Origin of the sequence: Streptomyces angustmyceticus (genome assembly GCF_019933235.1) — a bacterium.
Lineage (GTDB): Bacteria > Actinomycetota > Actinomycetes > Streptomycetales > Streptomycetaceae > Streptomyces > Streptomyces angustmyceticus.
Map to the genome: position 1 here is coordinate 3,474,291 of NZ_CP082945.1, position 57,671 is coordinate 3,531,961.

Annotated in this window: 48 protein-coding genes, 3 rRNA genes and 2 pseudogenes (2 of these 53 cut by a window edge); 27 read left to right on the top strand and 26 right to left on the bottom strand. The window is 71.2% G+C overall.

The genetic code is table 11. The features are described 5' to 3' along the window. Positions 1-495 carry the 3' portion of an NADPH-dependent FMN reductase gene (locus tag K7396_RS15555; protein ID WP_086716681.1) on the top strand. It extends 72 nt beyond the left edge of the window, so the window shows 495 of its 567 coding nt (coding positions 73-567); the start codon falls outside the window, past its left edge; it ends in the stop codon at positions 493-495. Positions 496-565: 70 nt separating this feature from the next. Here K7396_RS15555 and K7396_RS15560 read toward each other — a convergent pair whose 3' ends face one another. The 3 genes and pseudogenes from K7396_RS15560 to K7396_RS15570 all read right to left on the bottom strand — a co-directional run. Next, positions 566-1,396: a class I SAM-dependent methyltransferase gene (locus tag K7396_RS15560; RefSeq protein WP_086716680.1), complete on the bottom strand. Its 831-nt coding sequence runs from the start codon at positions 1,394-1,396 to the stop codon at positions 566-568. 96 nt (positions 1,397-1,492) lie between these two features. Beyond that, on the bottom strand, positions 1,493-2,485 hold the full coding sequence (locus tag K7396_RS15565; RefSeq protein WP_086716679.1) for an aldo/keto reductase: 993 nt from the start codon (positions 2,483-2,485) through the stop codon (positions 1,493-1,495). 224 nt (positions 2,486-2,709) lie between these two features. Then, positions 2,710-2,877, bottom strand: a pseudogene (locus K7396_RS15570) (transcriptional regulator); the annotation flags it as partial. A gap of 236 nt (positions 2,878-3,113) precedes the next feature. On the opposite strand from K7396_RS15570, the gene K7396_RS15575 reads away from it, so the two are divergent. The 4 genes from K7396_RS15575 (at position 3,114) to K7396_RS15590 (ending at position 5,845) form a co-directional block, all read left to right on the top strand. Continuing rightward, positions 3,114-4,043 carry a putative protein N(5)-glutamine methyltransferase gene (locus K7396_RS15575; RefSeq protein WP_152105257.1) on the top strand — a complete coding sequence of 310 codons (930 nt, stop codon included), beginning with the start codon at positions 3,114-3,116 and terminating at the stop codon, positions 4,041-4,043. Positions 4,044-4,188: 145 nt separating this feature from the next. Continuing rightward, positions 4,189-4,635: a helix-turn-helix domain-containing protein gene (locus K7396_RS15580; RefSeq protein WP_086718502.1), complete on the top strand. Its 447-nt coding sequence runs from the start codon at positions 4,189-4,191 to the stop codon at positions 4,633-4,635. A gap of 33 nt (positions 4,636-4,668) precedes the next feature. Next, positions 4,669-5,313: a hypothetical protein gene (locus tag K7396_RS15585; RefSeq protein ID WP_086718503.1), complete on the top strand. Its 645-nt coding sequence runs from the start codon at positions 4,669-4,671 to the stop codon at positions 5,311-5,313. Between the two features lie 187 nt (positions 5,314-5,500). After that, positions 5,501-5,845: a DUF2516 family protein gene (locus K7396_RS15590; protein WP_174872634.1), complete on the top strand. Its 345-nt coding sequence runs from the start codon at positions 5,501-5,503 to the stop codon at positions 5,843-5,845. 101 nt (positions 5,846-5,946) lie between these two features. Here the strand turns inward: K7396_RS15590 and K7396_RS15595 are convergent, their stop codons facing one another. Both K7396_RS15595 and K7396_RS15600 read right to left on the bottom strand, forming a co-directional pair. Then, positions 5,947-7,380 (bottom strand): PP2C family protein-serine/threonine phosphatase, encoded by a 1,434-nt coding sequence (locus K7396_RS15595; RefSeq protein WP_086718505.1) that lies wholly within the window; start codon positions 7,378-7,380, stop codon positions 5,947-5,949. A 330-nt stretch (positions 7,381-7,710) separates the two neighbouring features. Continuing rightward, on the bottom strand, positions 7,711-8,790 hold the full coding sequence (locus tag K7396_RS15600) for a C40 family peptidase (protein WP_223659994.1): 1,080 nt from the start codon (positions 8,788-8,790) through the stop codon (positions 7,711-7,713). A 499-nt stretch (positions 8,791-9,289) separates the two neighbouring features. Between K7396_RS15600 and pstS the strand changes: the two genes are divergently transcribed. The 4 genes from pstS (at position 9,290) to pstB (ending at position 13,611) form a co-directional block, all read left to right on the top strand. Beyond that, positions 9,290-10,411 (top strand): phosphate ABC transporter substrate-binding protein PstS, encoded by a 1,122-nt coding sequence (pstS, locus tag K7396_RS15605; protein ID WP_086718506.1) that lies wholly within the window; start codon positions 9,290-9,292, stop codon positions 10,409-10,411. 130 nt (positions 10,412-10,541) lie between these two features. Further along, positions 10,542-11,540, top strand: coding sequence for a phosphate ABC transporter permease subunit PstC (gene pstC, locus K7396_RS15610; protein ID WP_086718507.1), 999 nt, complete (start codon positions 10,542-10,544; stop codon positions 11,538-11,540). Positions 11,541-11,613: 73 nt separating this feature from the next. Beyond that, positions 11,614-12,696, top strand: a complete 1,083-nt coding sequence (gene pstA, locus K7396_RS15615; RefSeq protein ID WP_086718508.1) for a phosphate ABC transporter permease PstA — start codon at positions 11,614-11,616, stop codon at positions 12,694-12,696. Positions 12,697-12,834: 138 nt separating this feature from the next. After that, positions 12,835-13,611: a phosphate ABC transporter ATP-binding protein PstB gene (gene pstB / locus K7396_RS15620; protein WP_086718512.1), complete on the top strand. Its 777-nt coding sequence runs from the start codon at positions 12,835-12,837 to the stop codon at positions 13,609-13,611. Positions 13,612-13,761: 150 nt separating this feature from the next. Here pstB and K7396_RS15625 read toward each other — a convergent pair whose 3' ends face one another. Beyond that, positions 13,762-14,760 carry an inorganic phosphate transporter gene (locus K7396_RS15625; protein ID WP_086718509.1) on the bottom strand — a complete coding sequence of 333 codons (999 nt, stop codon included), beginning with the start codon at positions 14,758-14,760 and terminating at the stop codon, positions 13,762-13,764. A 9-nt stretch (positions 14,761-14,769) separates the two neighbouring features. Further along, on the bottom strand, positions 14,770-15,390 hold the full coding sequence (locus K7396_RS15630) for a DUF47 domain-containing protein (protein ID WP_042162406.1): 621 nt from the start codon (positions 15,388-15,390) through the stop codon (positions 14,770-14,772). Between the two features lie 194 nt (positions 15,391-15,584). On the opposite strand from K7396_RS15630, the gene K7396_RS15635 reads away from it, so the two are divergent. Next, positions 15,585-16,001, top strand: a complete 417-nt coding sequence (locus K7396_RS15635) for a metal-sensitive transcriptional regulator (RefSeq protein WP_086718510.1) — start codon at positions 15,585-15,587, stop codon at positions 15,999-16,001. A gap of 21 nt (positions 16,002-16,022) precedes the next feature. Here the strand turns inward: K7396_RS15635 and K7396_RS15640 are convergent, their stop codons facing one another. Together K7396_RS15640 and K7396_RS15645 are read right to left on the bottom strand one after the other, a co-directional pair. Next, a complete protein-coding gene (locus tag K7396_RS15640) occupies positions 16,023-16,235 on the bottom strand; it encodes a hypothetical protein (protein ID WP_086718513.1) in 213 nt (70 codons plus the stop codon). A 156-nt stretch (positions 16,236-16,391) separates the two neighbouring features. Then, positions 16,392-17,252 carry a hypothetical protein gene (locus tag K7396_RS15645; protein ID WP_152105258.1) on the bottom strand — a complete coding sequence of 287 codons (861 nt, stop codon included), beginning with the start codon at positions 17,250-17,252 and terminating at the stop codon, positions 16,392-16,394. 172 nt (positions 17,253-17,424) lie between these two features. Here K7396_RS15645 and K7396_RS15650 point away from each other — a divergent pair, with 172 nt between their 5' ends. Then, positions 17,425-17,625, top strand: a complete 201-nt coding sequence (locus tag K7396_RS15650) for a hypothetical protein (protein ID WP_086721882.1) — start codon at positions 17,425-17,427, stop codon at positions 17,623-17,625. 245 nt (positions 17,626-17,870) lie between these two features. After that, positions 17,871-19,523 carry an FAD-binding oxidoreductase gene (locus tag K7396_RS15655; RefSeq protein WP_086721881.1) on the top strand — a complete coding sequence of 551 codons (1,653 nt, stop codon included), beginning with the start codon at positions 17,871-17,873 and terminating at the stop codon, positions 19,521-19,523. Between the two features lie 124 nt (positions 19,524-19,647). Here K7396_RS15655 and K7396_RS15660 read toward each other — a convergent pair whose 3' ends face one another. Beyond that, positions 19,648-20,364, bottom strand: coding sequence for a phosphatase PAP2 family protein (locus tag K7396_RS15660; protein WP_086721880.1), 717 nt, complete (start codon positions 20,362-20,364; stop codon positions 19,648-19,650). Between the two features lie 208 nt (positions 20,365-20,572). Beyond that, complete coding sequence (locus K7396_RS15665) at positions 20,573-21,577, bottom strand: bifunctional lytic transglycosylase/C40 family peptidase (RefSeq protein ID WP_086721879.1); 1,005 nt, start codon at positions 21,575-21,577, stop codon at positions 20,573-20,575. 499 nt (positions 21,578-22,076) lie between these two features. Here K7396_RS15665 and K7396_RS15670 point away from each other — a divergent pair, with 499 nt between their 5' ends. The 6 genes from K7396_RS15670 (at position 22,077) to K7396_RS15695 (ending at position 29,716) form a co-directional block, all read left to right on the top strand. Continuing rightward, complete coding sequence (locus K7396_RS15670) at positions 22,077-22,385, top strand: hypothetical protein (protein ID WP_006603970.1); 309 nt, start codon at positions 22,077-22,079, stop codon at positions 22,383-22,385. 493 nt (positions 22,386-22,878) lie between these two features. Next, on the top strand, positions 22,879-23,733 hold the full coding sequence (locus K7396_RS15675) for a hypothetical protein (RefSeq protein WP_152105259.1): 855 nt from the start codon (positions 22,879-22,881) through the stop codon (positions 23,731-23,733). Beyond that, a complete protein-coding gene (locus tag K7396_RS15680) occupies positions 23,723-25,042 on the top strand; it encodes a hypothetical protein (RefSeq protein WP_152105260.1) in 1,320 nt (439 codons plus the stop codon). Before K7396_RS15675 ends, K7396_RS15680 begins: the two co-directional genes overlap by 11 nt. Then, positions 25,039-26,601: an SCO6880 family protein gene (locus tag K7396_RS15685; protein WP_152105261.1), complete on the top strand. Its 1,563-nt coding sequence runs from the start codon at positions 25,039-25,041 to the stop codon at positions 26,599-26,601. Before K7396_RS15680 ends, K7396_RS15685 begins: the two co-directional genes overlap by 4 nt. A 29-nt stretch (positions 26,602-26,630) precedes the next feature. Next, complete coding sequence (locus tag K7396_RS15690) at positions 26,631-28,055, top strand: ATP-binding protein (RefSeq protein WP_152105265.1); 1,425 nt, start codon at positions 26,631-26,633, stop codon at positions 28,053-28,055. Further along, positions 28,052-29,716 (top strand): type IV secretory system conjugative DNA transfer family protein, encoded by a 1,665-nt coding sequence (locus tag K7396_RS15695; protein ID WP_152105262.1) that lies wholly within the window; start codon positions 28,052-28,054, stop codon positions 29,714-29,716. Before K7396_RS15690 ends, K7396_RS15695 begins: the two co-directional genes overlap by 4 nt. Positions 29,717-29,732: 16 nt before the next feature. Here K7396_RS15695 and K7396_RS15700 read toward each other — a convergent pair whose 3' ends face one another. From K7396_RS15700 to K7396_RS15715, 4 genes are all read right to left on the bottom strand, one after another. Next, a complete protein-coding gene (locus K7396_RS15700; RefSeq protein WP_152105263.1) occupies positions 29,733-30,284 on the bottom strand; it encodes a GNAT family N-acetyltransferase in 552 nt (183 codons plus the stop codon). A 120-nt stretch (positions 30,285-30,404) separates the two neighbouring features. Continuing rightward, a 5S ribosomal RNA gene (gene rrf / locus K7396_RS15705) occupies positions 30,405-30,521 on the bottom strand. Between the two features lie 73 nt (positions 30,522-30,594). Next, positions 30,595-33,714 (bottom strand): 23S ribosomal RNA (locus K7396_RS15710). Between the two features lie 305 nt (positions 33,715-34,019). Beyond that, a 16S ribosomal RNA gene (locus tag K7396_RS15715) occupies positions 34,020-35,548 on the bottom strand. Together the 16S, 23S and 5S rRNA genes form the textbook arrangement of a ribosomal RNA operon. Before the next feature lie 949 nt (positions 35,549-36,497). Here K7396_RS15715 and K7396_RS15720 point away from each other — a divergent pair. Then, positions 36,498-37,309, top strand: a pseudogene (locus K7396_RS15720) (tryptophan--tRNA ligase). Between the two features lie 125 nt (positions 37,310-37,434). Here the strand turns inward: K7396_RS15720 and proC are convergent. From proC to K7396_RS15735, 3 genes are all read right to left on the bottom strand, one after another. Beyond that, the gene (gene proC / locus K7396_RS15725; protein ID WP_152104655.1) at positions 37,435-38,244 is read right to left on the bottom strand and encodes a pyrroline-5-carboxylate reductase; all 810 of its coding nucleotides are present in this window, start codon (positions 38,242-38,244) and stop codon (positions 37,435-37,437) included. Between the two features lie 65 nt (positions 38,245-38,309). Next, entirely contained in the window at positions 38,310-39,116 is an 807-nt protein-coding gene (locus K7396_RS15730) for an ABC transporter permease (protein ID WP_152104654.1), read from the bottom strand. Next, on the bottom strand, positions 39,113-39,934 hold the full coding sequence (locus K7396_RS15735; protein ID WP_152104653.1) for an ABC transporter ATP-binding protein: 822 nt from the start codon (positions 39,932-39,934) through the stop codon (positions 39,113-39,115). The genes K7396_RS15730 and K7396_RS15735 overlap by 4 nt, the downstream gene beginning before the upstream one ends. 322 nt (positions 39,935-40,256) lie before the next feature. Between K7396_RS15735 and K7396_RS15740 the strand changes: the two genes are divergently transcribed. The 3 genes from K7396_RS15740 to K7396_RS15750 all read left to right on the top strand — a co-directional run bounded on the left by K7396_RS15740 (position 40,257) and on the right by K7396_RS15750 (position 44,008). Next, positions 40,257-40,658 (top strand): hypothetical protein, encoded by a 402-nt coding sequence (locus K7396_RS15740; protein WP_086721531.1) that lies wholly within the window; start codon positions 40,257-40,259, stop codon positions 40,656-40,658. A gap of 239 nt (positions 40,659-40,897) precedes the next feature. Further along, positions 40,898-42,523, top strand: coding sequence for a SulP family inorganic anion transporter (locus K7396_RS15745; protein WP_223659996.1), 1,626 nt, complete (start codon positions 40,898-40,900; stop codon positions 42,521-42,523). Positions 42,524-42,583: 60 nt separating this feature from the next. After that, positions 42,584-44,008: a M1 family metallopeptidase gene (locus K7396_RS15750; protein ID WP_152104652.1), complete on the top strand. Its 1,425-nt coding sequence runs from the start codon at positions 42,584-42,586 to the stop codon at positions 44,006-44,008. Between the two features lie 67 nt (positions 44,009-44,075). Here the strand turns inward: K7396_RS15750 and K7396_RS15755 are convergent, their stop codons facing one another. Further along, positions 44,076-44,660: a hypothetical protein gene (locus tag K7396_RS15755; protein WP_086721856.1), complete on the bottom strand. Its 585-nt coding sequence runs from the start codon at positions 44,658-44,660 to the stop codon at positions 44,076-44,078. A gap of 162 nt (positions 44,661-44,822) precedes the next feature. Then, entirely contained in the window at positions 44,823-45,143 is a 321-nt protein-coding gene (locus tag K7396_RS15760) for a peptidase (RefSeq protein WP_086721808.1), read from the bottom strand. A gap of 180 nt (positions 45,144-45,323) precedes the next feature. On the opposite strand from K7396_RS15760, the gene K7396_RS15765 reads away from it, so the two are divergent. Then, positions 45,324-47,768 (top strand): serine/threonine-protein kinase, encoded by a 2,445-nt coding sequence (locus tag K7396_RS15765; protein WP_152104651.1) that lies wholly within the window; start codon positions 45,324-45,326, stop codon positions 47,766-47,768. A 157-nt stretch (positions 47,769-47,925) separates the two neighbouring features. Here K7396_RS15765 and K7396_RS15770 read toward each other — a convergent pair whose 3' ends face one another. Next, on the bottom strand, positions 47,926-48,150 hold the full coding sequence (locus K7396_RS15770) for a hypothetical protein (protein WP_086715862.1): 225 nt from the start codon (positions 48,148-48,150) through the stop codon (positions 47,926-47,928). 170 nt (positions 48,151-48,320) lie between these two features. Between K7396_RS15770 and K7396_RS15775 the strand changes: the two genes are divergently transcribed. Both K7396_RS15775 and K7396_RS15780 read left to right on the top strand, forming a co-directional pair. Further along, positions 48,321-49,163 carry a helix-turn-helix domain-containing protein gene (locus K7396_RS15775; RefSeq protein WP_086715859.1) on the top strand — a complete coding sequence of 281 codons (843 nt, stop codon included), beginning with the start codon at positions 48,321-48,323 and terminating at the stop codon, positions 49,161-49,163. Continuing rightward, the gene (locus K7396_RS15780; RefSeq protein WP_086715857.1) at positions 49,145-49,357 is read left to right on the top strand and encodes a DUF397 domain-containing protein; all 213 of its coding nucleotides are present in this window, start codon (positions 49,145-49,147) and stop codon (positions 49,355-49,357) included. The genes K7396_RS15775 and K7396_RS15780 overlap by 19 nt, the downstream gene beginning before the upstream one ends. Before the next feature lie 95 nt (positions 49,358-49,452). Here K7396_RS15780 and ilvD read toward each other — a convergent pair whose 3' ends face one another. The 4 genes from ilvD to K7396_RS15800 all read right to left on the bottom strand — a co-directional run bounded on the left by ilvD (position 49,453) and on the right by K7396_RS15800 (position 54,266). Next, the gene (ilvD, locus tag K7396_RS15785; protein WP_086715864.1) at positions 49,453-51,303 is read right to left on the bottom strand and encodes a dihydroxy-acid dehydratase; all 1,851 of its coding nucleotides are present in this window, start codon (positions 51,301-51,303) and stop codon (positions 49,453-49,455) included. Between the two features lie 340 nt (positions 51,304-51,643). Continuing rightward, entirely contained in the window at positions 51,644-52,300 is a 657-nt protein-coding gene (locus tag K7396_RS15790) for a TetR/AcrR family transcriptional regulator (protein ID WP_086715855.1), read from the bottom strand. Then, positions 52,297-53,121, bottom strand: a complete 825-nt coding sequence (locus tag K7396_RS15795) for a sugar phosphate isomerase/epimerase family protein (protein ID WP_086715853.1) — start codon at positions 53,119-53,121, stop codon at positions 52,297-52,299. The genes K7396_RS15790 and K7396_RS15795 overlap by 4 nt, the downstream gene beginning before the upstream one ends. Before the next feature lie 218 nt (positions 53,122-53,339). Further along, on the bottom strand, positions 53,340-54,266 hold the full coding sequence (locus tag K7396_RS15800) for a Ppx/GppA phosphatase family protein (protein WP_086715851.1): 927 nt from the start codon (positions 54,264-54,266) through the stop codon (positions 53,340-53,342). A gap of 75 nt (positions 54,267-54,341) precedes the next feature. Here K7396_RS15800 and K7396_RS15805 point away from each other — a divergent pair, with 75 nt between their 5' ends. Continuing rightward, positions 54,342-55,214, top strand: a complete 873-nt coding sequence (locus tag K7396_RS15805) for a hypothetical protein (protein ID WP_152104650.1) — start codon at positions 54,342-54,344, stop codon at positions 55,212-55,214. Positions 55,215-55,256: 42 nt separating this feature from the next. Here K7396_RS15805 and K7396_RS15810 read toward each other — a convergent pair whose 3' ends face one another. Further along, the gene (locus K7396_RS15810) at positions 55,257-57,020 is read right to left on the bottom strand and encodes a sigma-70 family RNA polymerase sigma factor (RefSeq protein WP_152104649.1); all 1,764 of its coding nucleotides are present in this window, start codon (positions 57,018-57,020) and stop codon (positions 55,257-55,259) included. A 268-nt stretch (positions 57,021-57,288) separates the two neighbouring features. On the opposite strand from K7396_RS15810, the gene radA reads away from it, so the two are divergent. Further along, on the top strand, positions 57,289-57,671 hold the beginning of the coding sequence (gene radA, locus K7396_RS15815; protein ID WP_086721221.1) for a DNA repair protein RadA. 1,030 nt of this gene lie beyond the right edge of the window; 383 of the gene's 1,413 nt are visible here — the first part of the coding sequence; its start codon is at positions 57,289-57,291; the stop codon falls past the right edge of the window.

The window sequence follows — 57,671 nt, forward strand, 5'->3', positions numbered from 1 at the left end:
GCGAACTGGTTCACCCGGCACGCGGCACAGCACGCGCACCTCGACGTGGACGTCATCGACCTGGACGCCGTCCGCCCGTACGAACTGCGCCACGGCAGCGCGGAGTTCGAGACGTTCGCCAAACGCGTCGACGAGGCGGACGCCTTCGTCGTGATCACCCCGGAGTACAACCACTCCTTCCCGGCCCCGCTGAAGCACGCCATCGACCTGCTGCACCACCAGTGGCAGGCCAAGCCGGTCGGCTTCGTCTCGTACGGCGGCGTCTCCGGGGGCCTGCGCGCCGTCGAGCAACTGCGACTGGTGTTCGCCGAGTTGCACGCCACCACGGTGCGCGAGACGGTGAGCTTCGCGCTCGCCGGGAACCTCTTCGACGGCGCGGGCCGGCTGCGCGACCCGGCCCCCGCCACCCAGGCCGCCGACGCCCTGCTCCGCCAGCTGACCTGGTGGGCCCTGGCCCTCCGCGAGGCCCGCGCGGCACGCCCGTACGGCGCCTGAGCCCCTCCCGAGGCCCGCCGAGCGTCGCGCACTCCGCCCCGTGCGCGACCGTCGGCGTCGCCACCGCCCCTCAGGAGCCCTCCCGCACCGCCGTCGCGACACGGACGTTCATCGCGCACGGAATCCGGCCGTCCGGCAGCGCCGTGGTCGCCGCCTCCGCCTCGAAACGGGCCCGCAGATCCGCGACGACCGCGGCGTCGAGGGGCGCGAGGTCGTAGAAGCCGCCGACGGTCCGCCAGATCCGTTCCGGCGGGCCGGACAGGTCGATCCGCACGGTCTCCCACCGCGCCGGACGGAATCCGGCCGGCCGGAACACCTCGTCGAAGCCCTCCCGGCTCCGCAGCCGCCGGTCCCCGAACGACGGGATCTGCTGCTCCGCGGGCGCCGCCCGGAACAGCGGCTTCAGCAACTGCACGAACCTCTCGTACGCCTCGCCCCCGGCCGGCCCGCCGCCCAGGACGACGGCCAGCGTGCCGCCCGGCTCCAGCACCCGCGCCAGCTCCGCCGCGACCTGATCCGCGTCGCTCATCAGCATCAACGCCATATGGGACACACAGCCGTCGAACCAGCCGTCCTGGAACGGCAGTTGCTGCGCCCGGACCACCCGGAGATCGGCCCCCGCGACACCGGGCCGGGCGCGCGCCAGCCGCAACTCCTCGGCGGACAGGTCGATCCCGGCGAGCGCCCGCCCGGCTCCCGCCTCCCCCGCCGCGAGGAGTTCCAGCAACAGCCCGTCGCCACAGCCCAGGTCCAGGAGCCGACGGCACTGTGCCACCCGGTCCCGCAGGATCTCGTAGCTGGAGCGGCCGTCCTCGGCCCGCCCGTGGGCCATCGACCGCACCGTCACCGCGGGATGCGCGGCATGAAAGGCCCGCAGAAAGTCTTCCTGAACCATCGTCATCCGCCGATCCTAGGAGCGGCGCCACCCCCGCCCGTCACTTTGCGCCAGGGCGCCCCTGCGGGGCCCAGCCGTGCCCGCCCGTCCCGCTCCCGCCTCTCAGCGGTTGACGAACGTCATGCTGCTCGCGTCGTACCGCGTGCCGGCGACCCGGTCGGCCGGGGCGGCGGCGTCGATCGCGGCGAGGTCCTCCTCGGTCAGCTCGACGGCGAGCGCACCGAGGTTCTCCTCCAGGTACTTCTCCCGGCGGGTGCCGGGGATCGGCACGACGTCGTCGCCGCGGTGCTGCACCCAGGCCAGGGCGAGCTGTCCGGCGCTGACGCCCTTCTCGGCGGCGAGTGCGTCGAGCCGCTCCACAATGGCCAGGTTCTGCTCCAGGTTGCCGTCGGCGAAGCGCGGCTGGCTGCGGCGGACATCGGACTCCGGCAGGCCCTTCACCGAGGTGTAGCGCCCGGTCAGGAAGCCGCGCCCGAGCGGCGAGAACGGCACCAGCCCGATGCCGAGTTCACGGCACACCGCGGCTGTCTCGTGCTCCAGGTCGCGGGTCCACAGCGACCACTCGCTCTGCAGCGCGGCGATCGGATGCACCGCATGGGCCCGCCGGAGGGTCGCCGCGCTCGCCTCGGACAGCCCGAGGTGACGCACCTTGCCCGCCGCGACCAGCTCGGCCATCGCGCCGACGGTCTCCTCGATCGGCACGTCCGGGTCGACGCGGTGCTGGTAGTAGAGGTCGATGTGGTCGACCCCGAGGCGGCGCAGCGACGCGTCGCACGCCTCCCGTACGTAGGCGGCGTCGCCCCGGATCGCGGTCGGCTCACCGAGCCGGTTGGCGAAGCCGAACTTCGTCGCCAGCACCACCTCGTCCCGCCGGCCGGCGATGGCCCGGCCGATCAGCTCCTCGTTGTGCCCCGCGCCGTAGAAGTCGGAGGTGTCCAGCATGCTGACGCCGAGGTCGAGCGCCCGGTTGATGGTGGCGGCCGACTGCGCGTCGTCCGACTGCCCGTAGCCGTGGCTCATCCCCATGCAGCCGAGCCCCTGCGCGGAGACCACCAGCTCACCGAGGTGACGCGCCGGGATGTTCGTCGTGGTCATGGTGCTGCTACCTCCTGGACGTACGGCGGCGGACCGGGTCGCGTGCCCGTGGTCCCGCCCTGGTTCCCGGACTCCGGTGCCCGTGTGCCGGGCCTGCGCCGAAGTCCGTTCAGGACGGTAGGAGTTGGAGAGCACTCCAAGTCAACAGCGCATCATCACCACGTCATCGGAGCGCCGTGGCCGGGGCGCCGGCCGGCTCGACCGTGCCGTCCCGGCGTCTTCCCTCAGCCGCCGTTTCCCGCGATCTCCCGCAGGGCCCGGCAGTGCGCGGCGAAGGCGGTGCGGCCCGCGCGCGTCAGGGCGAGCCAGGTGCGCGGGCGCTTGCCGACGTACCCCTTGGTGACGGCGACATAGCCGGCCTTCTCCAGGGTGGCGACCTGCCGCGACAGGACCCCGCGCGCCCCGCCTACGACCCGTCACCTGCGTCCGGCCCGCGCGGCGACCACCTGTGCGCGCGACCCCGGTCGGGTAATGTGGCGCCCTCAGAAGTGGCCCGACGAGGAGGTGAGACCGATTCCCCGCCAGACCAGGCAGGCGCCCCCGGCTCACAACCGTGCGGCCCACCGGACGCAGGTGGCCGCCCGACACCGGTGACCCGGGAAGCGCCTCGGCGCCCCGAAAGGCTCACATGCCGTCGTCCCCGACGCCGTCCCACCCGTCCCACCACCCGTCACCCCTCCCTTCGCCCCTCACGGCGCCCGCCCCCGCGCCCCTCACCCGCCCCGCCGTCGTCACCGCGCTGCGCGCCGCCGGCTGTGTCTTCGCCGAGGACGAGGCGGAGCTGCTCCTGGCCGCCGCCCGCACCGCCGGTGAGCTCGCCGCCATGGTGGAGCGCCGCACCCTCGGCCTGCCCCTGGAACACGTCGTCGGCTGGGCGGAGTTCTGCGGCCGGCGGATCGCCGTCGATCCCGGCGTGTTCGTACCGCGCCGCCGCACCGAGTTCCTGGTGGGCCGGGCCGTCGGCCTCGGGCTGCGGGCCACCGGGCGCACCGGGCGGCCCCCGGTCGTCGTCGACCTGTGCTGCGGCTCCGGCGCGGTGGGCGCCGCACTGGCCGCCGCCCTGGGCCCGGTCGAACTGCACGCCGCGGACATCGAACCCGCCGCGGTGCGCTGCGCCCGCCGCAACGTCCTCGCCGCCGGCGGCGAGGTCCACGAGGGCGACCTCTTCGACGCGCTGCCCGCCGGGCTGCGGGGCCGGATCGACATCCTGGTGGCCAACGTCCCCTACGTCCCGACCGAAGAGGTCGGCCTGCTGCCGCCCGAGGCCCGCGACCACGAGCCGCTGGTGGCGCTCGACGGCGGCGCGGACGGGCTCGACGTCCTGCGCCGGGTGACCGCGACCGCCCCGCGGTGGCTGGCGCCGGGCGGCCATCTGCTGGTCGAGACGAGCGAACGGCAGGCGCCGCAGGCCGTCGAGACCTTCACCCGCAACGGCCTGCTCCCCCGGGTCGCCGACTCCGACGAGCTGTGCGCCACGGTCGTCATGGGCACCCGGGCCGGCACGGCACCGCAGCCGCCACAGGCACCCCGGATGGGCACCGCCTCACCGTCGCCGTAGCCCCCCGGAGCCCGGCCGGAGGCGGACCGGGCCCCGGGCCGCACGCCCATGCCGCGCGCGGCCCGGCAGCAGTCGCGCTCACCCCTGGAGCACTCCTGCTAGCGCTGCGCTTGCAATAGTTAGCACTGCGAGGCACCATCGGGGTATGGCATCACTCAACGTCGGCAACCTCGGCGAGTTCCTGCGGGAGCAGCGGCGCACGGCGCAGCTGAGTCTGCGGCAGCTCGCGGATGCCGCGGGGGTGTCGAACCCGTACCTCAGCCAGATCGAGCGCGGCTTGCGCAAGCCGAGCGCGGAGATCCTGCAGCAGCTCGCCAAGGCGCTGCGGATATCCGCCGAGACGCTGTACGTCCAGGCCGGGATTCTGGACGAACGGCAGGGTCTGGACGGCGTCGAGGTGCAGACCGCGATACTCACCGACCCGGCGCTGAACGAGAGGCAGAAGCAGGTCCTGCTGCAGATCTACGAGTCCTTCCGCAACGAGAACGGGCTCGGCAGCGGCGGCAAGGACGCCGCCGTGCGCGGACCTGAGGACGGGCTCGGCACGGACACCCTCGAGACAGAGGCCGACGGCGGCCCGCACGCCACCTGAGCAACCGATTTCGTTTCCAGGAGGAACCACGTCATGGCCATCAACACCGATGACCTCCGCAAGGCCCTGACCGACGCGACCCCGCTGTACGCCCTGGCCGGCACGGTCGACCTGGCCGCCGAGAAGCTCGGCGAGGTCCCGCAGTTCGTCGAGAAGATCCGGGTGGAGGCGCCCAAGCGCTTCGAGTCCGTCCGCAGCACCGACCCCAAGGACGTCCAGGCCCTGGTCACCAAGCAGGCCAAGGACGCCAAGGAGAAGCTCACCGAGCTGCTGGGCTCGATCGACGGCGACATCAAGAAGGTCCGCGACCAGGCGCAGGAGCTGGCGCTGCAGGGCGTGGGCCGCGCGGCCGAGGCCGTCGTCCGCACCCGTGAGGGCTACGAGGAGCTGGCCGAGCGCGGCCGCGGCGCGGTGGCGACCTGGCGCGGCGAGGCCGCCGACCAGGTCGAGGACCTCGCGGTGGCGATCGAGCCGGAGCCGGCGCCGAAGCAGGCCAAGAGCGGCACGAAGACCCAGACCGCCGCGGGCGCGAAGAACCCGACCGCGAACGGCGCCAAGGCGGAGACCAAGGCCACCCCCGCGGCGCAGCCCAAGCCGGCCGCGCCGAAGAAGCCGGTCGCGCAGCGCAAGCCGGCCCCGGCGCCCGCGAAGAAGGGCACTCCGCCGTCCGCCAAGTGACGGCGCGGGGCGTACACGGCGGGAACGGGTGAGTTCGCTCACCTTTCGCCGCGGACCCCGATTCACCGGCCGGGCCGGGCACACTTCGGGTGCCCGGCCCGTTGTCCGGGTACGGTGGGGCCGCACGGGCGGCAGTCGGGCCGCCGTGGACCAAGACGACACGACTGGCGAACGGGCGGTGCAGGGCGTGCTGATTTACGGGTTCCAGAGCATTCTCAGCTGGGTGCAGCTCGCCCTGGGTGTCTATGCCGCCGTGATGCTGATCGACGCGGCCGTGCGCCGTGAGGACGCCTATCGCGCCGCGAGCAAGCAGACCAAGGGCATGTGGCTGATCTTCCTCGCCCTTGCCACGGCGCTGCTGTTCATTCTCCCGATCATGTCGTTCCTGCCGGTCATCGGCGTGATCGCAGTGATCGTCTACACCGTCGACGTGCGACCGGCGCTCCGTGCGGTCTCCGGCGGCGGCCGCGGTCCCCGGCGCGGGGGCTCCAGCTCGGACGGACCGTACGGGCCGTACAACGGCGGCCGCTGAGCGGGAACGGCGGACGCTGAGCGCGGACAGCGGGCGCTGAGCGGCGGGAACCGAGCGGCCCGGAGGCCGCCCGACCGCCGGCGCCCCCTACCGGCTGCCGCCTACCGCCGGTCCAGCAGCAGCACGGCCACGTCGTCCGTCAGCTCGCCGCCGTTCAGATCGCGGACTTCCCTGACCGACGCTTCCAGCAGTTCCTCGCCCGTGAGGCCGGCGGCCATCTGCCGGCTCACCAGCTCGGTCATGCCCTCCTGGCCCAGGCGCTGGTTGCCCTGGCCGATACGGCCCTCGATCAGGCCGTCGGTGTACATCATCAGGCTCCACGAGCCGCCCAGCTCCACCTGCCGGCGCGGCCAGCGGGCGTGCGGCAGCAGGCCGAGCGCCGGGCCGCCGAATTCGTAGGGCAGCAGCTGCGGGCGCCGGCCGGCCTGGGCCAGCAGCGGTGCGGGGTGGCCGGCCAGGCACAGCCCGGCGCGGCGGCCGTCGGCGGAGATGTCGACGGTGCACAGCGTCGCGAAGATCTCGTCGTCGGCCCGCTCGTGCTCCAGCACCTTCTGCAGGGTGGCCAGCAGCTCGTCGCCGGAGAGCCCGGCGAAGGTCAGCGCGCGCCAGGCGATGCGCAGCTCGACGCCGAGGGCGGCCTCGTCGGGGCCGTGGCCGCAGACGTCGCCGATCATCGCGTGGACGGTGCCGTCCGGGGTGCGGACGGTGTCGTAGAAGTCGCCGCCGAGCAGCGCCCGGCTGCGGCCGGGGCGGTAGCAGGCGGCGAAGCGCAGGTTGGAGCCGTCGAGCAGGGGCGTGGGCAGCAGGCCGCGCTCCAGGCGGGCGTTCTCCTGGGCGAGCATCCGGGACTCGGTGAGCTGGCGCTGCGCGAGGTCGGCGCGTTTGCGCTCGACGGCGTAGCGGACCGCGCGGCTGAGCACCGCGCCGTCCAGCTCGTCGCGGAAGAGGTAGTCCTGGGCGCCGACGCGCACGGCGTCGGCGGCGCGCTCGGCGTCCGTCTCGTAGGTGAGGACGAGGACGGCGTGCGAGGTGGCCATCCGCAGGACGTCACGCAGCATGCCCAGCTCGTCGTCGGGGGCGCCGCCGCGGCCGGCGGCGCGCTCCGTGCGGTCGCCGGGCTCGCGCGGGGGCAGGTCGAGCAGGATGCAGTGCACGTCGTCGGTGAGCAGCCGCTCGGCCTCGGTGAGGTTGCGGGCGGTCCGCAGGCGCACCTTGCGGCCGGCCCAGTCCCACATGTCGGGGACGTGGCTGTTGGGGTTCTCGCCGATGAGGAGCAGGGTCAGGCCCTGGTGGACCGGGCCGTGGCCGGCCGGAACTCGCTCGTCGGCCGTCTGCCCGGGGTCCGGGGAGCCCTGCGGGGCCGGGTGGTCCGAGGGCCGGCCCACGGCGGTCGCCGGGGCGCCCACGTGCCGGGCCGTCGTGTCCCCCGCGCCCGGCGCGCCGGCGACCTGCGCGGCGTCCGCGCAGGCGTCGTCCACCGGTCCTGCCTGGTGCGGCAGCACGACCGACCGCTGGTGCGGTACGGGTACGGGCATGGGTCTGCTTCCTTCCCTCCCCCCGAGGGGTGCGGCGGGGCGCCGACCGGCGCACCACCGTGCCCGGCCGCCCGCCGCTCGTCGGTCAGTGGAGCGGGGGTGCACACCGGGCACTGCCAGCCGACCATAGCGCCAGTACGGAGTGGGATGGAATGCCCGGCGGCAATCGGCCATCGTCATATGCCGCACCCGATAAGCCATTTGACCTGGGGAGGGTGGAATGCGGAATGACGAACATCACCCCGCTTGAGTGCATTCCGCTACGCGGCGGCGACCCTGGGACAGCGAACAATTCGGTCATTTATCGTGCGTGTGATCCGCGCCATCGTGTCAGCGGTCACCATCGGGGCGCACGACACCGAGGATCGGCATCGAGCCGGCGCCGGTGATCGTGACCTGCCGGCCGGGCCGCGGCGCATGCACAATCGCGCCGTTCCCGAGATACATCCCGACATGGCTGGCATCGGTGAAATAAATAATGAGGTCGCCGGGCCGCATGTCCTCGATGTCGACCCGGGGCAGCTGCCGCCACTGCTCCTGCGAGGTCCGCGGAATGGTCGTGCCGGCGGCCTGCCAGGCCCGCAGCGTCAGCCCGGAGCAGTCGAAGGTGTCCGGCCCCTCCGCGCCCCACACGTAATCCTTGCCGATCTGCGCGGTGGCGTACGCAATCGCCTTCTTGCCGGAGGCCGAGGCCTTGTTGCTGATGTCCTTCAGTACGCCGGAGTCCAGCCACTTCTGCTGCTGCCGGAAGGCCAGCTCGTCCTCCAGCTTCTTCAGCCGGTCCTTTTCCTTGGCGGCCAGCCGGGATTCCAGCTCCTTTGCCTCGTCGATCTTTTTCTCGATGTCCCGCCGGGCGCTTTCCTTCTTCTTGCGGTTCGCCTCCAGCTTCTCCCAGCGGTCCGTCGCGGACTGCGAATAGTCCTCCAAGTCTCCCTCCAGACGGGAAAGTTGGCTGATCATTCGCTTGGCCGCGAGCTGCCCCTTGCGCGCGAGGGTGGCATTGTCGAGAAAGCCCTCGGGGTCGACGTTGAGCATCAGCTTCGCCTCGGCGGGCAGCCCGCCGCCGCGGTACTGGGCGCTGGCCAGCGCGCCCGCCTGCCGCTTGAGGGCGGCCAGCCGGCGCTGGGTGGAATCGATGCTGCGCGCCAGCTTGACGATCTCCTTCTGCTGGAGGCCGACCTGTTCCTTGGCGGCGTTGTAGGCGTCGGTGGCCTGCTCGGCCTTGCGGTAGAGGGCGTCGATCTTCTTGCGTACGTCGTCGAGGCGCTTGGCCTCGGCGTCCGCGGCCGCTCCCGCGTCGCCGGCCCGCCCCGGGGCGGCGGACGGGCTCTTGGGATCGTCCGCGTAGGCGGCCGTGGCCGCGGTGCCGAGCAGCCCCATGGCGCACAGGACGACGGCGGTGCACGTCACGAGCCGGCCGCCGCGCGAACCCCACGCCCCGCGTGGGCTCCGTGGCCGCCGTGCGCCCCACGGCCCCCGTCCGCCCCGTACGTCCCGAACGCCCTGCTGTGCCCCCTGGCTCCCCACCAGCCACCTCCGGTCGTTCCGCACCGATTCGCGTGTTCCTACAGGCGCGGATGCTGCCATACCGGCCGGTAATTCAACAGGGCGACGGGCCGTTTCGCACCAGCCGGCGCACGCTTCCGCCCAAAGGCCCCGTCGTCACGGTCGTGCCTCCTCAGGGCACCCGGTCCTCGCACCCATCCGATGGCCGAGGTTCACCGTGCGTTCATTCCCCTCCATCGGCCGCTTCACCTGATCTGCCTAATTTCAGCCTCACCGAGTACGCGTCTCGCCCGAAGCGGAAGCGCGACACGGCAGGCGGCATCGCGGAACGCGACCGCCCCGGATCCTCGACACCACCTCGCACGCCGACGAAGCGGCGCGCCCCAGGAAGGAACTTTCGACAGTGAAGCTTCAGCGCAAGAACCGGGTTCGCGCCCTCGCCGTTGGCGCTCTCGCCGTCTCGGGTGCCCTGGCCCTGACGGCGTGCGGCTCCGACAACACCTCCGGCGCCGGCGGCGGTGCCGCCGCCAAGCCGTCGAACATCAAGTGCGAGGGCAAGGGCAAGCTGCTCGCGTCCGGCTCCTCCGCGCAGAAGAACGCCATGGACGTCTGGGTCCAGAACTACGCGGGCGCCTGCAAGGGCACCGAGATCAACTACCAGCCGACCGGCTCCGGCGCGGGCGTGACCACCTTCCTGCAGGGCCAGACCGCGTTCGCGGGCTCCGACTCCCCGCTCAAGCCCGACGAGATCGCCAAGTCGAAGCAGGTCTGCAAGGGCGGCCAGGCCATCGACCTGCCGATGGTCGGCGGCCCGGTCGCGATCGGCTACAACGTCCCCGGCGTGGACAACCTCGTGCTGGACGCCCCGACCCTGGCGAAGATCTTCGACTCGAAGATCACCAAGTGGAACGACACCGCGATCAAGAAGCTGAACCCGGACGCGAAGCTCCCGGACCTCAAGATCCAGGCGTTCCACCGCTCCGACGACTCGGGCACCACCGACAACTTCACCAAGTACCTCAAGGGCGCGGCCCCCGGCGACTGGAAGCACGAGCCGGCGAAGAAGTGGGAGGGCACCGGCGGCCAGGCGGCCTCCGGCTCGGCCGGCGTCTCCTCGCAGGTCAAGCAGACCAGCGGCGCGATCTCCTACTTCGAGCTGTCGTACGCGACGGCCGGCAAGATCCCCACGGTCAAGCTGAACACCGGCGCCAAGACCCCGGTCGACGCCACCGTCGACAACGCCTCCAAGGCGATCTCCGAGGCCACGCCGGCCGGCAAGGGCAACGACCTGGCCCTGAAGCTCAACTACACCACCAAGGCCGAGGGCGCCTACCCGATCACCCTGGTGACCAACGAGATCGCCTGCGACAAGGGCAACAAGCCCGAGACGCTGGCCGCCACCAAGTCCTTCCTGACCTACGTCTCCAGCAAGGACGGCCAGAGCGCGCTCAAGCAGCTCGGCTACGCCCCGCTGCCCACCGAGATCGCCGACAAGGTCCGCAAGACCGTCGCCACGCTCTCCTGACCCACCGGGCGGCGGCCCGCAGACCGCCAGGCCAAAGGGGCCCCTTCACCAGGGCCCCTTTCGGGCCGCCGCCCGTCCGGTGCACCGCCGCGCCAGGAGCCCCCAACGGGCTCCGCAGACCGGAGAATCCATGACTTCTGCTACCTCGACATCCGCCACCCCGCCCCCGCCGGGGAACGACGGCCGCTCCGCCGTCTCCGGCAAGGCGGTCCGACCCGGTGACCGGATCTTCCTCGGGCTCTCCCGGGGTTCCGGTGTCGCCCTCCTGGTGATCATGGCCGCCATCGCGGTCTTCCTCACCTACCGCTCCGTGCTCGCCATCTCCGGCGACAAGGCCAACTTCTTCACCACCCTGGACTGGAACGCCACCGGGACGGACCCGAAGTTCGGCATCGCGGTCCTCGCCTTCGGCACCGTCGTCAGCTCGGTGGTCGCGATGGCCATCGCGGTCCCGGTCGCGGTCGGCATCGCGCTGTTCATCTCGCACTACGCCCCGCGCAAGCTGTCCTCGCCGCTCGGCTACGTCATCGACCTGCTCGCCGCCGTGCCCAGCATCATCTACGGCCTGTGGGGCGCGCTCTTCCTCGTCCCGCACCTGTCCGGCCTCTACGGCTGGCTGGACGACTACCTCGGCTGGACCGGCGTCTTCTCGTACGGCGGCGGGGCGGCCCGTTCGCTGTTCACCGTCGGCATCCTGCTCGCGATCATGGTCCTGCCGATCGTGACCAGCGTCAGCCGCGAGGTGTTCCTGCAGGTCCCGCGGATGCACGAGGAGGCCGCGCTGGCGCTGGGCGCCACCCGCTGGGAGGTCATCCGGATGTCGGTGCTCCCCTTCGGCCGCTCCGGGGTCATCAGCGCCTCCATGCTGGGCCTGGGCCGCGCGCTCGGCGAGACGATGGCCGTGGCCACGGTCCTCTCCCCCAGCTTCCTCATCAACACCAGCCTGCTGGACCCGGGCGGCGGCACGTTCGCCCAGAACATCGCCAGCAAGTTCAGCGAGGCCGACACCTTCGGCCAGGACGCCCTGATCGCCTCCGGCCTCGTCCTCTTCGTGATCACGCTGCTCGTCAACGGCGCGGCCCGCCTGATCATCGCCCGCCGCAAGGAGTACTCGGGAGCCGCCGCATGAGTGAGCGAAGCGAACGAATCAACAACAGGTGCGCGCTTTGCGCATGCGCTCCCTCGCGCAGCGAGGTGGCGGCATGAGCATCACCACCGACCGCCCCGCGGTCTCCAACGGCGACGCCCCCCTTCCGGTCTCCCTCCGGCACGCCCGGCTGCCCCGCTGGACCCCGCCGGTCCTCGCGCTGGTCGCGGCCGGCGCGGGCTGCGGCATCGGGCTGGCCGCCGGCCTGGACAGCACCGTCCAGTGGGGCCTGATCGCCGCCCTGGTCTTCGTCCTCGGCACGTTCGCGCTGGCCGCCGGCGTCGAGGGCGCCCGGCAGGCCAAGGACCGGCTGGCCACCTGCCTGGTCTGGTTCGCGTTCCTGATCGCCGTCGTACCGCTGGCCTCCCTCCTGTGGGAGACCGTCACCCGCGGCACCAAGGTCCTCAACGGCTACTTCCTGTCCCACTCCATGGGCACCACGCCGGACGCGCTGCCCGGCGGCGGCATCAACCACGCGATCATCGGCACCCTGGAGCAGGTCGGCCTGGCCACCCTGATCGCCGCGCCGATCGGTCTGCTCACCGCGATCTACCTCGTCGAGTACGGCCGCGGCCGGCTCGCCCGCGCCGTCACCTTCTTCGTCGACGTGATGACCGGCATCCCGTCGATCGTGGCCGGCCTGTTCATCCTCTCCGTGTGGATCCTGATCCTCGGCTTCGGCCCGTCCGGCTTCGCCGGCTCGATGGCGCTGGCGATCCTGATGATGCCGGTCGTGGTCCGCTCCACCGAGGAGATGCTCAAGCTCGTCCCCAACGAGCTGCGTGAGGCGTCGCTGGCCCTCGGCGTGCCCAAGTGGCGCACGATCCTCAAGGTCGTCCTGCCGACGTCGATCGGCGGCATCACCACCGGCGTGATGCTCGCCATCGCCCGTATCGCCGGCGAGACGGCGCCCGTGCTGCTCCTGGTGTGGGGCGCGAAGACGATCAACAACAACCCCTTCCAGGACGCCCAGCAGTCGCTTCCGCTCTACGTCTTCCAGCAGTGGCAGCAGGGCTCCGAGGCCTCGTACGACCGCGCATGGGCCGCGGCGCTGGTCCTCATCGCCTTCGTCATGATCCTCAACCTGGTGGCCCGCGGCATCGCCCGCTGGAAGGCCCCACGCGGAGGACGGAGTTGAGCTGCGGCGGAGGTTGGGGGTCGCATCCGAGGAACGAGGGTGCGGCACCCGGCCGGAGCGGAAGCGAAACGAAGTCCGACCAATTGACGCAGCCCGGCCGCTGACACAGCCCGGCGACAGAAAGAAGCAGTGATCTCCATGGCCAAGCGAATCGACGTCAGCGGCCTCTCCGCGTACTACGGCGGCCACAAGGCCATCGACGACATCTCGATGACCGTCGAACCGCGCTCCGTGACGGCCTTCATCGGCCCGTCCGGCTGCGGCAAGTCGACCTTCCTGCGCACCCTGAACCGGATGCACGAGGTGACCCCCGGCGGCCGCGTCGAGGGCAAGGTGATGCTGGACGACGAGAACCTCTACGGCTCCGGGGTCGACCCGGTCGCCGTCCGCCGCACCGTCGGCATGGTCTTCCAGCGCCCCAACCCGTTCCCCACGATGTCGATATTCGACAACGTCGCGGCCGGGCTGCGGCTGAACGGCTCGTACAAGAAGAGCGAGCTCAAGGACATCGTCGAGAAGTCCCTCAAGGGCGCCAACCTCTGGAACGAGGTCAAGGACCGCCTGAACAAGCCCGGCTCGGGCCTCTCCGGCGGCCAGCAGCAGCGGCTGTGCATCGCCCGCGCCATCGCGGTCGAGCCGCAGGTGCTGCTGATGGACGAGCCGTGCTCGGCGCTCGACCCGATCTCCACCCTCGCCATCGAGGACCTGATCGGCGAGCTGAAGGAGCGCTTCACGATCGTCATCGTGACGCACAACATGCAGCAGGCCGCGCGGGTCTCGGACCGTACGGCGTTCTTCAACCTCGCCGCCGTCGGGCAGCCCGGCAAGCTCGTCGAGATCGACGAGACCGAGCGGATCTTCTCCAACCCCTCGGTCCAGGCCACGGAGGACTACATCTCCGGCCGCTTCGGCTGAGCCCCGCGCGCCCCGGCCGCCCGGCCGGGGCCGCCCCCTCCACGTCCTGCGGTGCTGCATGGCGGTGCCACCGCACGACGAAGGGCCCGCCCCTCTTCCCGGGGGCGGGCCCGTTCCTGTGCTCGTGTCCGGCCGCACGGGCCGGCCGCGTCAGCCGAACGCCAGGCGGATCAGCCAGAACGCGAGCGCCGCGACCAGCGCCGCCGCCGGCATCGTGATGAACCAGCCCATCACGATGTTCTTGGCGACGCCCCAGCGCACCGCGCGCGGACGCTTGGTCGAACCGACGCCCATGATCGCGGAGGTGATGACATGGGTCGTGGAGATCGGCGCCTGGAACATGAACGAGGCGGTGTACATGACCGAGGCCGCGGTGGTCTCCGCGGCGAAGCCCTGCGGCGGGTCCAGCTCGATGATGCGGCGGCCCAGGGTGCGCATGATGCGCCAGCCGCCCGCGTACGTGCCCAGCGACAGGGTGAGCGCACAGGCCAGCTTGACCCATATCGGGATGGCGTCGTTGGCATCCTCGACATCGGCGATGACCAGGGCCATCACCACGACACCCATGGTCTTCTGCGCGTCCTGCAGACCGTGTCCGAGCGCCATGCCGGCGGCCGAGACGGTCTGCGCTATGCGGAAGCCGCGCTTGGCCTTGTGGGGGTTGGACCGGCGGAACATCCAGAGGATGACGACCATCACGAGATAGCCGAGCACCAGGCCGATGACCGGTGAGATGAACATCGGCAGGACGACCTTCTCGACCACGCCGCCCCAGATGACCTTGGTGCCGCCGGCCAGCGCCGCTCCGACCATGCCGCCGAACAAGGCGTGCGAGGACGAGGAGGGCAGGCCAAAGTACCAGGTGACGAGGTTCCAGACCACCGCGCCGAGCAGCGCGGCGAAGAGGATGCCCATCCCCTGGTTGCCCTGGGGAGTGGCGATCAGCCCTTCGCTGACCGTCTTGGCGACCCCGCTGCCGAGGAACGCGCCGGCGAGGTTCATCACGGCGGCCATCGCCAGGGCCGCGCGCGGGGTCAGCGCCCGCGTCGAGACCGAGGTCGCGATGGCGTTCGCGGAGTCGTGGAAGCCGTTGGTATAGGTGAATCCGAGCGCGACCGCGATGGTCACGACGAGCGCGAAGGTCTCCATGGGCGGCGCTCAGGACTCCTTGACCGCGATGGTCTCGACCGTGTTGGCGACGTGCTCGAACGCGTCCGCCGCCTCTTCCAGGATGTCCACGATCTGCTTGAGCTTGAGGACCTCGATGGCGTCGTACTTGCCGTTGAAGAGGTGCGCGAGCAGCTTGCGGTGGATCTGGTCGGCCTGGTTCTCCAGGCGGTTGACCTCGATCCAGTACTCGGTGAGGTTGGTCATCGTCCGCAGGTGCGGCATGGCCTCGGCGGTCAGCTCGGCCGCCCGCGCCAGCACCTCGATCTGCTGGTCGATGCCCTTGGGCAGTTCCTCGACCTTGTAGAGGACGACCAGGTCGACCGCCTCTTCCATGAAGTCCATGATGTCGTCGAGCGACGAGGCGAGGTTGTAGATGTCCTCGCGGTCGAACGGCGTGATGAACGAGGAGTTCAGCTGGTGGAAGATCGCGTGGGTCGCGTCGTCACCCGCGTGCTCCGCCGCCCGCATCCGCTCGGCGATCTCTGCCCGGGCCGAGGCGTCCGCCCCGAGCAGTTCCATCAGGAGCTTGGAGCCCGTGACGATGTTGTCCGCGGAGGCGGCGAACATGTCGTAGAAGCTCGTCTCCCTGGGGGTCAGACGAAAGCGCACGTGAAATCCTCGGGGTGCATCGGATTCGGTCGAGTTGATGCTAGGCGCATCATCCAGCCACAGCTAACCGGCGTTCCTTCAGTGTCGCCCATCGTGCAGCATGCTCTGCACGGGGTACCACGGGTGCCCGCAAAGTTCGGTACCATATACCCACCAGGGGTATATAGATCGCCTAGATACCACGGGAGACGGCCATGACGACCACGGACGCCGACACCAGCGGCAGCGCCGCAGCCGCCGCGGCCCCCCACCCCCAGCAGCCGGGCAACGACCCCCTGAACACCGTTCAAACCGTGACCGACGACGCAGAGATTCCGGCGACACCGGGCCCCCACGGCTACGCACAGCAGAAAGACGCACACATCAAGCGACTGCGGCGGATCGAGGGGCAGATCCGCGGACTGCAGCGGATGCTCGAAGAAGACGTCTACTGCATCGACATACTCACCCAGGTCTCGGCGAGCACGAAGGGCCTGCAGTCCTTCGGCCTCCAGCTCCTGGAGGAGCACCTGCGGCACTGCGTCGCCGACGCGGCCGTCAAGGGCCCCGAGGCCATCGACGCCAAGGTCCAGGAAGCCACCAAGGCCATCGAGCGGATGCTGCGCACCTGAGCCGGCCGGCCCGCGTGCCCGCTAGCCGGGGGTGGGCCCCGCCGGACCGGCCCGCGGAGGCACCCGGTCCGCGCCGTCGGCGTCCTCCCCGTCGACCTCCAGCACCTCGTCGATGCGGTCCGGGCTGAGCCGGTCCTCGCTCGCGGCGGCCGCCGCGATCATCAACTCACCCGTCAGATCGATCTCGACGAGGGCGACGTGGTCCTGGACCGTCGTCGGGCGGTGTCCGGACACGTACCACACCTCCTCCTCCGAGCGCCTTCCCACGTCTGCGGTGGTTACCGTCAGCGTAAAGACGGGCGCACGCTCCGCGCATGGCACGGATGGACCATTTCCGCCATCCGGCAAGCGCCCCCGTCACGTGCCCCGGCAGCCCCGCCCCGCCCCGAACTAGCGCGCGGGCGAGGCGATCTTCCCCGCGTAGATGTCACGGTCGTCCGGCAGCCGCACCGCGACCTTCCTCCCGAAATCCGACAGTTCGGTGGTGGAGGTCACCGATGCCCCCTTCGGCGAGCCGTTGGCGAAGCGGAACCACTGGCGCACCTTGCGCGGCCGCCCGTCCTCGTCCAGATACACCTCGAACGGCACCGCGTCGGTGGTGAACCCCTGCTCCGCGGCGATCAGCGCGGGCTGGGTACGCGGCGACGCCTGCCGGGCGGCCGCCCCGATGTCCGTCGTCCCGCGGTAGTGCCGCACCAGGACGCCGTCCAGCCGCCCCTCCCCCTGATACGTCACCTCCCGTGCGCCGCGCAGCAGTTCCGCGGCGGCCAGCGGATCCGTCGCCCCGCCGGTGACCAGGTTCCCGTCGCTGAGCGACGCGGTGTAGACCCGCACCCACTTGTCGTCCGGCACCCCCGCCCCGCGGTTCTTCATGAACAGCGCACCGGGCGCGAGGATCTCCGTGACCGGCTGACGGCCGCCACCGGACCGGCCCGCGGGATCGGGGAGGACCACCCGCAGCCGCCCGGTGCTGGTGGCGAAGTCGTAACCGCCGGTGCCGCGGATGGCGACGCGGGTGCCGCCGCTGACCGTCTCCATGGACGTACGGACCCCGGCGGAGCCGGCCCGCAGCAGGGCGGCGGCGCTGCCCCGGACCGCGGCGGCGGCAGCGGCCCGGCCGGCGGGGTCCTGGTCGTCGGCCGCGGCCCCGTCCGGGGAACAGCCCGTCGTCAGCAGCCCGACCGCCAGACCCGTCCCGCACGCCACGGCCACGACGACCGCACCGCCGCCTCGCCTGTCCTGCACCACCATCGCGTACGAGCCCCCTCGGCCGCTGTCTTCGGGAACGGCCTGGGCCGGCCGGTCCGCTCGGGAGGGTCACCGGTCCGCCACCGCCGCCTCTGACGTTCCGTCGACCGCCCGGTTCAACGACCGTCACGGGGGCTCGTCACGCAAGGGCACCTGGGGCGCGTAGCGTGGCAGAGTGCCCGACGCGCCCGACCGAGCCCCCCACGCCACCTCCACCGCCGAGAGCGGTTCCTTCTGCACGGCCCGCTGCGCCTGCGGCTGGCGGGGGCCGGCCCGCCGCGCCCGCTCCCAGGCGCGCACCGACGCGGAACGCCACCTGGCGGACGCCGCGGCCGGACCGCAGCCGGACACCGGCTCCGGGCGCCCCCTGGAATGAGTCCGTCCGTTCCGGGAACCCCGCACGCCTGTACGGCATCTGGCTAGTCAGGGAAGCAAACGCACCATGCCGGTAACGGACTTCGCGGACGGCACCGGACAGCGCGGAGCATTACCGGCACAGCGGGGGCGAGGGCAGCGCGCCGCCGCGACCGCCCGGTGCGGCGTTCCCGCACGTGCCCCGTGACCCGGTCCATCGGCGGGCGGGGCAGGACCGGACAAAAACATCGAGGGGGATTCATCCCAGTGAAGCGGCGCACACTCCTGCAGGCGGGCGGCGGACTGGCGGCGGCCTCGGTCGCCCTGGCCACCGGATGCGACAACAAGACCGGCAAGGCGGGTGCGGCGTCCTCCACCTCCGCCACGGGCGCCGCCACCGGCACCGGCGCGGCACAGACCAACGCGGCCTCCGCCTCGGCGGCCGCCACCGGCGGCCACGCCTCGAAGGCGTCCTGGACCGCGCTCGGCAAGAGCCTGGACGGCAAGCTGATCCGGGCCTCCGACGCCGCCTACGCGACCGCCCGCCGCCTCTACAACACCCGCTACGACACGCTGAAGCCGTCGGCCATCGCGTATGTCGAGCACCCCGCGGACATCGCCGAATGCCTCGCCTTCGCCCGGCGGCACGACACCCCGGTCGCCATCCGCAGCGGCGGCCACTCCTACGCCGGCTGGTCCAGCGGCAACGGCAAGCTGGTCATCGACGTCTCCGCGCTCTCCAAGGTCGGCGCGCCGTCCGGCGGCACCACCCGCATCGGCGCCGGCGCCAAGCTCATCGACGTCTACCAGGGCCTCGGGGCGCACGGCGTGACGATACCCGGGGGCTCGTGCCCCACCGTCGGCATATCCGGCCTCACCCTCGGCGGCGGCCACGGCGTGGCCTCCCGCGCGTACGGCCTGACCTGCGACAGCCTCGTCGGCGCCACCCTGGTCACCGCCGACGGCAAGACCGTCGACTGCGACAAGAGCCGGCACGCCGACCTGTTCTGGGCGCTGCGCGGCGCCGGCAACGGCAACTTCGGCGTGGTGACCGAACTCCGCTTCCGTACGCACCCCGCGCCGCGCGCCGTGATGGCGTACATGACCTGGCCGTGGGCCAAGGCGGCGAAGGTCGTGGCGTCCTGGCAGAAGTGGGGGCCGGCGCAGGCCGACGAGATATGGTCCGCCTGCCACCTCGACGCCCGCCCCGGCACCACCCCGTCCGTCTCCGTCGCCGCCTTCTCGCTCGGCAGCTACCGCGAGCTGCAGAACGCCGTCGACAAGCTCGCCGACCAGCCGGGCGGCCCCGGCCCCGCCAAGAGCGTCCACCTCACGCCGACCGGCTACCTGGACGCGATGGAGTCCTACGCGGGCTGCTCCTCCAAGTCCACCGCGCAGTGCCACATGCCGGGTTCGCTGCCCGGCCACACGAGCGCCGGACAGCTGGGCCGCGAGACCTACGCCGCCCGCTCGCACTTCTTCGACCGCTCGCTGTCCGCGGCCGGCATCCGCACCCTGATGGACCAGATCGAGGCGGGCGGGCGCAAGGGCGTCAACGGCAACGTGGCGCTGACGGCGCTGGGCGGCGCCATCAACCGCGTCGGGCGCACCGACACCGCCTTCGTCCACCGCGGCTCGCGGTTCCTGGCCCAGTACTTGACGTCCTGGCCGGGTGGGGGCACCTCCCAGGGCCGTTCAGGCCCTGGGGGAGGCTCGTCCGCGACGCGTACAGCGTGGCTCAATTCGTTCCATGACGCGATGCGCCGCTACTCGTCGGGCGCCGCCTACCAGAACTACACGGACCCCGGGCTGAAGGACTGGAAGTCCGCCTACTACGGCGCCGCCGCCACCCGTCTCGACCAGGTCAAGCGGACCTACGACCCGCAGCGGCTGTTCAGCACCTTCCCGCAGGCGCTCTGACACCGGCGGGCCCCGGCGGACACACGGACGGCCCGGCCCCGCGAGGGGTCCGGGCCGTCCGCATCCGCCAGGTCGTCGCTCCCGGGGGCCGCCGGGCCGGGTCGTTCCCCGGGCCGGCGGGCCCTCAGGCCGCCAGGTCCTTGTCCCGCTCCTTCTGCCCGCGCGGCATCGCCGATCCGGCCACCACCCGGCCGCCCTCGGCGTCCTGCCCCGCGCCGGCGTCCGCGCCCGGCGCGCGCACCAGCCACGCCGCCTTCGACCGGCCGACCGCCGTCGCCAGCGGCACCAGCAGCGCCTGCGCGAGCGGCGCCAGCAGCAGCGCGACGGCGGTGCCCAGCGCGAACCCGCCGACCACGTCGGTCGGGTAGTGCACGCCCATGTAGACGCGGCAGAAGCCCTCGGCGAGCGCCAGCGCGATGCCGATCAGGCCGTACTTCCGGTGGGCGACGAACAGGCCGACGCCGACCGCCATGGTGAGCGTGGCGTGGTCGCTCACGAACGAGTAGTCGCTCTTGCCGGGGATCAGTACTTCCAGCCCGGCATGGTCCTTGAACGGCCGCGGCCGCTCCACGAACGCCCGGATCGGGATGTTGGCCAGCAGCGCGAGGCCCGCGGCCAGCGGCGCCCAGACCAGGCCCGCGACGGCGGACGGGGCGCCCGGTCCACGGCGCGCCGACCACCAGGCGATCAGGCACAGCACCCCGAGGCCGGCGATGATGCCGTACTCGCCGATGTACTCCATGGCCTTGTTGACCCAGTGGGGGGCGTCCTTCGCGAGGCCGTTGATGCCGTCGAGCACGTCGACATCGGGGTTCGGCCCCTCGAGTGCGAGTCCAGCCATCTGCCGCGGCCCCTTATCTTTCGCGCGCGCGAGCGCCGTCGTGTGCTGCCTGCCCCCGTGGTCGTCGAGCGTGTGCTGCGTCGAGCTGCTGCGCTACGTCCCCACGCCAAGGAAACGCGATCTCCACCCCGGCCGTTCCACTCTCCACCGGATGATCACCAGGACGTTATCGAAGCTTGACTCATCGCTGCAGTTCAGGGCCCTATGTTCACGCAGCGTTCGTGCCGGGCAGCGCTTTTGCGCCATCGGACGTGACGCGCGTGGCCCCGATGTAGTCCGGCGAATCGATCTTGTCGAACCGGATCACGGCCCCGGTGTACGGCGCATTGATCATGTAGCCGCCGCCGACGTAGATCCCCACGTGGTGGATCGACCGCGGGTCCTTCAGGTCGTAGGCGAAGAACACCAGGTCACCCGGGAGCAGCTCGTCCCGCTTCGGATGCGGCCCGGCGTTCCACTGGTCGTTCGCCACCCGGGGCAGCTCGATGCCCACGGAGCGGTACGCCGCCTGGGTCAGCCCCGAACAGTCGAACCGCCCGCCCTGCGCCGCCGTTCCCGTACCACCCCACAGATAGCGCGTGCCGAGCTTCTCCTGCGCGAAGTAGATCGCCCCCGCGGCCTGCTTCGACGGCGCCACCGGACCCGACGGCGCCTCGAAGCTCTTCGCGAGCGTCGTGATCGTCTTCACGTAGTTCTGCGTCTCGCGGTACGGCGGCACCCCGTTGTACTGGATGACGCGGTACGCCCCCGCGTTGTACGCGGCGAGCATGTTGTGCGTGGCGTCGCCCGGCGCGCCCTTCACGTAACTGGCCAGCTCGCAGTCGTACGAGGCCGCCGACGCGATCGCGTCCTGCGGGTCCCACACGTCCTTCTTGCCGTCGCCGTTCCCGTCGATGCCGTGGGTCTGCCACGTCCCCGGGATGAACTGCGCCATGCCCTGGGCGGCCGCCGGGCTCTGCGCCCGCGGGTTCCACCCGCTCTCCTGGTAGAGCTGCGCCGCGAGCAGCGCGGGGCTTATCGCCGGGCAGAGCGTGCCCCACTTCTGCACCAGTTGCTGGTACTCGGCCGGCACCGCGCCCTTCGCCAGCCCGAGCGCCTGCCCGCCGGCCCCGGCCAGCCGGGCCGCCACCGTGTACGTACCGATCACAAGCAGCCCGAGCAGACAGAGCACCAGCCCCGTCCCGAGCCCACCGGCCACCCAGAATTTCCGCACCCCCCAACCCTCCCCCATTCAGGCGCGGTTCACTGCCATTTTCCGGCCGCTCCGCGCGCGCCGTGCCGTTCCCGGTGCGACACGACGGCGCACAGCACGGCGCAGGGGGCGCTCCGGCCCCGGTGTGAGATGCCCCTCATGGCGACGTCCGCACCCCCGCCGGATGGGCGACACTGCACACGGAACCGGCACCGGAGCGCGGCCGCCGTACCCGGGCCGCGTCACCACCCGAACGGCCCCGGCCCAGGCGGCGCGCCGGACCGGCCATGACCTCTTCCGATGATCATTGCTCAGGGTAGGGCCCCGTGATACACACAGTGAGACCAGTCGGTTCAATGGACGACGTGCGCCCGCACGTCCACGCCACTCCCACGGGATCCGTCAAAGAAAGCCGCCAAGACGACAGCTGACGGCCCGTTCGTCAGCGAAGATAGAGAGCGACCCGTGCCGCGCCGGCACCGGGCACACAACTACCCATCAAGGGGCGGTGAGTTCACACATGTTCATTGCGGCCGAAAAGGGCGACATCACCACCATCATCGGCGGAATCGCCCCGGACTGGGGACCGTTCGGGAGCCTGGGCAACGAAGCCCGCGTGATGATCGAAGTGGTCATGGCGGTGGCGATCCTGCTGTGCCTCGGCATCGCGATCTGGGGCGCCGCCAAACAGCGCATCGGCGCCACCGCGCTGCGCGACACCTTCAGCGCCGAACAGGGCAAGGGCCTCATCGTGGCCGGCCTGACCGGCGTCTTCATCATCGGCTCCCTGGGGACGCTGTTCACCATCGTCTACGGCATGGCGGTCTAGCGCGGGCACCCCTCGGGCCGCGCCGTGCCCGCCCACGTGGTGCACCCCACCCGGACCGCGCCCGTCCCGGGCCGCTCCCCCTGCGCCCCCGCCCGCCCTCTCTCCGCCGTCCCGTGCCCCCACTCACCCCCACCGGATCCACCTCCCCCGCCGAGGCGACATGCTGACGTCCCCTCACGCCCGGCCCGGCACCACCGGGCCCGCGTCCTCGTCACCCCCGCCACCAGCGGACCGATTGGGAGGACCCCGGGGCGGGGACAGGTGCACCCGGAGGCAGGAAGACGCAAGAAGGCGACGGCGACCACGGAGCGGGCTATGAGCACATATGACCCACAGTCCCCCATTCGCCTCTGCCGTACCGCATCTGAGGACCCGTCACGGTGAGATGTACTCGTACCGCCGCACCCGAGCCGCCGCCCGCGCGGCTACGGTCATATGAGGGCGGCACAACCACGGCACGCACGGCGACAGCGGCAGAGGGGGCACAGGCGCGATGAGTCTCAGTGACGACGGCGGCTACGGCGGCGACGGCCACCGCGGTTCCGAGTCGGGCCAGACACGGACCAGACTTCCCGACACCGGCGGTGACCCCTACGGCTCCGGACGCCGGCCCCGCGCCGGCATGTCCAGCCGCAACCTCGTCACCATCGTCGGCGTGGTCGTCCTGCTGCTCGCGGCCATCGCCTTCGCCAACCGCGGCGGCAGCGGCAACAGCGAGACCCCCTCCGGCGGCTCCCCCAAGGACACCGCCCAGGCCCAGCCCACCGCCCCCACCGGCACCAGGCCCGCCACCGGCAAGACCGGCGGCATCGCCTCGGGCTTCGCCAGGACGGAACAGGGGGCACAGTCGGCGGCGGCGAATTATGCGGTGGCGCTGACCAGTGACGGCATGTACCTGACTGCCAGGCGCCACGAGATCGCGAAGGCCGTCTATGCGCCCGCGGTGGCCGCGGCACGCAAGGACGACCTCGACAAGGTGTACTCCGACCACGCCTTCCTCGGCCGGATCGGCCTCAAGCCGGACGGCACCGCGCCCAAGGGCATGACCTTCGTCTCGCGCGCGAACCCCGTCGGCACGAAGACCGAGGCGTTCAAGGGCGACACCGCCAGGATCTCGGTCTGGTACTCCGCGCTCTTCGGCCTCGCAGGGACGCAGTCCAAGAACCCTGTCACGGAGAGCTGGTACACGAACACCTTCGACCTGCAGTGGACGGGCGGGGACTGGAAGGTCACGGACTTCACGCAGAAGGACGGTCCCGCGCCGATCGGGAGGGACCAGGCTGCCGCGTCGGCAGAGGACATGACCAAGGCCGTGCAAGGGTTCGGAGGGTTCACCTATGCCCGCTAATAGTCACCGCCGCGCCCTCTCGCTCGCTGCATTGGTGACGGTCGTCCAGACCACCGCCGTGCTCCTGGCCTCGCGTGCCTTTGCGGCACCGAGCCCCACCCCGAGCAGCAACCCCTGTGACCTCGTCCGTGGCCCCGCCAAGGACTACTGCCAATCCGGTGACAAAGCAGGTTCCGGGGCGCCCAAGGCGCCCGGCGGCCTCACCGACAACAACCCTCTCGACCCCCTCGACTCCCTCGCCAAGGGATGCGCCAAGGCCGCCGCCTGGATCGTCACCAAGCTCTCCGACGCGGTGAAGGCGACCTCGCAGGTGGACTTCACCAACGCGGCCTTCCTGCGGCAGTACGCCGTCGTCTTCGCGGCCTCCACCATCCTCACGCTCGTGCTGTGGCTCCTGGCGGTCGCCAAGCGGGCGGTGCGCGGGGTGCGGCTCACGGAGGCGATCAGCGAGGCGGTCGGGTTCCTCTGGCTGACGGTGCTGGCCTCCGCGTTCACCCCGCTGATCCTCTACACGATCGTCTCGGCGACCGACGGGGTCACCGAGATCATCGCGAAGGGCACGGGGGCGCAGACCGACACCTTCTTCGGGGCGTTCTCGCAGGCGCTCACCAAGGGCACCGACATCGGCGGCGGCCCGATCATGCTGATCGTGGTGTCGCTGGTCTCCGTGCTCGCCGCCGGTGTGCTGTGGCTGGAGCTGGTGATCCGGGCCGCGCTGCTGTACGTCGGGGCGCTGCTGGGCACCGTCGTCTACGCCGGGCTGGTCGACAAGAACATGTGGGGGCATGTGCGCCGCTGGGCGGGCATCATGATCGCGGTGATCATGGTGAAGCCGGTCATCGTGATCGTGCTGGGCATCGCCGGCGCGCTCTCCCACGACAAGGGGCCGAACGCCTTCTCCGCGGTCGTCTCCGGGCTCGCGATCATCGTCCTCGCGATCTTCGCCAGCGCGGTGATCTACCGCTTCGTCCCCGGCTTCGGCGACGAGATGGTCTCGGCGCGCACGAACAAGGGCCGGGCCACCGACGGCAGCCAGGCCGCCGCGATGATCTCCTCGCCCGCCGCGCTGGTGTCCCAGGGCATCAAGACCCACAGCTCCCGCCGGTCCGGCGGGGACGGCGGGCAGCCGCAGGGCGCGCAGGGCGGCCAGTCCCGGCCGGCCGACGCGGTGGCCGGCGGCGTCGCCGCGCACAGTTCCCGTACCGGCGGCGGCCGCTCCTCGGCCCCCGCCACCCCCGCCCCCCGTACGAACCCCGGCCCGAGCGGCAGCCCCCGCACCGGCAAGACAGCAGGAGGTGAGGGGCGTTGAGCACGCAGTCCCACCCGATCGCGCCACGTCGCACGTACCTGATCGGCCGCGCGCGGCCCAACGCGATCGTCGGCAAGAACCGCGAGACCGGTGAGATCGCGCTGATCATCGCGGGGGCGTTCCTCGGCATGATGTGCGGGCTGCTGGTCCCGATGCTGCCGCTGCGCATCGTGTCGCTGACCGGCTTCCCGATGCTGGCGCTCGCGGTCGTCTACGTGCCGTACAAGGGCCGTACGTTCTACAAGTGGTTCGAGATCCGGCGCAGCTTCCGCCGGACGGTCCGCCGCGGCGCCACCTACCGCTCCGGCGCCGCCGAGGCGGGCGTCCGGCTGGACGGCCGCGAGGTCGAGATCGGCCCGCCGCCCGGCATCGGCCGGATCAACTGGCTGTCCGCGCCGTTCGGCCCGGACGAGATCGCGGTGCTGCTGCACGCCGACCGCAAGACGGTGACGGCGGCCATCGAGATCGAGGGGCCGGGCGTCGGCCTGCGCGACAGCGAGGACCAGGAGGCGCTGGTCGACCGTTTCGGGACGCTGCTCAAGCACGTCGCCAACGGGGACGGCTTCGTGACCCGGCTGCAGATGCTGGCCCGTACGCTGCCCGCCGACCCGGACGCACACGCCAAGGACGTCGCCCAGCGCGGCGACAAGAACTCCCCCGACTGGCTGCAGGAGTCCTACGACCAGCTCCAGTCGATGGTCTCCACCTCCTCCGAACAGCACCGCGCCTACCTCGTCGCCTGTATGCACTACACCCGCGAGCTGGCCGCCGAGGCGCAGACCATGGCGCGCGCCGCCCGGATGCACCAGGGCGGGCTGCTGCGCAAGAAGCTGGACCGGGACGCCGGGCTCGCGGTCGTCATGGCCCGTGAGCTGACCGACATCTGCGCCCGGCTCGCCGAGGCCGACATCCGGGTGCGCCAGCCGCTGGGCCAGGCCCGGCTCGCCTCCCTGGTGCACTCCATGTACGACCCGGACCACCCCATCGACCACATCCAGGCGATGAGCAGGCGCAACGCCTGGCCGGCCGAGCTCGACGCGATGGAGCCGACGTATCTGCAGGCCAAGACGCGGGAGTCGACGACCCGCGCGCCGTGGTGCCACGCCACCGCCTGGGTCAAGGAGTGGCCGCTGACCCCGGTGGGCGTCAACTTCCTCGCGCCCCTCCTGGTGCACACCCCGGACGTGATCCGGACGGTCGCGGTCTGCATGGACCTGGAGCCCACCGAGATCGCCATCGAGCGGATGCTCACGGAGAAGACGAACGACGACGCCGAGGCCAGCCGCGCGGCGAAGATGAACCGGGTGGTGGACCCGCGGGACGTCGCCCACCACGGCCGCGTCGACCAGCGCGGCGAGGACCTGGCGTCCGGCGCGGCCGGCGTCAACCTCGTCGGCTACCTCACGGTCTCCTCCCGCTCGCCCGACGCGCTGGCCCGCGACAAGCGCACCATCCGCGCCTCGGCGGGCAAGTCCTACCTCAAGCTGGAGTGGTGCGACCGCGAGCACCACCGGGCGTTCGTCAACACCCTGCCGTTCGCGACCGGGATCCGCCGCTAAAGCCGCTGGGAGGCGCGTACGTCATGGCCATGCTCGATCCGATCGGAGCGCTCACCGACGCGTTCACCAGCTTCCTGTTCGGGAAGGTGGAGACCACCCGGCTGCCCGTACGCACCTCCACCGGCCAGGCACAGGCGGTGTATCTGCCCACCGCGGCCCCCGGCCTCGGCGACTCCGGCGTGATCATCGGCCGCGAGGTCTACAGCGGCAAGGGCTACATCTACGACCCCTTCCAGCTGTACGGGCAGCAGCTGCCGGCCCCGCACTGGCTGGTCCTCGGCGAGTCCGGCAACGGCAAGTCGGCGCTGGAGAAGACCTACGTCCTGCGGCAGTTGCGGTTCCGCGACCGGCAGGTCGTGGTGCTCGACGCCCAGGGCGAGGACGGCGTCGGCGAGTGGAACCTCATCGCCGAGGAACTGGGGATAACCCCCATCCGCCTGGACCCGACCGCCGCCCTCAACGGCGGCATCCGCCTCAACCCCCTCGACCCGTCGATCACCACCACCGGCCAGCTGGCCCTGCTGCGGACGATCATCGAGGTGGCGATGGGCCACGGCCTGGACGAGCGCTCCGGCTTCGCCCTCAAGGTCGCGCACGCCTACGTCAACGACACCATCACCGACCGCCAGCCCGTCCTGACCGACATCGTCGAGCAGCTGCGGCACCCGGAGGCGGAGTCGGCGGAGTCGATGAACGTCGACATAGACGACGTCCGGGCCTGGGGTCTGGACGTGGCCCTGGTCCTCGACCGGCTCGTCGACGGTGACCTGCGCGGCATGTTCGACGGCCCGACCTCGGCGGGCATCGACCTGGACGCGCCACTGATCGTCTTCGACCTCTCGCACATCGACCGCAACTCCATCGCGATGCCGATCCTGATGGCGATCGTCGGCGTCTGGCTGGAGCACACCTGGATCCGGCCCGACCGCAAGAAGCGCATCTTCCTGGTCGAAGAGGCCTGGCACATCATCAACTCGCCGTTCGTCGCCCAGCTCTTCCAGCGGCTGCTGAAGTTCGGCCGGCGGCTGGGCCTGTCGTTCGTGGCCGTCGTCCACCACCTCAGCGACGTCGTCGACGGCGCCGCCGCGCGCGAGGCCGCCGCGATCCTCAAAATGGCCTCGACCCGCACCATCTACGCCCAGAAAGCCGACGAGGCACGCGCCACGGGCCGGGTGCTGGGCCTGCCGCGCTGGGCCGTCGAGATCATCCCGACCCTCACCCCCGGCATCGCGGTCTGGGACGTCAACGGCAACGTCCAGGTCGTCAAACACCTCATCACCGAGGCAGAGCGCCCGCTCGTCTACACCGACCGGGCGATGACCGAGGCGTCCGCGATGCCGACGGACGAGGCGCGCGCCCTCCAGGCGGCGGCGGACGCCGAGGCCGAGGCGCGCGCCGAGGCCATGGCGATGGAGCGGCAGTGGAGAGACGAGTCGAGCGAGACGGTGGCGTGACGCGCGGATACGACGAGGAACGAGGCAGCCGCCGTGACGCCCCCGCGGCCCGGGGGCGCGGCATCCCCGACTCCCTGCTGGTCGGGTTGCTCGCCTTCCTGCTGGGCCTGACGTTCCTGGTGTGGACGGCGACCGGCCTGGCCGGCCTGTTCACCCACGGCGCCTGGCCCGACCGCGTCACCTACCCCGGTACGGCACTGGCCCTGCGCCACCTGGTCTCCGCGCCGCACGACCTGGCCGCCGCCTGGCCCGACACCCCCAAGGGGCAGCTCTCCGGGTACGGCCTGTTCTGGGGCATCCTCATCGGCGAACTGATGGTCCTGCTGGTCCTGGTGATCTTCGCGCTGGGGACGATCACCCGCTACCGTGCCGTACGGGCGGCACGACGGGCCAAGGCCGGAACGGCGGCCCGCGACACACGAGACGCAGGCCCGGACACGGCGCTTCCTGGTGAGACGGAAGCCCCCCGGCCGCCTCACACACCTCCGAACCCCCGGGAAACGCCCCGGGAAGCGGCCCACACGGCCCCGGAGCCCACGGCGCACCACGAGAGGGCACCCGCCGAACCGGCCGTCCCCGCCACCCCGTCCGTCCCCCTCGACTCCCCCGGGACAGCCACGTCCACGGCCATGGCCACGGCGACCGGCCCCCTCCCCGAGCAGCGCACCGCTCCCCCGGCCGCCCCGCCTCTCCCCGGAGCCGAGAGCGCCGCCCCGCCCACCGAACCCGCCCTTCCCCGGCTCCAGTTCGCTCCCGACCGCGCCGTCGCCCGCGCGGCCTCCCTGGCCGTCGCGGCCGCCGCCCCGGGCCCCCTCGTCGTCGCCACGACGGACCCCGCGCTCTGGTCCGAGACCAAGGACGCGCGCGCCAAGCTCGGCCCGCTGCTGACCTACGACCCCACGCACCGTCTCGACACCCCGGCCCGGCTGCGCTGGTCGCCGACCTCCGGCTGTACGGACCTGGCGACCGCCACGGCCCGCGCCACCGCCCTGCTGGCCCCGGTACGCCCGTCCGGCGCCCTGGACTCGGCCGTCGCGGACGCCGCCCAGACCCTGCTGCGCTGCTGGCTGCACGCCGCCGCGGTGGACGGCCGCCCGTTCCGCCAGCTGCACCGCTGGGCGCACACCTCCGGCGCCGCCCAGGAACCCGTCCGCATCCTGCGCACCAGCGCCAAGGCGTCCGGCGGGCAGGCCGGCGAGCTGGAGTCGGTGCTGACCGCCCACCCCGAACGACGGGAAGCCGCGCAGCAGTTGGTCGGCCGCGCGCTGACCGCCCTCTCCTCGATCCACATCCGGGACGCCTGCACACCACTTCGAGCGGATTCGCTCCTCCTCGAATCATTTATCGAAGAGGGGGGAACGCTTTACGTGGTAGGCGATCCCCTCGAGGATCCGCGTACCGACCCGGGTGCGATGCCATTGCTCACCGCACTCCTCTCGAGCGTGGTCGAGCACGGCCGCCGCATGGCCGAACGGTCATCTGACGGTCGGCTCGACCCACCACTCACCCTCGTCCTGGACGACATCGCGGCCCTCGCCCCGCTGCCGGCGCTCCCCGGCCTCCTCGACACCGGCCGCGACCGCGGACTGTTGACCCTGGCGACCATGCGCTCCCGGGAACAGGCCCGCGCCCGCTGGCCCCACCACTCCCTGCCGGCCTGACCCGGCACGCCCCTCCCTAGCCCTGGGAGGAGTCCTTCCGGGCGCCGCTCCGGCTCAGCGCCATCTCCCGCTCCAGCGCGGCGGCATCCTTCGGGTCGGCCATGGTCCGCCCCGTCGCCACGAACCCCAGGGCCCTGTACAGCGCCTCGGCCCGCGGATTCGCCTCGTGCACCCACAGCCGTACGCGCTCCACCACCGGCTCCGCGAGGTCCCAGGACCATCCGATCGCCGCCGCGAACAACTCCCGCGCCAGCCCCGTCCCCCGGTGCTCGGGCCGCACATACACGCCCACCACGTGCGTCTGCGGCATCTCCTCGTGCTCCTCGACGAGGACCACCACCATGCCGCCCCAGCCGCCGTCCTCCGCCACCCCGACGAACGTCAGCGCCGCCCCGCCCTCGTCGGGAGACAACGCCCGCCGCTGCCAGAACGCATCCGGCTGGCTGGCCGCGGCCTCAAGGGTCTCGGTGAACGCCACCCGGGCCACCGGATCGGCCAGCGCCGCCAGCCGCAGTTCCTTGAGCCGCTGCCACTCATCCGCCGTCACCGGCCTGATCACGTACCCCATACGGCCAGCATCCCAGCGCACCACCCCGCCGGACCACCTTTCCGCTTTCCGGTCCGTATTCCGGTCCGTAAACGCAGAAAGGCCCCGCACCATACGGTGCGGGGCCTCCCCACAATGATTGTTCGGCGGCGTCCTACTCTCCCACAGGGTCCCCCCTGCAGTACCATCGGCGCTGAAAGGCTTAGCTTCCGGGTTCGGAATGTAACCGGGCGTTTCCCTAACGCAATGACCACCGAAACACTATGAAGATATCAACCCGGCAATGACACAGGTCGTTACTTCAGAACCTACACAGTGGACGCGAGCAACTGAGGACAAGCCCTCGGCCTATTAGTACCAGTCAACTCCACCCGTTACCGGGCTTCCATATCTGGCCTATCAACCCAGTCGTCTACTGGGAGCCTTAACCCCTCAAGGGGGTGGGAGCCCTCATCTCGAAGCAGGCTTCCCGCTTAGATGCTTTCAGCGGTTATCCTTTCCGAACGTAGCCAACCAGCCATGCCCTTGGCAGGACAACTGGCACACCAGAGGTTCGTCCGTCCCGGTCCTCTCGTACTAGGGACAGCCCTTCTCAAGACTCCTACGCGCACAGCGGATAGGGACCGAACTGTCTCACGACGTTCTAAACCCAGCTCGCGTACCGCTTTAATGGGCGAACAGCCCAACCCTTGGGACCGACTCCAGCCCCAGGATGCGACGAGCCGACATCGAGGTGCCAAACCATCCCGTCGATATGGACTCTTGGGGAAGATCAGCCTGTTATCCCCGGGGTACCTTTTATCCGTTGAGCGACGGCGCTTCCACAAGCCACCGCCGGATCACTAGTCCCTACTTTCGTACCTGCTCGACCCGTCAGTCTCACAGTCAAGCTCCCTTGTGCACTTACACTCAACACCTGATTGCCAACCAGGCTGAGGGAACCTTTGGGCGCCTCCGTTACCCTTTAGGAGGCAACCGCCCCAGTTAAACTACCCACCAGACACTGTCCCTGATCCGGATCACGGACCCAGGTTAGACATCCAGCACGACCAGAGTGGTATTTCAACAATGACTCCACAACCACTGGCGTGATTGCTTCAAAGTCTCCCACCTATCCTACACAAGCCGAACCGAACACCAATATCAAGCTATAGTAAAGGTCCCGGGGTCTTTCCGTCCTGCTGCGCGAAACGAGCATCTTTACTCGTAATGCAATTTCACCGGGCCTATGGTTGAGACAGTCGAGAAGTCGTTACGCCATTCGTGCAGGTCGGAACTTACCCGACAAGGAATTTCGCTACCTTAGGATGGTTATAGTTACCACCGCCGTTTACTGGCGCTTAAGTTCTCAGCTTCGCCGACCCGAAGGTCGACTAACCGGTCCCCTTAACGTTCCAGCACCGGGCAGGCGTCAGTCCGTATACATCGCCTTACGGCTTCGCACGGACCTGTGTTTTTAGTAAACAGTCGCTTCTCGCTGGTCTCTGCGGCCACCACCAGCTCAGAGTGCAAGACTCATCACCAGCAATGGCCCCCCTTCTCCCGAAGTTACGGGGGCATTTTGCCGAGTTCCTTAACCATAGTTCACCCGAACGCCTCGGTATTCTCTACCTGACCACCTGAGTCGGTTTAGGGTACGGGCCGCCATGAAACTCGCTAGAGGCTTTTCTCGACAGCATAGGATCATCCACTTCACCACAATCGGCTCGGCATCAGGTCTCAGGCTTCAAGCTGTCCGGATTTGCCTAGACAGCGCCCTACACCCTTACCCCGGGACAACCACCGCCCGGGCTGGACTACCTTCCTGCGTCACCCCATCGCTTACCTACTACCACCTTGGATCGGCGGCTCCACCACGTCCCTTCGTCCGAAGACTCCAGGCCGGCTTCACGGCCTTAGCATTAATGGATTCGATATTGGGCGTTTCAAAGCGGGTACCGGAATATCAACCGGTTGTCCATCGACTACGCCTGTCGGCCTCGCCTTAGGTCCCGACTTACCCTGGGCAGATCAGCTTGACCCAGGAACCCTTAGTCAATCGGCGCACACGTTTCCCACGTGTGTATCGCTACTCATGCCTGCATTCTCACTCGTGAACCGTCCACAACTCGTTTCCACGGCTGCTTCACCCGGCACACGACGCTCCCCTACCCAACACAGCCTCCGTTAGGAGTATTACTGCATTGACACGACTTCGGCGGTGTGCTTGAGCCCCGCTACATTGTCGGCGCGGAATCACTTGACCAGTGAGCTATTACGCACTCTTTCAAGGGTGGCTGCTTCTAAGCCAACCTCCTGGTTGTCTCTGCGACTCCACATCCTTTCCCACTTAGCACACGCTTAGGGGCCTTAGTCGATGCTCTGGGCTGTTTCCCTCTCGACCATGGAGCTTATCCCCCACAGTCTCACTGCCGCGCTCTCACTTACCGGCATTCGGAGTTTGGCTAAGGTCAGTAACCCGGTAGGGCCCATCGCCTATCCAGTGCTCTACCTCCGGCAAGAAACACACGACGCTGCACCTAAATGCATTTCGGGGAGAACCAGCTATCACGGAGTTTGATTGGCCTTTCACCCCTAACCACAGGTCATCCCCCAGGTTTTCAACCCTGGTGGGTTCGGTCCTCCACGAAGTCTTACCTCCGCTTCAACCTGCCCATGGCTAGATCACTCCGCTTCGGGTCTTGGGCACGCTACTCAACGCCCTCTTCGGACTCGCTTTCGCTACGGCTTCCCCACACGGGTTAACCTCGCAACATACCGCAAACTCGCAGGCTCATTCTTCAAAAGGCACGCAGTCACGACACAAGGACAAGTCCTTGTGCGACGCTCCCACGGCTTGTAGGCACACGGTTTCAGGTACTATTTCACTCCGCTCCCGCGGTACTTTTCACCATTCCCTCACGGTACTATCCGCTATCGGTCACCAGGGAATATTTAGGCTTAACGGGTGGTCCCGCCAGATTCACACGGGATTTCTCGGGCCCCGTGCTACTTGGGTGTCTCTTAAACGAGCCGTTGATGTTTCAGCTACGGGGGTCTTACCCTCTACGCCGGACCTTTCGCATGTCCTTCGCCTACACCAACGGTTTCTGACTCGTCCCACAGCCGGCAGACTGCAGAAAAGAGATCCCACAACCCCAGCCACGCAACCCCTGCCGGGTATCACACGTAACTGGTTTGGCCTCATCCGGTTTCGCTCGCCACTACTCCCGGAATCACGGTTGTTTTCTCTTCCTGCGGGTACTGAGATGTTTCACTTCCCCGCGTTCCCTCCACACTGCCTATGTGTTCAGCAGCGGGTGACAGCCCATGACGACTGCCGGGTTTCCCCATTCGGACACCCCCGGATCAAAGCTCGGTTGACAGCTCCCCGGGGCCTATCGCGGCCTCCCACGTCCTTCATCGGTTCCTGGTGCCAAGGCATCCACCGTGCGCCCTTAAAAACTTGGCCACAGATGCTCGCGTCCACTGTGCAGTTCTCAAGCAACGACCAGCCACCCACCACCCCAACCCGAAGGCTGAGTTCACTGGGGCCGGCATCGCGAAGGTCCAGACTCAACAGTCCGTACCCTCAGATACCCAACAACGTGCCCGGCCCACTCGACCTCCCGGATGCGTTCCACGCCGAAGCAGTACTAACTTCCAGAGAATCAAGTGTGCCGAATAGTCAACGTTCCACCCATGAGCTATCCACCGTCGGACGTTTGCCGACGTAGTGGCTCTGGACAACCTTGCGGCCGTCTAGATGCTCCTTAGAAAGGAGGTGATCCAGCCGCACCTTCCGGTACGGCTACCTTGTTACGACTTCGTCCCAATCGCCAGTCCCACCTTCGACGATTCCCTCCCACAAGGGGTTGGGCCACCGGCTTCGGGTGTTACCGACTTTCGTGACGTGACGGGCGGTGTGTACAAGGCCCGGGAACGTATTCACCGCAGCAATGCTGATCTGCGATTACTAGCAACTCCGACTTCATGGGGTCGAGTTGCAGACCCCAATCCGAACTGAGACCGGCTTTTTGAGATTCGCTCCACCTCGCGGTATCGCAGCTCATTGTACCGGCCATTGTAGCACGTGTGCAGCCCAAGACATAAGGGGCATGATGACTTGACGTCGTCCCCACCTTCCTCCGAGTTGACCCCGGCAGTCTCCTGTGAGTCCCCATCACCCCGAAGGGCATGCTGGCAACACAGAACAAGGGTTGCGCTCGTTGCGGGACTTAACCCAACATCTCACGACACGAGCTGACGACAGCCATGCACCACCTGTACACCGACCACAAGGGGGACCCTGTCTCCAGGGTTTTCCGGTGTATGTCAAGCCTTGGTAAGGTTCTTCGCGTTGCGTCGAATTAAGCCACATGCTCCGCTGCTTGTGCGGGCCCCCGTCAATTCCTTTGAGTTTTAGCCTTGCGGCCGTACTCCCCAGGCGGGGAACTTAATGCGTTAGCTGCGGCACGGACGACGTGGAATGTCGCCCACACCTAGTTCCCAACGTTTACGGCGTGGACTACCAGGGTATCTAATCCTGTTCGCTCCCCACGCTTTCGCTCCTCAGCGTCAGTATCGGCCCAGAGATCCGCCTTCGCCACCGGTGTTCCTCCTGATATCTGCGCATTTCACCGCTACACCAGGAATTCCGATCTCCCCTACCGAACTCTAGCCTGCCCGTATCGAATGCAGACCCGGGGTTAAGCCCCGGGCTTTCACATCCGACGTGACAAGCCGCCTACGAGCTCTTTACGCCCAATAATTCCGGACAACGCTTGCGCCCTACGTATTACCGCGGCTGCTGGCACGTAGTTAGCCGGCGCTTCTTCTGCAGGTACCGTCACTCTCGCTTCTTCCCTGCTGAAAGAGGTTTACAACCCGAAGGCCGTCATCCCTCACGCGGCGTCGCTGCATCAGGCTTTCGCCCATTGTGCAATATTCCCCACTGCTGCCTCCCGTAGGAGTCTGGGCCGTGTCTCAGTCCCAGTGTGGCCGGTCGCCCTCTCAGGCCGGCTACCCGTCGTCGCCTTGGTAGGCCATCACCCCACCAACAAGCTGATAGGCCGCGGGCTCATCCTTCACCGCCGGAGCTTTCCACCACCAGACCATGCGGTCGGAGGTCGTATCCGGTATTAGACCCCGTTTCCAGGGCTTGTCCCAGAGTGAAGGGCAGATTGCCCACGTGTTACTCACCCGTTCGCCACTAATCCCCTCCCGAAGGAGGTTCATCGTTCGACTTGCATGTGTTAAGCACGCCGCCAGCGTTCGTCCTGAGCCAGGATCAAACTCTCCGTGAATGTTTACCCGTAATCGGGTCAACACACACGAGAGCGGAACAACCAGACGGAATAGGTCCGGTCGTTCACAGCGTCCTCGCTGTGTGTGCCACCCCGACCCATGGGGCCGTGGTGGGCTTTTCAAAGGAACCTCATCCACCGGAATGTTCCGGCGGACGGGGTATCAACATATCTGGCGTTGACTTTTGGCACGCTGTTGAGTTCTCAAGGAACGGACGCTTCCTTTGTGCCTGTTTCACCAGGCTCTCCGGGCGCTTCCCTTCGGTCTTGCGTTTCCGACTCTATCAGATCCTCGCGGTCCTGATTTTCGCCGGTGCGTTTCCGCCTTTCGGCTTCTTCGCGTTTCCAACCTTACCAGATCCGTTTCCGTCTCCGGCGCCCTGTTGGAGCGGGCCAGACCGTCCGGCTTTCGCTTTCCGGCCTTTCCGACTCTATCAGATCCGTTTCGTTCCGTTGCCGGTCCGAATTCGTTTCCGAATCCCCGTCGGAGGGGGTCCGCCGTGGTGCGGCCTATTTGCTCGGCCGCGCCTTTCGGCGTGATCACTACGTTAGCGGAATTCCTCGTTGACGCATAATCACGTCACGGTCGAATTTCGGCATGCCGAAATTGGTCCCGGTGAGGGGCCGTGCAGTAGTGGTGTGCCGCGAAGCGGCGGGATGGCTGCCGTGGGGCTGATGACTCCGTGGCAACTCGGAGGACACTACACGAGGGGTCGGGGTTGTTCAAACCCGTACCGGGCGCGGGTGGGCGGGCTACCTTGGGGCCCATGACTACGCATGCGCTCGTACGGCTGTGGTGGCTCGCCTGACGGCGGCCGACCAGCAGCGCATGCATGACCACGGCCGCCGCTTCGGCGGCCGTTCGCGTTTCTCCTTCCCGCAGCCGGCCGGCGAGCCGGCGGTCTCGATACGCACTTCGCGGAGTGCGGGAGTTCGGGAGAGACGAAGGATGAACGAGTGGGCCGGGGCGAAGGGCGCGCGTACACGGATCTTCAGTGGGGTGCAGCCGACGGGGCATCTGACGCTGGGGAACTACCTGGGGGCGATGCGGCGGTGGGCCGAGGTGGATCAGTACCGGGCGGACGCGCTGTTCTGTGTGGTGGATCTGCATGCGCTGACCGTGGAGCACGATCCGGCGCGGGTGCGGCGGCTCAATCGTTGCTGACGTATCCGGCGCTGATGGCGGCGGACATCCTGGCGTACGGGACGCACGAGGTGCCGGTCGGGGAGGACCAGGCGCAGCATGTGGAGCTGACGCGGGATCTGGCGGTGCGGTTCAACCGGCGGTACGGGGCGACGTTCGTGGTGCCGAGGACCGTGCATCCGCCGGTGGCGGCGCGGGTGAAGGATCTGCAGGACCCGGCGTCGACGATGGGGAAGTCGCGGGGCCGGACCGCGGGGGTCGTCCATGTGCTGGACGAGCCGGAGGCGGTGCGCGGGAAGGTGCTGCGGGCGGTGACGGACGGGGATCCCGATGTCTCGTACGAGCCGGGGCGGCGGCCCGGGGTGGCGAATCTGCTGGAGGTGCTGGCCGCGTGCGGCGGGGGTGAGCCGCAGCGGCTGGCCGGGGAGTACGGCTCGTGCGGGGCGTTGAAGGAGGCTGCGGCGGAGGCCGTGGTGGAGATGTTCCGGCCGGTGCGGGCGCGCCATGCGGAGCTGGCGGCGGACCCGGGGCAGGTCGATGCGGTGCTGCGGGCCGGGGCCGAGCGGCCGCGGGTGGATGCCGCGTTCGAGGCGGTGGGGTTGCTGCCCAGGGGGTGAGGGGAGGTGGGGCGGGCCGCCTGTCGGGGCGTCCGCCTCCTGCCGGCCCGGCCCCCTTGTCGGTTTGCCGGTCTCGTGAGGCGAAGGGCCCGCAGGGTGGGCGGGCCCTTCGCTCTCCGGACGTGTCAGCCGTTGCCGGAGGCGAGTTCGCGGCTGCGGTCGCGGGCGGCCTCCAGGGCGGCGATCAGGGCGGCGCGTACGCCGTGGTTCTCCAGTTCGCGGATGGCGTTGATGGTGGTGCCGGCCGGGGAGGTGACGTTCTCGCGGAGCTTGACGGGGTGTTCGCCGCTGTCGCGGAGCATCACCGCGGCGCCGATGGCGGCCTGGACGATGAGGTCGTGGGCCTTGTCGCGGGGCAGGCCGAGGAGGATGCCGGCGTCGGTCATGGCCTCGACGAGGAAGTAGAAGTAGGCCGGGCCGGAGCCGGAGAGGGCGGTGCAGGCGTCCTGCTGGGACTCCGGGACGCGGAGGGTCTTGCCGACGCCGGAGAAGATCTCCTCGGCGCGGGTGAGGTGGGTGCCGGTGGCGTGGGTGCCGGCGGAGATGACGGACATCGCCTCGTCGACGAGGGCGGGGGTGTTCGTCATGACCCGGACGACCGGGGTGCCGGCGGCGAGGCGCTCCTCGAAGTAGGAGGTGGGGATGCCGGCGGCGCCGCTGATGACCAGGCGGTCGGTGGGAACGTGCGGGGCCAGCTCGGTCAGCAGGGCGCCCATGTCCTGGGGCTTGACGGTGAGGATGAGGGTGTCGGCGGCCTTGGCGGCCTCGGCGTTGCCGACCGCCTCGACGCCGTAGCGATCGCGGAGCTGCTGGGCGCGCTCCGGGCGGCGGGCGGTGACCAGGAGGTCGGAGGGTGCCCAGCCGCCCCGGATCATTCCGCTGAGCAGGGCTTCGCCGATTTTTCCGGTGCCGAGTACTGCGACCTTCTGGGTCATCGTGCGGGTTCACCTTTCCGCTGCGCTGGGCGTTTCCCGGCCATCCTCGCACCACGGCCGTGGCGTCACGCCGTACGGCGGCGGAGGGTGGCGGGGCCGAGAGCGAGGACGAGCAGGGCGCAGCCGCTGACGATGACGACGTCGCGGAGGAAGTCGCCGGTGACGCCGGTGTGGGTGAGGACCTCGTTCATCCCGTCGACGGCGTAGGACATCGGCAGGACGTCGGAGAGCGCCTTCAGGGCCGGCTGCATGGTGTCGCGCGGGGTGAACAGGCCGCAGAGCAGCAGTTGGGGCATCAGGACGGCGGGCATGAACTGGACGGCCTGGAACTCGGAGGCGGCGAAGGCCGAGACGAACAGGCCGAGGGCGGTGCCGAGGAGGGCGTCCAGGACGGCGACGAGCAGCAGCAGCCAGGCGGAGCCGGTGATGTCGAGGCCGAGGGCCCAGACGGACAGGGCCGTGGCGAGGGCCGACTGGACGATCGCGAGCAGGCCGAAGGCCAGGGCGTAGCCGCTGATCAGGTCGGCCTTGCCGAGGGGCATGGCGAGCAGGCGTTCCAGGGTTCCCGAGGTGCGTTCGCGCAGCGTGGCGATGGAGGTGACCAGGAACATCGTGATCATCGGGAAGATGCCGAGGAGCGAGGCGCCGATGCTGTCGAACGTCTGCGGGCGGGCGTCGAAGACGTAGCGGAGCAGGGCGATCATCACGCACGGGACGACGAGCATCAGCGCGATGGTGCGCGGGTCGTGGCGCAGCTGGCGCAGGACGCGGGCGGCGGTGGCCAGGGTGCGGGACGGGGAGAACGGCGCGGTGGCGGAGGGCGGGGCGCCGGCCGGGAGCGGTGCGGTGCCGGGGAGGGGGGTGGTGGTCATCGTGCTGACTCCTCGGGGGCGGGAACGGGGGCGGCGGGTGTCGGGGTGCCGGCCGCGGCCGCGTCGACCAGGTGGAGGAAGGCGGCCTCGACGGTGGCCGCGCCGGTGCGGGCGCGGAGGTCGTCGGGGGCGCCGTCGGCGAGGATGCGGCCCTCGCGCATCAGGAGCAGCCGGTGGCAGCGCTCGGCCTCGTCCATGACGTGGGAGGAGACGAGGAGGGTGGTGCCGCGGTCGGCGGCGAGGGTGTGGAAGAGGTGCCACAGGTCGCGGCGGAGGACGGGGTCCAGGCCGACGGTGGGCTCGTCCAGGACGAGGAGTTCGGGGGCGCCGAGCAGGGCCACCGCGAGGGAGACCCGGCTGCGCTGGCCGCCGGAGAGGTTGCCGGCGAGGGCGCCGGCGCGCGGGGTGAGGCCGACGTCGTCGATGACGCGGGCGACCGTCTCGCGGCGCCGGGCGCGGGCGGCCCGGCCGGGGTGCAGGACGGCGGCGAAGTAGTCGAGGTTCTGGCGGACGGTGAGGTCGTCGTAGACGGACGGGTCCTGGGTGACGTAGCCGATGCGGGGCCGCAGCCGGGGGGCGCCCGCGGGGCGGCCGAGGACGTGGAGGGTTCCGGTGACCTTGGCCTGGGTGCCGACGACGGCGCGCATCAGGGTGGATTTGCCGCAGCCGGAGGGGCCGAGCAGGCCGGTGATCCGGCCGCGGGGCACGTCGAAGGCGAGGGCGTCGAGGACGGTGCGGCCGCCGCGGGCGACGGTCAGGTCGCGGGCGCGGACGGCGGGATCGTCGGGGCCGTCGGGGCCACGGCCGCAATTCATCATGTGGTGAATAATGCGCCCGGCGGGATGGGGCGTCAAGGCCGTGGGGCGAGGCGCAGGGGGCAGAAGGCGGAGCGAGACCGACGGCCGTGGGTGGTGCGGCGGTTGGGCGGACGGCCCGTGGGTGGTGCGGCAGCCAGGTGTGGTGCGGGAGCGGCGCGTTCGGCGTCCGTGCGCGCACCGGCGGTGCGCCGTAGTGCACGGAACCGGCCACTCCAGGTCGATAACTCCGCGTTTACAAGGTGGTTACATCCCGAGGTGGGGCCAGACCTGCCCGCGCGGACACAATGGAACGACCTGTCCAGCCGCGCCGGAAGGGGCGACGATGGCGAAGATCCGGGTCGGCGGCCTCGGCCGGCTCCTGTTGATCGTCGTCGCCGTCGCACTGGCACTGCCGCTGGTCGCCCACCCCGCGTACGGGGAACGCACCGCTACCCGGTCGGCCGCCGCGGGCGACGGCCGGGCCGAGTCCCCGGGCACCGCGCGGTGGGGATCGGACCTCTCCGAGAACCCGGAATCCGGCAGCGACCGCTGCCAGCCGCGCCGCGGCGGACGCTCCGCGGCCACGCTGTCCGCACCGCGGCCCCCGCTCACCACCGTGTCGGCCACCGGCCCGGTGCGGGCCGAGGGCGCCCTGACCGTGACCGCCCCGCTGACCGGCCGGCAGGCCGTGCCCCTGTCGAGATCGGGCGAACTGCCGGTCAGGCACCTCGTCTTCCGCTGCTGAGAACCGAGCGCCGCCCCCACGGGCCTCCCCCGGCCCGCGCATCCGACGGATCCAGCCGTCACCCGTTCCCGGCGCGCTCCGCGCGGCTGTGGGCGGTGGTGCGCGGCGGCAGGCGCCCGCGGACCCGTGTCCCGGCCGCCGCCCGCCGCCCGCCCCGCTCCGCGTCCGCTCGGGCGTCTTCGTGCGCATCCGCGCGTGTCCGCGCGCCACCGCATCTCGCACTCGCTGGAGGCATCCCCATGCGTAGGTTCCGTGTTGCCCGTCCCCGCCCCTTCCGGCCGTCGATACCGTCACGGCAGGCGCTGTCGCTGTGGCGCGCCGATGTCACCGCCTCGCTCGTGGTCTTCCTCGTCGCCGTCCCGCTGTGTGTCGGGGTGGCCGTCGCCTCCGGCGTGCCGGCCGAACTGGGGCTGGTCACCGGGATCGTCGGCGGGCTGCTCACCGGGTTACTTCCCGGCAGCAGCCTGCAGGTCAGCGGCCCGGCCGCGGGGCTGACGGTGCTGGTCTACGAGGCCGTGCAGGAGTACGGCCTCGGCACGCTGGGCGCGCTGGTGCTGATCGCCGGGGTGCTGCAGGTGGCCATGGGGGCGCTGCGGCTGGGCCGCTGGTTCCGGGCCATCTCCGTGGCGGTCGTCCAGGGGATGCTCGCCGGCATCGGACTGGTGCTGATCGCCGGGCAGTTGTACGCGCTGGCGGACGCCAAGGCGCCGGGCAACGGGCCGGCGAACCTGGGCGGGCTGCCGAAGCTCGCCGCGGACACCGCCGGGTCCCCGGCCGCGCTCACGGCGCTGGCGGTCGGCGCGGGGACCATCGTGCTGCTGGTGCTGTGGCCGAAGTGGCGGCGGGCGGCCCGGGTGGTGCCGGCGCCGCTGGTGGCGGTGGCGCTGGCGACGGCCGTGGTGTTCGTACTGGATCTGCCGGTGGCCCGGGTCGAGGTGTCCGGCCTGCTGGAGGTCGTCCAGCCGCCGGGCGGCGCGGACTTCCTGCGGCTGACGGAGGCGGGGGCGGTGGCCGGCGCGCTGGGCACCGTCCTGGCGTTCACCCTGATCGCGTCGGCGGAGTCGCTGTTCAGCGCGGCCGCGGTGGACCGGCTGCACGACGGGCCGAAGACCGACTACGACAAGGAGCTGATGGCGCAGGGCGCGGGCAACACGGTGTGCGGGCTGCTGGGGGCGCTGCCGATGACCGCGGTGATCGTCCGCAGCGCCGCGAACGTGCACGCCGGGGCGCGGACGAAGGCCTCGCGGGTGCTGCACGGCGTGTGGCTGCTGGTCTTCGCGGTGGCCTTCCCGGTGGCGCTGGGCGTGGTGCCGGTGGCGGCGCTGGCCGGTGTACTGGTGCACGCGGGCGTGAAGTTGCTCGCGGTGAAGCAGTGGCGGCCGCTGTGGCGGGAGCACCGGGGCGAGGCCGTGGTGCTCGCCGCGACGGCGATCGCGATCGTGGCCACCAACATGTTCGAGGGGGTGCTGCTGGGGCTGCTGATGGCGGTGGCCAAGTCGGCCTGGGAAACCTCGCACGTCCACCTGGAGATCGTCGGGCTGGACGAGCCGGCAGCGGGCGGACCGGGCGAGCAGGGTTCGGCGGGCCGCGGACCGGGCGACCAGGCCGCGGCGGGCCGGGAACGGGATGTCCCGGCCGCCCGGCGCCCCATCCGCGTACGGGCCCTGGGCAACGCCACCTTCCTGCGACTGCCGAAGCTGCTCGACCAGTTGGAGGCGCTGCCCGAGGACCGGGAGGTCGAGCTGGACCTGTCCGGGCTGCGGCACCTCGACCACGCGTGTGCCGCCGCCCTCGGGGCCTGGGAGGAGCAGCGCCGCGGCCCGGAGGGGACGACGCGGCAGGCGGCACGGACCGCCGCCCCGTAGGACACCCGCGCCGCGAAGGGCCGGTGTTCCGGCGGAAATGACCGTAGGGTCGGCTTGCCGATGTCCGCCGACTCCGGGAGTGCTGTGAACCGCCGGCCCCTTCGCAGGTGCGGTGCGACCGCCGTCCTGTCCGTCGCCCTGCTGCTCTCCGCGTGCACGAGCGGTGGCGTGCGGGGGGCGGCGGGCAGGGGCGGGGTGGGCGATCCCCTCTTCCCCGCCCTCGGCAACGGCGGCTACCAGGTGCGCCATTACGGGCTCGACCTCGACTACGACGTCAAGAGGAAGCACCTCGACGCGACCGCCGAGCTCACCTCCGAGGCCACCGAGGACCTGCGGTCCTTCCAGCTCGATCTGCAGGGGCTGCGGGTCTCTCACGTACGGGTCGACGGCGCGGACGCCAACTTCTCCCGCAAGGGCCACAAGCTGATCGTCCGGCCGGCCGAGGTGATCGGGAAGGGCGAGCAGTTCCGTACCCGGGTCGCCTACGCCGGCACCCCGCAGGAGATGAAGGACCCGGACGGCACGACCGAGGGCTGGGTCAAGACCCGTGACGGGGCGTTCGTCTCGGGGGAGCCGGCCGGCTCGATGACGTGGTTCCCGGGCAACAACCACCCCGCGGACAAGGCGACCTACGACTTCACGATCACCGTACCGAAGGGCTGCACCGCCGTCGCCAACGGCGAGTTGCGGTCGCAGAAGACCGCCGGGGGCCGGTCCACCTTCGTGTGGCACAGCGGCCGGCCGATGGCCAGCTACCTCGCCACGGCCACCATCGGCCGGTTCGAGGTCCACACCTCCCGCGGGCCCGGCGGCCTCCCGCTGTACGTGGCAGTCGACCCGGCCGAGGCCAAGGCCAGCAAAGGACCGCTGGCCAAGCTGCCGGAGATCCTGGCGTGGGAGAGCAAGCTCTTCGGGCCGTACCCCTTCTCGTCGGCCGGCGCGATCGTCGACGACACCCCCCGCCGGATCACCTGGATGGCGCTGGAGACCCAGACCAAGCCGGTCTACGCCGGGGCGCCGGACACCGTGACCGTGGTGCACGAGACGGCCCACCAGTGGTTCGGCGACTCGGTGACGCCCAGGACCTGGCAGGACGCCTGGCTCAACGAGAGCTTCGCGACGTACGCCGAGTGGCTGTGGGAGGAACACAAGGGCGGCAAGACCCCGCAGCAGCAGTTCGACACGCTCTACGACTCCAAGGACACGGAGAACTGGGCCTTCCCGCCCGGCGATCCCGGCACACCGCGGAACGTGACCGGCACGTCCGTCTACATGCGCGGCGCGATGATGCTCCAGGAACTGCGCAACACCATCGGCGACAAGGCGTTCTTCGCGATCCTCCGCGAGTGGCCCGCCAAGTACCGCTACGGCAACGCCGACGCACGCGACTTCATCGACTTCTGCCAGGAGCACACGGACGTGGACCTGGGACCGCTCTTCCAGGACTGGCTGTACGGGACGGGCAAGCCGAAGCGGGAGGGCTGAGGGCGAGGGGAGCCCCCGTAAGGGGCGGGGGCTCCGCCCTGCCTCTCACGCCGCGGCGGGCGGCAGCTCAGCGGCGCTTCTTGGGGCGGGGCTTCTTGGCGGCCGGGTTGCCGGTGCGGGCGCCGCGGCGGCGTTCGTGGCGTTCACGGGCCGCGGCGTACTCGGCGCGGTGCAGCTTCTCCCCCGGCGCCTCGACGAGGCTGCGGCAGAAGTAGGCGAGCAGCGAGCCGATGAAGCCGATCATCATCAGGCCCTGGGAGGACGTGTCGGCCGCGCTCCGGCCGGCCGGGTCGGGGCGGCGGACGAAGCCGTCCCAGGTGCGGCGGAAGGCCAGGGCGCTGCAGATGGCGAAGCCGGCCACGACGAGGATGCCGACGAACGGGCCGACGGCGGCGATCTCCAGGCCCTGGAAGGCGAAGCGCAGCACGAGCGCCCCGGCCGCGGCGAGCGCGAGCGAGCCCACCGCGGCACCGGCCCGGCGCAGGCCGTAGCCGCCGTCGTGGTGGACCCAGGTGGTGCCGAAGAACCGGATCTCCGCCGGTTCCGGGCCGCCGCTCCCCTGGCCGCCGGCCCCGGGGCCGACGGACGCCGGGCCGCCCGGCTGCGGGCCGCCGGACTCCGGGCTCGGTGCGGGCGTCTGCTCATCGCTCATACCGGCGATTATCCCCGCCGGGGTGCCCGCGGGGCCCGGAGCCGGAGCCCGGGGCCGGGCCGGTGCGGGCCGAGCCCGCCGGGGCGGGCCGAGCCGGGCCGGGCCGGGGCGGGCCGGGCCGGGGCGGGCCGGTGCGGGCCGGGCCGTGCGACGCCCCGCGGCTCAGTTCGTGCAGCGCGGCGCGACCATGCCGCTGCTGCCCGTCCGGACGTACGCGTCGGAGACGTACTGGCCGGCCCCGATGCAGTCCCAGATGTCCGACGTGCCGTACGGGCCGCTGACCGACTGCCCGTGTTGCTGGCAGCGGATCTGGATGCGGGCGCCCTCCGCCAGCGTGCGGACGACCGGGTAGCCGGTGCCGGGGCCCTGGCGGACCTTGACGCGGTAGCCGGGTGCGACGGGATAGGTGGCGCCGGCGGCCGCCGCGGCGAGCGCCCGGTCGCCGGCCGGTTCCGTGGCGCCGAGACCGTCCTGAGTCGTCATGCTGTTCTCCCCCGTTGACGAGCGCGCGACGGCGCCCGTGATGATGCCCGCGACCGGATGGCGGCGCGGTTCTGCGACGGCACGCTAGCAAGCCTCACTCATCCCGTACGCGCCATCGACTAGGCTCCGCGCGTCGCACCTGCGACCGAATGGCAAGGGAACAACACGGGGGTGGGGACCATGCCATCGCTGCGCGATTCCGGCGTCGGACCGGAAGCGGAGCATCCGCAATACGCCGGCCAGTACCGCCTGGAGGCACGGCTCGGCTCCGGCGGCATGGGCGTGGTCCACCTTGCGCGCTCGTCCTCCGGACTGCTGCTCGCGGTCAAGGTCGTCCATGCCGAATTCGCCCAGGACCCGGAGTTCCGCGGGCGGTTCCGGCAGGAGGTGGCCGCCGCGCGGCGGGTCAGCGGGGCCTTCACCGCGCCCGTCGTGGACGCCGATCCGGACGCCGGGCGCCCCTGGATGGCGACCCTCCACATCCCCGGCCCGACCCTCTCCGACCATGTGAAGCGGAACGGCCCGCTGGCGGTCGGGGAGGTACGGCGGCTGGCCGCGGGGCTCGCCGAGGCGCTGCGCGACATCCATCGCGCGGGGGTGGTGCACCGCGACCTCAAGCCGGGGAACGTGCTGCTGGCCGCCGACGGCCCGAAAGTCATCGACTTCGGCATCTCCCGGCCCTCGGACAGCGAAATGCGCACCGAGACCGGCAAGCTGATCGGTACGCCGCCCTTCATGGCGCCCGAACAGTTCCAGCGGCCGCGTGAGGTGGGCCCGGCGGCGGACGTCTTCGCGCTGGGTTCGGTCCTGGTGCACGCCGCGACCGGCAGCGGCCCGTTCGACTCGGAGAGCCCCTACATCGTCGCGTACCAGGTGGTGCACGACGACGCCGATCTGACGGGCGTACCGGCGGAGTTGGTGCCGCTGATCGAGAGCTGCCTGGCGAAGGACCCGGCGGACCGTCCGACGCCGGGCGCGCTGATGGAACTGCTGCGGACGGACGCGACCGCAGCCGGTGCGGCGGCGGTCGGTGCGGCGGCGGACGGCTCGGGGCCGGCCGGCGCCATGCCTGAGAGGCCGGTGCCGGCCGTCCGGATACCGGAACAGCGGCAGCCGGAGCAGCGGAGCCCGGAGCGTCCCGCCCTCCAACAGCTCCCGCCCGTAAGCCCCGAGGCCGCCCCGCCGCGCGCCGAGACCACCCACGTCCGCGCCTCCGTCCCCGTCCAGCACCCCGGCACGCCCTCCGCCCAGCCCCCGACCGCCGACGCCCCAGCGGGCACCCCCGACTCCCCCGCCCCCGAAGCCACCACCCACCACAACCCGGGCACACCCCACACGCCCGGCACACCCGGCACCCCCACCGACCCCCGCCGCCCCGCCCGCTCCCGTGCCCGCCGCTGGCCCCTGTGGGCCGCGCTCGCGCTCGTCGTGACCGGTGCCGGGGCGTACGCGGGCGTCCGGGCCCTGGCCCCCGGCGGCAGCGGGCAGGACCCCGCCCTGCAGACCCGCCCCTCGCACATCGGGCGGGCCGACTTCCACCCGTGGCGGACCACGCTCGTCGAGCGCCCCCAGGGCCACGACGCCGAGATGCCGTTCTGCACCGCCGGTTCCGGCGCCGTCTTCTGCGGCCAGCCGGGCGTTCCGGCCGCCCGGCTCGATCCGGACACCGGCCACCCGGCCTGGCGCCGCACCGACCGCCGCGCCCAGGGCGCGAACGCGGCGAAGTCCGCCGCGTCGCCGACCCCGCCGGTGCTCTCCGGCGGTCTGCTGTACGTCTTCTCCGCCGACGGCAAGCAACTCAGCGCCCTCGACCCGTCGGCACGCGGCAAGGGCGCCACCCGCTGGACCAAGGACGTCTCCGCCTACGAGGGCCAGACCAGGATCGTCGGGAACCGCATCCTGCTGACGGCGGCGGACGGCACGGTCACCGCACTGGACAGCGCGACCCACCGGCAGCGCTGGCACAAACGCTTCCCCGGCCACCACCTGCCGCTCTTCTCCGCCTTCGGCGACCCGCACACCGCCTACGCCGCCGAGAACACCCCCGACGGCACCGCCACCCAGGTCACCGCCATCGACCCCGCCGACGGCTCGGTCCGCTGGTCCCGACGGCTGACCGGCACCCTCACCGCGGCCGGCACCGGTACGTCCGGGGCGCTCTATCTGACCGCCACCGACCCGACGTACACGTTCCGCACCACCGCCGTCGTCCGCTACGACCCCGCCACCCGCCGCACCCGGCGCCTCCCGCTCGCCGCGCCACTCGACCAGGCGGCCGCCGTGGTGCACGGCGAGTCGGTGTACCTGCTGGCCGAGGGCGGCGCCCTGCAGGCCGTCGGGAAGCGGAAATGGGACACCGAGACCTCGGTCAGCCGGGGCTCGGCCCCCGTGGTGAGCGGCAACCGGCTCTACTTCACCGCGGCGGACGGCCGGCTCCTCGCGGTCGACACCCGCAACGGCGGCCTGCTCGGCCAGACCCCGCCCCGCCTCGACGGCCGCCGCCACAACGGCTACCTGCAGATGCTGCCCGCCCCGCAGGTGGACGCGCCCCACGACCGGATCTACGCGGCCGCCCCGAACGGCACGGTCTTCGCCGTACCGGCCGGGGACCCGGCCGCCTGGTGACCACCGGGCCGCGCACCGTCCGGCGCGTGGCAACGGCAGATGCACGCCTCCCGCCGGACGCCCGGCACGGCGCCGGCCTCCGGCACGGGGCCGCCCTTGGTGCACCTCGCGTGCGTCCCGACGTGGCACGCCGGGGAGACGTACGGGACGCGCCCGGTCACGAGGCGGCCCGGTCGAGCACGGCGATGAGCCGGTGCGTCGTCTCCAGATTGCAACGCCCCAGCTCGATCAGCGGACGCGGCACGGCATAGCCGTACGACACGGGATCGACACCGAGTGACGGCAGCACGATCCCGGCCCGTTTCAACACGGCCGCCAGCTCGGCACAGGCCGCTTCGGCCTCCGCCCGCTTGTCGCCCGCCGACTGTGGTTCCGTCGCCATCCGCACCGCTCCTGTCTGCCGTTTTTCCTGCCTGAAGGACCGGAGCGCAACTACCGTGTGTGTTCCGGCCCTTACGAGAATGGGCCCGGAAAAGGGCGCGAATGCCACTCGCGGGCTGTATTTCGCGACCACGCACCGTTAGTTCCATACCTTCCACGGAGGAGGTCGCCATGCCGCCGAGGCGCGCGGTCACCGGTCGGAGCCAGGAGCCACGCCAACGCTTCGTGGAAGAGCTGCGATTACTGCGCGCCCAGAAGGGCGACAGCCTCCGCCAGCTCGGCGAGGCCCTGGGCTGGGACGGCTCCCTGTTCGGCAAGATGGAAAGCGGCCAGACCCTGGGCGGCCCGGAGGTCGCACAGGCCCTGGACCAGTACTACGGGACGAAGGATCTGCTGCTGACGTTGTGGGAGTTGGCACTCGCCGACCCCAGCCAGTTCCGTGAGCAGTACCGGCGTTACATGGTGCTGGAATCCGAAGCCGTCAGCCTGTGGCACTACGCCGTGGGCGTCCTGCCTGGACTGCTTCAGACGAAGGGGTACGCACGCGAAGTGCTCGCGGCGGGCGGCATCAAGGGTGCGGATCTGGACCGCCAAGTGGAAGCCCGTATAGGGCGAAGCAAGCTGCTGGCGAGTGACGATCCGCCGCAGTTCCGCACCATCCTGTCCGAAGCGGTGCTTCGCAGGCCCATGCTCGTTCCACAGGCCTGGCGAGAGCAGCTTGAACACTTGTCCCAGGCCGCCGAGCAGCCCAACATGACGCTGCAGGTGCTGACGCACGGCCCCGGATTGCATGCCCTGGCAAGCACGGACGTGATGTTTCTGCGGCTGACCGATGGGCGCACCGTGGCATACACCGAGAGCGCTCTGCACGGCGAACTCGTGGAGGAATCAGGCCCGGTGGAGCGTCTACAGCGCGCGTACGATGCTGTTCGCGACTTCGCGTTGTCCCCGACCGAGTCGCGGAAGTTCATCGGGCAGATGTTGGAGGAAGTGCCGTGCGAGCCATCGACCTGAGCAACGTCACCTGGCGCAAGTCCAGCTACAGCAACTCCGACGGCGGCCAGTGCCTCGAAGTCTCCGACGACCTCCCCGCCCTCGTCCCCGTCCGCGACAGCAAGGACCCCCACGGCCCCGCGCTCCTCTTCGACGCCACCGCCTGGTCGTCCTTCGTCACCGCCGTGAAGAGCGGCGCACGCTTCGAAGCCTGAGGCACCCCCGGCTCCAAGAACGGGCCCACAGACCGGCCCCCGTCGCTCGCCCGCGACGGGGGCCGTTGCCGTGCTGCTGTGCCTGCCGGGCGGCCTCAGCCCAGCTTGCTCACGTCGCGGACGGCGCCCTTGTCGGCGCTGGTGGCCATGGCGGCGTAGGCGCGCAGGGCCTGGGAGACCTTGCGTTCGCGGTTCTTCGGGGCGTAGACGCCTTCGAGGGCCAGGCGGCGGGATTCCAGCTCGACCTCGCCGACGAGGAGTTCGATGGTGCGGTTCGGGATGTCGATCTTGATGCGGTCGCCGTCCTCGACGAGGGCGATGGTGCCGCCGGAGGCCGCCTCGGGGGAGGCGTGGCCGATGGAGAGGCCGGAGGTGCCGCCGGAGAAGCGGCCGTCGGTGACCAGGGCGCAGGTCTTGCCCAGGCCGCGGCCCTTGAGGAAGGACGTCGGGTAGAGCATCTCCTGCATGCCGGGGCCGCCCTTGGGGCCCTCGTAGCGGATGACGACGACGTCGCCCTCCTTGACCTGCTTCTTGAGGATCTTGTCGACGGCCTCTTCCTGCGACTCGCAGACCACGGCCGGGCCCTCGAAGGTCCAGATGGACTCGTCGACGCCGGCGGTCTTCACGACGCAGCCGTCCTCGGCGAGGTTGCCCTTGAGGACCGCGAGGCCGCCGTCGGCGGAGTAGGCGTGCGCCAGGTCGCGGATGCAGCCGCCCTCGGCGTCGACGTCGAGGCTGTCCCAGCGCTCGGACTGGGAGAAGGCGGTCGCCGAGCGCTTGCAGCCGGGGGCCGCGTGCCACAGCTCGACGGCCACGTCGGAGGGTGAACCGCCGCGCACGTCCCAGGTCTTGAGCCACTCCTCGATGGAGGCGCTGTGCACGGTGTGGACGTCCTCGTTGAGGAGTCCGGCGCGCCACAGCTCGCCGAGGATGGCGGGGATGCCACCGGCCCGGTGCACGTCCTCCATGTAGTACGTGCCGCCCGGCGCGACGTTCGGGGCGACCTTCGCCAGGCAGGGCACCCGGCGGGAGACCGCGTTGATGTCCTCCAGGTCGAAGTCGAGACCGGCTTCCTGGGCGGCGGCGAGCAGGTGCAGGATCGTGTTCGTCGAGCCGCCCATGGCGATGTCGAGGGCCATGGCGTTCTCGAAGGCGGCGCGGGTGCCGATGTTGCGCGGCAGGACGGTGTGGTCGTCCTCGTCGTAGTGCCGCTTGGTGATCTCGACGACGGTGCGGCCGGCGGTCTCGTACAGGGCGCGGCGGGCGGTGTGGGTGGCCAGCGTCGAGCCGTTGCCGGGCAGCGAGAGGCCGATGGCCTCGGTCAGGCAGTTCATGGAGTTGGCGGTGAACATGCCGGAACAGGAGCCGCAGGTCGGACAGGCGTTCTCCTCGATGCGGAGGATGTCCTCGTCGGAGATCTTGTCGTTGACGGCGTCCGAGATCGCGTCGACCAGGTCGAGGGTGCGGACGGTGCCGTCGACGAGGGTGGTCTTGCCGGACTCCATCGGGCCGCCGGAGACGAAGACCGTCGGGATGTTGAGGCGCATCGCGGCCATCAGCATGCCGGGGGTGATCTTGTCGCAGTTGGAGATGCAGATCAGCGCGTCGGCGCAGTGCGCCTCGACCATGTACTCGACGGAGTCGGCGATCAGGTCGCGGGAGGGCAGGCTGTAGAGCATGCCGCCGTGGCCCATGGCGATCCCGTCGTCGACCGCGATGGTGTTGAACTCGCGGGCGATGCCGCCGGCCGCGTGGATCGCCTCGGAGACGATCCGGCCGACCGGCTGGAGGTGGGTGTGGCCGGGCACGAACTCGGTGAAGCTGTTGGCGACGGCGATGATCGGCTTGCCGAAGTCCTCCCGCGCTACGCCGGAGGCCTGCATAAGGGCTCGGGCGCCGGCCATGTTGCGGCCATGGGTAACGGTGCGGGACCTCAGCTCGGGCACGATGGTCACTCCCTCGGGATTACGTCCGTACGACCGCCGGTGCCGGCACCCGGGCCCTGGGCCCCGTACCGGGCGGCGTCATATATCAGCTCCAGTCGAGATTACGCCCCTGATCCAAGATCTGGACAGTCGCTCCGGGATGTGAGACGTCTGACCGGAGTACGGACAGCGGGGAGCGGGCCGTTTGCGCAGGCCGTGGCCGTGATCGGGGCTCCGGGACGGCGTCCGGGCCGGTTGTCAGGGCTGCGTCAGATCCGGCCCGGGACGAGCACCGCGCCGTGGCCGGTTTTCCAGGCGGCGACCGCCCGGACCCGCCGCGCCGCGCCCCGCCCTCAGCCCCTCACGGCTGCGTCAGGTACCGCTGGAGGGCCGGTGCGACCATGGCGATGATCTCCTCCGTGTCGGCGGAGGCGACCGGGTCCATCTTGATCACGTAGCGCAGCATGGCGATCCCGATGAGGTGCCCGGCGGCCAGCTGCGCCCGGAACTCCGGGTCGGGGACGTCCAGTTCGCCCGCCACCCGCTGCAGCATCCGGCGCTCGATGAGCCCGCGCAGCACCGCCGCGGCCTTGTCGTTGGTCAGCGCCGAGCGCATGATCGCCAGCAGCGCGGGCCGGCTGACCGGGTTCTCCCAGACGCCGAACATGAAGCGGGCCATCCGCTCGCCCACGTCCGCGCCGCCGCCGGCGAGGGCGTCGGGCATGGTCAGCGCGGGGGCGAAGGTCAGCTCGATGGCGGCCGCGAAGACCTGCTCCTTGGTGCCGAAGTAGTGGTGCACCAGCGCCGCGTCCACCCCGGCCGCCTTGGCGATGCCGCGCACCGAGGTCTTGTCGTAGCCGCGCTCGGCGAACTCCGCACGGGCCGCGGCCAGGATCCGCTCGCGGGCGCCGGGCCCGGTCTCGGCGGCGGCGCGGGCCGGGCGGCCCCGCCGGCGGGCGGGCGCGGGCGGCGCACCGGGCGCGGAGGCGTCGTCCGGCTCCTGCCCGCTGCCGCTCACGAGCCCGGGACCCGGGTCGGCGAGGCGAGGTGCAGCCGGGTGAAGGCGAGCGCCTCGGCCAGGTCGGCCTCGCGCTCCGCCGCGGACATCGCCCGCCGGGTGTTGACCTCGACGACCACATGGCCGTCGAAGCCGGTGGCCGCCAGCCGCTCCAGTACCTCGGCGCAGGGCTGGCCGCCGCGGCCCGGCACCAGGTGCTCGTCCTTGGCGGAGCCGTTGCCGTCGGCGAGGTGGACGTGCCCCAGGCGGTCGCCCATCCGCTCCACCATCGCCAGCGCGTCGTTGCGGGCGGTGGCGGTGTGCGAGAGGTCGACGGTGAAGTGCCGGTAGTCGTCGTTGGTGGGGTCCCAGTCCGGGGCGTAGGCGAGCATCTCGCGGTCGCGGTAGCGCCACGGGTACATGTTCTCGACGGCGAACTTCACGTCCGTCTCGCCCGCCATCCGCCACACGCCGCGGACGAACTCCCGGGCGTAGCTGCGCTGCCAGCGGAACGGCGGGTGCACGACCACCGTCGAGGCGCCCAGCTTCTCCGCGGCGGTGCGGGCCCGCTGGAGCTTGACCCACGGGTCGGTGGACCACACCCGCTGGGTGATCAGCAGACACGGGGCGTGCACGGCCAGCACCGGCACCCCGTGGTAGTCCGACAGGCGGCGCAGCGCCTCGATGTCCTGGCTGACCGGGTCGGTCCACACCATGACCTCGACGCCGTCGTAGCCCAGGCGCGCGGCGATCTCGAAGGCCGTCGCCGTCGACTCCGGATACACCGAGGCCGTGGACAGCGCGACCTTCGCATCCGGGATGCGCACCACTGGCTCTGTCACGAGGGACAGCGTACGGGCCGGGACCCGCCCCGGGGCAGGAGGTCCGGCACCCGGAGCCCCCGGTCGGTGAGGCCGGGGGACGGTGGGACAGGGGACGACGGGCGTGACGGGGCCGCCGCGGCGTGACGAGTCTCACGGCGGCCGTGCGCCCGCCGGGCGGGCCGCCGCGGCGGTCCGCGGCAGGCGGCCGGCGGGCGGTCCCGGCGGGCCGCGGCGGGCTACGGCAGGTGGTCCAGCCGCCGCAGGATGACGCCCTCGCGCAGCGCCCACGGGCAGATCTCCAGCGTCTCGACCCCGAAGAGATCCATCGCCGCCTCGGCCACCAGCGCCCCGGCGAGCAACTGCCGCGAGCGCCCCTCGGACACCCCGGGCAGCGCGCACCGCTCCGCCGCGGACATCCCGGCCAGCCGCGGCACCCACTCCTCCAGCTTCTTGCGGGTCAGCTCCCGCTGGACGTAGAGCCCGTCCGCCGAGCGCGCGGCGCCCGCGATCCGGGCCAGCTGCCGGAACGTCTTGGAGGTGCCGACGACCCGGTCGGGCGTGCCGTGGCGGCTGAATTCGCTGACCACCTTCGCGATCTCGGCCCGCACCCGGCGGCGCAGCGTCCGCACATCATCGGCCTCCGGCGGATCGCCCGGCAGGTCGCCCGCGGTCAGCCGGCCGGCGCCCAGCGGCAGCGACACCGCCACGTCCGGGTCCTCGTCCAGGCCGTACGCGACCTCCAGCGAGCCGCCGCCGATGTCGAGTACCAGCAGCCGGCCCGCCGACCAGCCCAGCCACCGGCGGGCCGCGAGGAAGGTCAGCCGCGCCTCGTCCTCACCGGACAGCACCTGCAGCTCGACCTCGGTCTCCCGGGCGACCCGGCGCAGCACGTCCTCGCCGTTGGTGGCCTCCCGGACCGCCGACGTCGCGAACGGCAGCACGCTCTCGACGCCCTTGTCCTCGGCCACCTGCAGCGCCTCGTGGACGGTCGCCACCAGCCGCTCCACGCCCGCGTCGCTTATCGCGCCCGCCTCGTCGAGGAGTTCGGCGAGGCGCAGCTCCGCCTTGTGCGAGTAGGCGGGCAGCGGGCGCGCGCCGGGGTGCGCGTCCACCACGAGCAGATGGACCGTATTCGAACCCACATCGAGGACACCGAGTCTCATACGGGGAAACCTACTGCGGGCACCGGGCGCTCCTGTCGTCGCGGTCCCCACCGGGACGCGCCGTAGGCTGGACCCGTGGCAAAGACGAAAAAGGCGAAGCACGAAAAAGCCCGCAACAAGGAAGAAAAGCGGCGCGCCCAGGCGGCTGAGGAGGCGCGGTCCCCGAAGAAGGCCCCGTCCGACGAGGTCGGCCTCGACTTCGCCCGCGCCTGGGTCACCTTCCCGGACCCGGCCGACGACGAGCAGGTCTTCCGCTGCGACCTGACCTGGCTGACCTCCCGCTGGACCTGCATCTTCGGCAGCGGCTGCCAGGGCATCCAGGCCGGCCGGGCGGACGACGGCTGCTGCACGCTCGGCGCGCACTTCTCCGACGAGGACGACGAGAAGCGGGTCGCCGAACACGTGGCACGCCTCACACCCGACGTGTGGCAGCACCACGACATCGGCACCACGACCGGCTGGACCCAGGAGGACGAGGACGGCGAACGCCAGACCCGGCGCTGGGAGGGCTCCTGCATCTTCCAGAACCGCCCCGGCTTCCCGGCCGGCGCGGGCTGCTCCCTGCACATCCTCGCGCTGCGCGAGGGCCGCGAGCCCCTGGAGACCAAGCCGGACGTCTGCTGGCAGCTGCCGGTGCGCCGCACCTACGACTGGATCGACCGGCCCGACGACACCCGGATCCTCCAGGTGACGATCGGCGAGTACGACCGGCGCGGCTGGGGCCCCGGCGGCCACGACCTGCACTGGTGGTGCACCTCCGCGACCTCGGCGCACGGCGCGGGCGACCCCGTGTACGTCTCGTACAAGCCGGAGCTGACCGAGCTGATGGGCAAGAAGGGCTACGCCAAGCTCGCCGCACTCTGCGAGGAGCGGCTGGCCGCGACCCTGCCGATGGCGCCGCACCCGGCGGACCCCCGGCCCGCCGGGAAGCCGCCGCAGCAGAAGTAGGCGCGCGCCGCGGCCGCCGGGGCCGGCGCGGGCCCGCTGCGCTCAGCGGGCCGGGCGCGTCGTGTTCGACGGGGTCCAGCTCGGCTCCGGGCCGGTCGGCCGCGGCGTCGGCGACGGCGGCGCGGAGCTGGGCGACGGGGACGTCGGGGTCGGCGTGGGGGTCGGCCTCGGGTGCGAGGGGCGCGGCGTCGGCCTCGGGGGCGTCGGACGCTGCGGTCCCGGCGCGGGCCCGGTCACACCGTGGCCCTCCATCGTGACGACGGTGCCGCCCGGCTCCAGGGCGATCCGGGCCCGCCAGCGGCCCGCCGGCTCCCGGTCGTGATCGATGTCGACCGTGATCGTCGTGGTCTCGCCCGGCCGCAGCGTGCCCGCCGTATGACTCAGCTGCAGCCACGCCGCGCCCGCCGAGGCGTGCCAGCGCACCGCGGCGCCGCCCGCGGCACTGAGCGTGAGCAGCGTCGTGCGCCCGCTGGGCCGGGCCGCGACCGTCAGCCGGCCCGGACCCGACTCCGCGCGGCTGCCCGGCGCCCCCGTCCGCTGCGGGGTGCCGTCCGCGCTGATCACCTCGACGGACACATCGGGCCCGCCCTCCCCGCCCCGGAAGACCGGATCGGGCGTCGTCCTGGCATTGCCCGCGTTCTCGTACGGCCGGCCGCCCAGCCGCTCCCCGGGCCCCGTGTCGCTGGCCGTCACCGACGGCGACGCGTCCGCCGCCTCGTCGGTGGCCAGTCCGCCGTGGTACGCCGCCCACAGGGCCAGCACCGGCGCCGCGACGACCGTGGCGACCACGGTCGTGGTCAGCGCCCGGCCGCGCAGCCTGCGCCGGCGGGCCACCCGGTCCGTCGGCGAGCCGACGGGGAAACCGCTGCGGTCGTAGCGAGGAGAACCGTTTGCCCCACCCGCCCGGCCGCCGCGTCCCGCGCCCGCCACCCCTTCCGCCCGGCCCGACTTGGCGCGCCGCGCCGCCGCCAGCGCGCACAGCACCGCCTCGCGCGGCGCGGCCACCAGCGGCAGCGACCCCCGGGCCACCGGCGCGGTGCCCGGCCAGGTCCCCGGGGCGGTGGCCCGCTCGGCCGCCCGCCGGCACTCGGCGCAGTCGTCGACATGCCGCACCAGCTCCCGGCTCAGCGCCGCGCCCAGCAGCATCTGATGGTCCCCCGCCAGCCGCGCGACCTCACGGCAGCGGCCGGACTCGACGACCGCCAGCGCCGCCCGGGTCCGCTCCACCTCGCAGGCCGCGGTGGCCAGCAGCGTGCGGGTGGCGACCGGGTCGGCGCCGAGCACCGCGGCGACCTCGTCGGCCGAGAGCTGATGACGCACCGCGAGCTCCAGCGCCTCGCGCTGCTCGGGGACCGTGCCCGCGGCCTCCGGCCAGGCCAGCGCGGCGAGTTCACGCCGCCGGCGCTCCGTCTCGGCGGCGTCCGGGCCCGCGCCCGCCGCGTCCTGCTCCCGGGCGGCCGGGCCGGTGCGCTCGGCGAGCCGGCGCAGACAGGCCCAGCGGGCCAGGGCGTAGAGCCAGGAGCGGTACCGCGTGCGCTCGGCGGGCCGCCTGCCGTGGTGCCGCTCGGCCAGCGCCAGCGTCTCGCCGAGCACCGCGGTCGCCGCGTCGTGCTCGCACAGCACCGACAGGCAGTAGGTGAACAGCCCGTCCAGATACGGCTCGTAGCCGTCGGGGCGCGTGTCCGAGGGGCGCGCGGCGTCCGGGCCGGGCCGCTCGGAGGGCTGCGGCCGGCTCCGGCGCCGGCCGTCGCCGCGCGACCGGTGTGCGCCGGTGGAGTGCGTGGGGTGCTCGGGCCTGCTGCTCATCACCCCGGCGACGGTAGGCGGATGATGCAGCCGGTCTTGCTCGCGTTGGACACTTTTAACCCTTACGGGTGACCATCTCCCTCAAAAGAGGACACGAACAGCTCTTTACACCGCGGCCGCACTCCGTTTGCGCCGCCCGGCCCGGCGCACAACGGCGACGAGCGCGCCGCCCCCGCCCGGCCCCGGCCGGCCCCCTTCCGGGGCCCCTCCTCCCGGCTTGTCCACAGCTCCCGCGGGCGTTGTCGGACCCCGCCGCTACGGTGGCCCCATGGCAACGCGTAAATCCTCGGGCAAGGAGCGCCCCTCCTACCGCTGCACGGAGTGCGGCTGGACCACCGCGAAGTGGCTCGGCCGCTGCCCCGAATGCCAGGCGTGGGGCACGGTCGAGGAGTTCGGCGGCGCCCCCGCGGTCCGCACCACCGCACCCGGCCGGGTCACCACCGCGGCCGTGCCCATCGGCGAGGTCGACGGCCGGCAGGCCACCGCCCGCTCGACGGGCGTGCCCGAACTCGACCGCGTCCTGGGCGGCGGACTCGTCCCCGGCGCGGTCGTGCTCCTGGCCGGCGAACCCGGCGTCGGCAAATCCACCCTCCTGCTGGACGTCGCCGCCAAGGCCGCCTCCGACGCCCACCGCACGCTCTACGTCACCGG

Bases quoted from the DNA above. Each gene is read 5' to 3' on its own strand.
- K7396_RS15560 (WP_086716680.1), bottom strand. From the start codon at position 1,396: ATGACGATGGTTCAGGAAGACTTTCTGCGGGCCTTTCATGCCGCGCAT.
- K7396_RS15565 (WP_086716679.1), bottom strand. From the start codon at position 2,485: ATGACCACGACGAACATCCCGGCGCGTCACCTCGGTGAGCTGGTGGTC.
- K7396_RS15575 (WP_152105257.1), top strand. From the start codon at position 3,114: ATGCCGTCGTCCCCGACGCCGTCCCACCCGTCCCACCACCCGTCACCC.
- K7396_RS15580 (WP_086718502.1), top strand. From the start codon at position 4,189: ATGGCATCACTCAACGTCGGCAACCTCGGCGAGTTCCTGCGGGAGCAG.
- K7396_RS15585 (WP_086718503.1), top strand. From the start codon at position 4,669: ATGGCCATCAACACCGATGACCTCCGCAAGGCCCTGACCGACGCGACC.
- K7396_RS15595 (WP_086718505.1), bottom strand. From the start codon at position 7,380: ATGCCCGTACCCGTACCGCACCAGCGGTCGGTCGTGCTGCCGCACCAG.
- pstC (WP_086718507.1), top strand. From the start codon at position 10,542: ATGACTTCTGCTACCTCGACATCCGCCACCCCGCCCCCGCCGGGGAAC.
- pstA (WP_086718508.1), top strand. From the start codon at position 11,614: ATGAGCATCACCACCGACCGCCCCGCGGTCTCCAACGGCGACGCCCCC.
- pstB (WP_086718512.1), top strand. From the start codon at position 12,835: ATGGCCAAGCGAATCGACGTCAGCGGCCTCTCCGCGTACTACGGCGGC.
- K7396_RS15625 (WP_086718509.1), bottom strand. From the start codon at position 14,760: ATGGAGACCTTCGCGCTCGTCGTGACCATCGCGGTCGCGCTCGGATTC.
- K7396_RS15635 (WP_086718510.1), top strand. From the start codon at position 15,585: ATGACGACCACGGACGCCGACACCAGCGGCAGCGCCGCAGCCGCCGCG.
- K7396_RS15645 (WP_152105258.1), bottom strand. From the start codon at position 17,252: ATGGTGGTGCAGGACAGGCGAGGCGGCGGTGCGGTCGTCGTGGCCGTG.
- K7396_RS15660 (WP_086721880.1), bottom strand. From the start codon at position 20,364: ATGGCTGGACTCGCACTCGAGGGGCCGAACCCCGATGTCGACGTGCTC.
- K7396_RS15670 (WP_006603970.1), top strand. From the start codon at position 22,077: ATGTTCATTGCGGCCGAAAAGGGCGACATCACCACCATCATCGGCGGA.
- K7396_RS15675 (WP_152105259.1), top strand. From the start codon at position 22,879: ATGAGTCTCAGTGACGACGGCGGCTACGGCGGCGACGGCCACCGCGGT.
- K7396_RS15680 (WP_152105260.1), top strand. From the start codon at position 23,723: ATGCCCGCTAATAGTCACCGCCGCGCCCTCTCGCTCGCTGCATTGGTG.
- K7396_RS15690 (WP_152105265.1), top strand. From the start codon at position 26,631: ATGCTCGATCCGATCGGAGCGCTCACCGACGCGTTCACCAGCTTCCTG.
- K7396_RS15700 (WP_152105263.1), bottom strand. From the start codon at position 30,284: ATGGGGTACGTGATCAGGCCGGTGACGGCGGATGAGTGGCAGCGGCTC.
- proC (WP_152104655.1), bottom strand. From the start codon at position 38,244: ATGACCCAGAAGGTCGCAGTACTCGGCACCGGAAAAATCGGCGAAGCC.
- K7396_RS15730 (WP_152104654.1), bottom strand. From the start codon at position 39,116: ATGACCACCACCCCCCTCCCCGGCACCGCACCGCTCCCGGCCGGCGCC.
- K7396_RS15735 (WP_152104653.1), bottom strand. From the start codon at position 39,934: ATGATGAATTGCGGCCGTGGCCCCGACGGCCCCGACGATCCCGCCGTC.
- K7396_RS15740 (WP_086721531.1), top strand. From the start codon at position 40,257: ATGGCGAAGATCCGGGTCGGCGGCCTCGGCCGGCTCCTGTTGATCGTC.
- K7396_RS15745 (WP_223659996.1), top strand. From the start codon at position 40,898: ATGCGTAGGTTCCGTGTTGCCCGTCCCCGCCCCTTCCGGCCGTCGATA.
- K7396_RS15750 (WP_152104652.1), top strand. From the start codon at position 42,584: ATGTCCGCCGACTCCGGGAGTGCTGTGAACCGCCGGCCCCTTCGCAGG.
- K7396_RS15755 (WP_086721856.1), bottom strand. From the start codon at position 44,660: ATGAGCGATGAGCAGACGCCCGCACCGAGCCCGGAGTCCGGCGGCCCG.
- K7396_RS15760 (WP_086721808.1), bottom strand. From the start codon at position 45,143: ATGACGACTCAGGACGGTCTCGGCGCCACGGAACCGGCCGGCGACCGG.
- K7396_RS15765 (WP_152104651.1), top strand. From the start codon at position 45,324: ATGCCATCGCTGCGCGATTCCGGCGTCGGACCGGAAGCGGAGCATCCG.
- K7396_RS15770 (WP_086715862.1), bottom strand. From the start codon at position 48,150: ATGGCGACGGAACCACAGTCGGCGGGCGACAAGCGGGCGGAGGCCGAA.
- K7396_RS15775 (WP_086715859.1), top strand. From the start codon at position 48,321: ATGCCGCCGAGGCGCGCGGTCACCGGTCGGAGCCAGGAGCCACGCCAA.
- K7396_RS15800 (WP_086715851.1), bottom strand. From the start codon at position 54,266: ATGAGACTCGGTGTCCTCGATGTGGGTTCGAATACGGTCCATCTGCTC.
- K7396_RS15810 (WP_152104649.1), bottom strand. From the start codon at position 57,020: ATGAGCAGCAGGCCCGAGCACCCCACGCACTCCACCGGCGCACACCGG.